56 protein-coding genes (2 of these 56 cut by a window edge) are annotated in these 54,383 nt (G+C 72.6%); 20 read left to right on the forward strand and 36 right to left on the reverse strand.

The window, feature by feature from the left end:
- Positions 1-33 carry the 3' end of a formate dehydrogenase accessory sulfurtransferase FdhD gene (gene fdhD / locus ACZ41I_RS11705; RefSeq protein WP_363218595.1) on the forward strand. Its footprint begins 816 nt before the window's first position, so only the last 33 of its 849 coding nucleotides appear in the window; its start codon lies beyond the left edge, outside the window; it ends in the stop codon at positions 31-33.
- 250 nt (positions 34-283) lie between these two features.
- Here the strand turns inward: fdhD and ACZ41I_RS11710 are convergent, their stop codons facing one another.
- A complete protein-coding gene (locus ACZ41I_RS11710; RefSeq protein ID WP_468513953.1) occupies positions 284-811 on the reverse strand; it encodes an isochorismatase family protein in 528 nt (175 codons plus the stop codon).
- 19 nt (positions 812-830) lie between these two features.
- On the reverse strand, positions 831-1,268 hold the full coding sequence (locus ACZ41I_RS11715; protein ID WP_363218597.1) for a MarR family winged helix-turn-helix transcriptional regulator: 438 nt from the start codon (positions 1,266-1,268) through the stop codon (positions 831-833).
- 127 nt (positions 1,269-1,395) lie between these two features.
- Between ACZ41I_RS11715 and ACZ41I_RS11720 the strand changes: the two genes are divergently transcribed.
- Positions 1,396-2,313 (forward strand): quinone oxidoreductase family protein, encoded by a 918-nt coding sequence (locus ACZ41I_RS11720; protein WP_468513954.1) that lies wholly within the window; start codon positions 1,396-1,398, stop codon positions 2,311-2,313.
- A gap of 131 nt (positions 2,314-2,444) precedes the next feature.
- On the forward strand, positions 2,445-4,316 hold the full coding sequence (locus tag ACZ41I_RS11725) for an exo-alpha-sialidase (protein WP_468513955.1): 1,872 nt from the start codon (positions 2,445-2,447) through the stop codon (positions 4,314-4,316).
- Here the strand turns inward: ACZ41I_RS11725 and ACZ41I_RS11730 are convergent.
- Positions 4,266-5,282: a bile acid:sodium symporter family protein gene (locus tag ACZ41I_RS11730; RefSeq protein ID WP_468513956.1), complete on the reverse strand. Its 1,017-nt coding sequence runs from the start codon at positions 5,280-5,282 to the stop codon at positions 4,266-4,268. The two genes, ACZ41I_RS11725 and ACZ41I_RS11730, sit on opposite strands and share 51 nt — an antisense overlap.
- A 185-nt stretch (positions 5,283-5,467) precedes the next feature.
- Here ACZ41I_RS11730 and ACZ41I_RS11735 point away from each other — a divergent pair, with 185 nt between their 5' ends.
- Positions 5,468-6,337, forward strand: a complete 870-nt coding sequence (locus tag ACZ41I_RS11735) for a LysR substrate-binding domain-containing protein (protein WP_468513957.1) — start codon at positions 5,468-5,470, stop codon at positions 6,335-6,337.
- 16 nt (positions 6,338-6,353) lie between these two features.
- Here ACZ41I_RS11735 and ACZ41I_RS11740 read toward each other — a convergent pair whose 3' ends face one another.
- A complete protein-coding gene (locus tag ACZ41I_RS11740; protein ID WP_468513958.1) occupies positions 6,354-7,331 on the reverse strand; it encodes an Lrp/AsnC family transcriptional regulator in 978 nt (325 codons plus the stop codon).
- Between the two features lie 116 nt (positions 7,332-7,447).
- Here ACZ41I_RS11740 and ACZ41I_RS11745 point away from each other — a divergent pair, with 116 nt between their 5' ends.
- The 3 genes from ACZ41I_RS11745 (at position 7,448) to ACZ41I_RS11755 (ending at position 12,123) form a co-directional block, all read left to right on the forward strand.
- Entirely contained in the window at positions 7,448-8,935 is a 1,488-nt protein-coding gene (locus tag ACZ41I_RS11745) for an MFS transporter (RefSeq protein ID WP_468513959.1), read from the forward strand.
- A 328-nt stretch (positions 8,936-9,263) separates the two neighbouring features.
- A complete protein-coding gene (locus ACZ41I_RS11750; RefSeq protein ID WP_468319124.1) occupies positions 9,264-11,090 on the forward strand; it encodes an AMP-dependent synthetase/ligase in 1,827 nt (608 codons plus the stop codon).
- 196 nt (positions 11,091-11,286) lie between these two features.
- The gene (locus ACZ41I_RS11755) at positions 11,287-12,123 is read left to right on the forward strand and encodes an aldo/keto reductase (RefSeq protein ID WP_468513960.1); all 837 of its coding nucleotides are present in this window, start codon (positions 11,287-11,289) and stop codon (positions 12,121-12,123) included.
- 82 nt (positions 12,124-12,205) lie between these two features.
- Here ACZ41I_RS11755 and ACZ41I_RS11760 read toward each other — a convergent pair whose 3' ends face one another.
- Complete coding sequence (locus ACZ41I_RS11760) at positions 12,206-12,817, reverse strand: hypothetical protein (protein ID WP_363216236.1); 612 nt, start codon at positions 12,815-12,817, stop codon at positions 12,206-12,208.
- Positions 12,818-13,030: 213 nt separating this feature from the next.
- Between ACZ41I_RS11760 and ACZ41I_RS11765 the strand changes: the two genes are divergently transcribed.
- The gene (locus ACZ41I_RS11765) at positions 13,031-13,738 is read left to right on the forward strand and encodes a glycoside hydrolase family 75 protein (protein WP_468513961.1); all 708 of its coding nucleotides are present in this window, start codon (positions 13,031-13,033) and stop codon (positions 13,736-13,738) included.
- A 97-nt stretch (positions 13,739-13,835) separates the two neighbouring features.
- On the opposite strand, the gene ACZ41I_RS11770 is transcribed toward ACZ41I_RS11765, so the two are convergent.
- The 4 genes from ACZ41I_RS11770 to ACZ41I_RS11785 form a co-directional block, all read right to left on the reverse strand.
- Positions 13,836-14,738, reverse strand: coding sequence for a class I SAM-dependent methyltransferase (locus tag ACZ41I_RS11770; protein WP_363216238.1), 903 nt, complete (start codon positions 14,736-14,738; stop codon positions 13,836-13,838).
- A gap of 237 nt (positions 14,739-14,975) precedes the next feature.
- Entirely contained in the window at positions 14,976-15,767 is a 792-nt protein-coding gene (locus ACZ41I_RS11775; RefSeq protein WP_468513962.1) for a class I SAM-dependent methyltransferase, read from the reverse strand.
- Positions 15,768-15,772: 5 nt separating this feature from the next.
- Positions 15,773-16,078 carry a 4a-hydroxytetrahydrobiopterin dehydratase gene (locus ACZ41I_RS11780; RefSeq protein WP_468513963.1) on the reverse strand — a complete coding sequence of 102 codons (306 nt, stop codon included), beginning with the start codon at positions 16,076-16,078 and terminating at the stop codon, positions 15,773-15,775.
- Between the two features lie 156 nt (positions 16,079-16,234).
- Positions 16,235-17,422 (reverse strand): ADP-ribosylglycohydrolase family protein, encoded by a 1,188-nt coding sequence (locus ACZ41I_RS11785; protein ID WP_468513964.1) that lies wholly within the window; start codon positions 17,420-17,422, stop codon positions 16,235-16,237.
- Positions 17,423-17,458: 36 nt separating this feature from the next.
- Between ACZ41I_RS11785 and ACZ41I_RS11790 the strand changes: the two genes are divergently transcribed.
- Both ACZ41I_RS11790 and ACZ41I_RS11795 read left to right on the forward strand, forming a co-directional pair.
- Positions 17,459-18,352: a helix-turn-helix domain-containing protein gene (locus tag ACZ41I_RS11790; RefSeq protein ID WP_468513965.1), complete on the forward strand. Its 894-nt coding sequence runs from the start codon at positions 17,459-17,461 to the stop codon at positions 18,350-18,352.
- A gap of 98 nt (positions 18,353-18,450) precedes the next feature.
- Positions 18,451-19,314 carry a helix-turn-helix domain-containing protein gene (locus ACZ41I_RS11795; RefSeq protein ID WP_363216244.1) on the forward strand — a complete coding sequence of 288 codons (864 nt, stop codon included), beginning with the start codon at positions 18,451-18,453 and terminating at the stop codon, positions 19,312-19,314.
- A gap of 13 nt (positions 19,315-19,327) precedes the next feature.
- Here ACZ41I_RS11795 and dnaK read toward each other — a convergent pair whose 3' ends face one another.
- From dnaK to ACZ41I_RS11825, 6 genes are all read right to left on the reverse strand, one after another.
- Entirely contained in the window at positions 19,328-21,190 is a 1,863-nt protein-coding gene (gene dnaK / locus ACZ41I_RS11800) for a molecular chaperone DnaK (protein ID WP_399766012.1), read from the reverse strand.
- Between the two features lie 139 nt (positions 21,191-21,329).
- On the reverse strand, positions 21,330-21,755 hold the full coding sequence (locus tag ACZ41I_RS11805) for an OsmC family protein (RefSeq protein ID WP_363216246.1): 426 nt from the start codon (positions 21,753-21,755) through the stop codon (positions 21,330-21,332).
- Between the two features lie 206 nt (positions 21,756-21,961).
- On the reverse strand, positions 21,962-22,399 hold the full coding sequence (locus ACZ41I_RS11810) for a hypothetical protein (RefSeq protein WP_363216247.1): 438 nt from the start codon (positions 22,397-22,399) through the stop codon (positions 21,962-21,964).
- Positions 22,400-22,628: 229 nt separating this feature from the next.
- Entirely contained in the window at positions 22,629-23,834 is a 1,206-nt protein-coding gene (locus tag ACZ41I_RS11815) for an MBL fold metallo-hydrolase (protein ID WP_468513966.1), read from the reverse strand.
- Positions 23,831-25,087, reverse strand: coding sequence for an aminotransferase class I/II-fold pyridoxal phosphate-dependent enzyme (locus tag ACZ41I_RS11820; protein ID WP_468319133.1), 1,257 nt, complete (start codon positions 25,085-25,087; stop codon positions 23,831-23,833). Before ACZ41I_RS11820 ends, ACZ41I_RS11815 begins: the two co-directional genes overlap by 4 nt.
- A 218-nt stretch (positions 25,088-25,305) precedes the next feature.
- Positions 25,306-26,175 (reverse strand): hypothetical protein, encoded by an 870-nt coding sequence (locus tag ACZ41I_RS11825; protein ID WP_468513967.1) that lies wholly within the window; start codon positions 26,173-26,175, stop codon positions 25,306-25,308.
- A gap of 368 nt (positions 26,176-26,543) precedes the next feature.
- Here ACZ41I_RS11825 and ACZ41I_RS11830 point away from each other — a divergent pair, with 368 nt between their 5' ends.
- From ACZ41I_RS11830 to ACZ41I_RS11845, 4 genes are read left to right on the forward strand one after another with little or no spacing between them, the layout of a single operon-like run.
- A complete protein-coding gene (locus ACZ41I_RS11830) occupies positions 26,544-28,340 on the forward strand; it encodes a thiamine pyrophosphate-requiring protein (protein WP_468513968.1) in 1,797 nt (598 codons plus the stop codon).
- A 16-nt stretch (positions 28,341-28,356) separates the two neighbouring features.
- The gene (locus ACZ41I_RS11835; protein ID WP_363216252.1) at positions 28,357-28,734 is read left to right on the forward strand and encodes a DUF2795 domain-containing protein; all 378 of its coding nucleotides are present in this window, start codon (positions 28,357-28,359) and stop codon (positions 28,732-28,734) included.
- Positions 28,731-29,384 (forward strand): diguanylate cyclase, encoded by a 654-nt coding sequence (locus tag ACZ41I_RS11840; RefSeq protein ID WP_468322655.1) that lies wholly within the window; start codon positions 28,731-28,733, stop codon positions 29,382-29,384. Before ACZ41I_RS11835 ends, ACZ41I_RS11840 begins: the two co-directional genes overlap by 4 nt.
- A 5-nt stretch (positions 29,385-29,389) precedes the next feature.
- Positions 29,390-29,932, forward strand: a complete 543-nt coding sequence (locus ACZ41I_RS11845; RefSeq protein ID WP_363216254.1) for a type 1 glutamine amidotransferase domain-containing protein — start codon at positions 29,390-29,392, stop codon at positions 29,930-29,932.
- Positions 29,933-29,995: 63 nt separating this feature from the next.
- Here the strand turns inward: ACZ41I_RS11845 and ACZ41I_RS11850 are convergent, their stop codons facing one another.
- On the reverse strand, positions 29,996-30,283 hold the full coding sequence (locus ACZ41I_RS11850) for a DUF6158 family protein (RefSeq protein WP_363216255.1): 288 nt from the start codon (positions 30,281-30,283) through the stop codon (positions 29,996-29,998).
- Between the two features lie 57 nt (positions 30,284-30,340).
- Between ACZ41I_RS11850 and ACZ41I_RS11855 the strand changes: the two genes are divergently transcribed.
- Positions 30,341-31,456, forward strand: coding sequence for a baeRF2 domain-containing protein (locus tag ACZ41I_RS11855; protein WP_468513969.1), 1,116 nt, complete (start codon positions 30,341-30,343; stop codon positions 31,454-31,456).
- A 120-nt stretch (positions 31,457-31,576) separates the two neighbouring features.
- On the opposite strand, the gene ACZ41I_RS11860 is transcribed toward ACZ41I_RS11855, so the two are convergent.
- Both ACZ41I_RS11860 and ACZ41I_RS11865 read right to left on the reverse strand, forming a co-directional pair.
- The gene (locus ACZ41I_RS11860) at positions 31,577-33,196 is read right to left on the reverse strand and encodes an ABC-F family ATP-binding cassette domain-containing protein (protein WP_468513970.1); all 1,620 of its coding nucleotides are present in this window, start codon (positions 33,194-33,196) and stop codon (positions 31,577-31,579) included.
- Between the two features lie 165 nt (positions 33,197-33,361).
- Entirely contained in the window at positions 33,362-34,018 is a 657-nt protein-coding gene (locus ACZ41I_RS11865; protein WP_399766033.1) for a histidine phosphatase family protein, read from the reverse strand.
- A gap of 80 nt (positions 34,019-34,098) precedes the next feature.
- Between ACZ41I_RS11865 and ACZ41I_RS11870 the strand changes: the two genes are divergently transcribed.
- The 3 genes from ACZ41I_RS11870 to ACZ41I_RS11880 all read left to right on the forward strand — a co-directional run bounded on the left by ACZ41I_RS11870 (position 34,099) and on the right by ACZ41I_RS11880 (position 36,726).
- Complete coding sequence (locus ACZ41I_RS11870) at positions 34,099-35,592, forward strand: bifunctional phosphatase PAP2/diacylglycerol kinase family protein (RefSeq protein WP_399766035.1); 1,494 nt, start codon at positions 34,099-34,101, stop codon at positions 35,590-35,592.
- A 99-nt stretch (positions 35,593-35,691) separates the two neighbouring features.
- Entirely contained in the window at positions 35,692-36,513 is an 822-nt protein-coding gene (locus tag ACZ41I_RS11875; protein WP_468513971.1) for a class I SAM-dependent methyltransferase, read from the forward strand.
- A 42-nt stretch (positions 36,514-36,555) separates the two neighbouring features.
- The gene (locus ACZ41I_RS11880; protein WP_363216262.1) at positions 36,556-36,726 is read left to right on the forward strand and encodes a hydrophobic protein; all 171 of its coding nucleotides are present in this window, start codon (positions 36,556-36,558) and stop codon (positions 36,724-36,726) included.
- A gap of 7 nt (positions 36,727-36,733) precedes the next feature.
- Here ACZ41I_RS11880 and ACZ41I_RS11885 read toward each other — a convergent pair whose 3' ends face one another.
- The 13 genes from ACZ41I_RS11885 to ACZ41I_RS11945 form a co-directional block, all read right to left on the reverse strand.
- The gene (locus tag ACZ41I_RS11885; RefSeq protein ID WP_363216264.1) at positions 36,734-37,015 is read right to left on the reverse strand and encodes a gas vesicle protein K; all 282 of its coding nucleotides are present in this window, start codon (positions 37,013-37,015) and stop codon (positions 36,734-36,736) included.
- Positions 37,012-37,221 (reverse strand): gas vesicle protein, encoded by a 210-nt coding sequence (locus ACZ41I_RS11890; protein WP_399766043.1) that lies wholly within the window; start codon positions 37,219-37,221, stop codon positions 37,012-37,014. Before ACZ41I_RS11890 ends, ACZ41I_RS11885 begins: the two co-directional genes overlap by 4 nt.
- Positions 37,218-37,976 (reverse strand): GvpL/GvpF family gas vesicle protein, encoded by a 759-nt coding sequence (locus tag ACZ41I_RS11895; RefSeq protein ID WP_468513972.1) that lies wholly within the window; start codon positions 37,974-37,976, stop codon positions 37,218-37,220. Before ACZ41I_RS11895 ends, ACZ41I_RS11890 begins: the two co-directional genes overlap by 4 nt.
- A complete protein-coding gene (locus tag ACZ41I_RS11900; RefSeq protein WP_363216267.1) occupies positions 37,973-38,308 on the reverse strand; it encodes a gas vesicle protein in 336 nt (111 codons plus the stop codon). The genes ACZ41I_RS11895 and ACZ41I_RS11900 overlap by 4 nt, the downstream gene beginning before the upstream one ends.
- Complete coding sequence (locus tag ACZ41I_RS11905; RefSeq protein ID WP_468513973.1) at positions 38,305-39,453, reverse strand: SRPBCC family protein; 1,149 nt, start codon at positions 39,451-39,453, stop codon at positions 38,305-38,307. Before ACZ41I_RS11905 ends, ACZ41I_RS11900 begins: the two co-directional genes overlap by 4 nt.
- Positions 39,450-40,061, reverse strand: coding sequence for a DNA primase (locus ACZ41I_RS11910; protein ID WP_399766157.1), 612 nt, complete (start codon positions 40,059-40,061; stop codon positions 39,450-39,452). Before ACZ41I_RS11910 ends, ACZ41I_RS11905 begins: the two co-directional genes overlap by 4 nt.
- Positions 40,062-40,063: 2 nt before the next feature.
- Complete coding sequence (locus tag ACZ41I_RS11915; RefSeq protein WP_399766052.1) at positions 40,064-40,321, reverse strand: gas vesicle protein GvpG; 258 nt, start codon at positions 40,319-40,321, stop codon at positions 40,064-40,066.
- 35 nt (positions 40,322-40,356) lie between these two features.
- On the reverse strand, positions 40,357-41,124 hold the full coding sequence (locus ACZ41I_RS11920; protein ID WP_468513974.1) for a GvpL/GvpF family gas vesicle protein: 768 nt from the start codon (positions 41,122-41,124) through the stop codon (positions 40,357-40,359).
- On the reverse strand, positions 41,121-41,537 hold the full coding sequence (locus ACZ41I_RS11925; protein WP_363216272.1) for a gas vesicle structural protein GvpA: 417 nt from the start codon (positions 41,535-41,537) through the stop codon (positions 41,121-41,123). Before ACZ41I_RS11925 ends, ACZ41I_RS11920 begins: the two co-directional genes overlap by 4 nt.
- Before the next feature lie 70 nt (positions 41,538-41,607).
- Positions 41,608-41,979 (reverse strand): gas vesicle protein GvpO, encoded by a 372-nt coding sequence (locus tag ACZ41I_RS11930; RefSeq protein WP_468513975.1) that lies wholly within the window; start codon positions 41,977-41,979, stop codon positions 41,608-41,610.
- Between the two features lie 45 nt (positions 41,980-42,024).
- Positions 42,025-42,990 (reverse strand): non-homologous end-joining DNA ligase, encoded by a 966-nt coding sequence (gene ligD / locus ACZ41I_RS11935; RefSeq protein ID WP_399766061.1) that lies wholly within the window; start codon positions 42,988-42,990, stop codon positions 42,025-42,027.
- Entirely contained in the window at positions 42,987-44,834 is a 1,848-nt protein-coding gene (locus ACZ41I_RS11940; RefSeq protein WP_399766064.1) for a transketolase, read from the reverse strand. Before ACZ41I_RS11940 ends, ligD begins: the two co-directional genes overlap by 4 nt.
- A gap of 77 nt (positions 44,835-44,911) precedes the next feature.
- Entirely contained in the window at positions 44,912-46,738 is a 1,827-nt protein-coding gene (locus ACZ41I_RS11945) for an NAD(P)/FAD-dependent oxidoreductase (RefSeq protein WP_468513976.1), read from the reverse strand.
- Positions 46,739-46,939: 201 nt separating this feature from the next.
- Here ACZ41I_RS11945 and ACZ41I_RS11950 point away from each other — a divergent pair, with 201 nt between their 5' ends.
- Entirely contained in the window at positions 46,940-47,893 is a 954-nt protein-coding gene (locus ACZ41I_RS11950) for an LLM class F420-dependent oxidoreductase (RefSeq protein WP_468513977.1), read from the forward strand.
- 15 nt (positions 47,894-47,908) lie between these two features.
- Here ACZ41I_RS11950 and ACZ41I_RS11955 read toward each other — a convergent pair whose 3' ends face one another.
- A complete protein-coding gene (locus tag ACZ41I_RS11955; RefSeq protein WP_468513978.1) occupies positions 47,909-48,328 on the reverse strand; it encodes a phage holin family protein in 420 nt (139 codons plus the stop codon).
- A gap of 80 nt (positions 48,329-48,408) precedes the next feature.
- Between ACZ41I_RS11955 and ACZ41I_RS11960 the strand changes: the two genes are divergently transcribed.
- A complete protein-coding gene (locus tag ACZ41I_RS11960; RefSeq protein WP_468513979.1) occupies positions 48,409-48,756 on the forward strand; it encodes a VOC family protein in 348 nt (115 codons plus the stop codon).
- Between the two features lie 22 nt (positions 48,757-48,778).
- Here ACZ41I_RS11960 and ACZ41I_RS11965 read toward each other — a convergent pair whose 3' ends face one another.
- The 4 genes from ACZ41I_RS11965 to ACZ41I_RS11980 form a co-directional block, all read right to left on the reverse strand.
- On the reverse strand, positions 48,779-50,779 hold the full coding sequence (locus ACZ41I_RS11965; RefSeq protein WP_468513980.1) for a DUF5107 domain-containing protein: 2,001 nt from the start codon (positions 50,777-50,779) through the stop codon (positions 48,779-48,781).
- A 180-nt stretch (positions 50,780-50,959) separates the two neighbouring features.
- Positions 50,960-51,511, reverse strand: a complete 552-nt coding sequence (locus ACZ41I_RS11970) for a GNAT family N-acetyltransferase (protein ID WP_399766078.1) — start codon at positions 51,509-51,511, stop codon at positions 50,960-50,962.
- A 72-nt stretch (positions 51,512-51,583) separates the two neighbouring features.
- Positions 51,584-53,464: a CocE/NonD family hydrolase gene (locus ACZ41I_RS11975; RefSeq protein ID WP_468513981.1), complete on the reverse strand. Its 1,881-nt coding sequence runs from the start codon at positions 53,462-53,464 to the stop codon at positions 51,584-51,586.
- 71 nt (positions 53,465-53,535) lie between these two features.
- Positions 53,536-54,383, reverse strand: partial view of a S66 peptidase family protein gene (locus ACZ41I_RS11980; RefSeq protein ID WP_468322687.1) — the 3' portion only. The gene runs 76 nt beyond the window's last position; only the last 848 of its 924 coding nucleotides appear in the window; its start codon lies off the right edge, out of view; the stop codon is at positions 53,536-53,538.

The raw sequence follows: 54,383 nt of genomic DNA on the forward strand, positions 1-54,383 counted from the left end.
ATCACGCTGCGGGAGGCGGCCGCCCAGGGCTGAGACAGCTCCCCACGGCACGGCGGCGGGCCCCGGCCGACGGGGAGGCCCCTGCGTCGCCGGGCCCCGCCTCAGCCGGGGGACTGCGTCGCTGCGACGAACGGGACGTATGCGGCCCGCAGGGCGCGGCGCCGCGTACCGTCGGCCAGGGGCAGTCTCCTTGCCCTGCCCAGGAGTTGATGTCCGGATTCGGTCGACCTCGGGTCGATCCGGCCGGGCGCCAGGGACGGGGGCGGGATGCCGGCCTGGGCGGTCAGGCGGGCCCGAGGCGTACGGCGGCGGCGGTCACGACCGTGCCGAGCCGGGGGAAGTCGAGCCGGACGGACGCCTCGTGCTCGGCGGCGGTGAAGGCGGCCATGGCGTCCTCGGCGAAGAGGAGGTCGTAGCCGAGGTCGGCGGCGGCACGGGCGGTGGACTCGACGCTGAGGTTGGTGGCGATGCCGCCGAACACCAGCGTGGTCACGCCGCGTTCGCGCAGCCGCTCGTCCAGGCCGGTGCCCTGGAAGGCGCCGATGGTCCGCTTGACCACCTCCAGGTCGCCGTGCGCCGCGAGGCCGGGGACCAGGGCGCTGCCGGGCGGCTGTTCGGCCACCGAGGGGCGTTCGACCCGGACGAGGACGACGGGCGCTCCGGCGGCACGGAAGGTACGCGCCAACTCCTCGGCGGTGGCCAGCACTTCGGTGCCTTTGCGGGGTTCCAGGGGCAGCGCGACGATGCGTTCCATCAGGTCGACGAGGATCAGGGCGGTGCGCTGCGGATCGAGCATATGAGCTGCGGTCATGACGGAACGTTAGCCGCCGTCAGCCGTCCGTGCCGGAAATCCGGATCAACAGGCCCATGAACTGCTCGCGTTCGGCGTCCGAGAGCGGGGCGAGCAACTCGTCGTTGGCCGCGCGGGCTGCCTTCTCGCAGCGGGCGAGGAGGCGGGCTCCGTCGTCGGTGAGGGACACGGCGTTCTTGCGCCGGTCCCTGGGGTCGGGGGCGCGGACGACGTGGCCGGCGGACTGCAGGTCGTTGAGCACGCCGACCAGGTCCTTGGGGTCCAGGCCCACGCTGCGGCCGAGGTCTGCCTGGGCGACGGGCTGAAGGTCCCGGACGGCGGAGAGGACCACGTGGTGCCACATCTTCTGGCCCTCGGCCGCGAGGGCGTCGGCGACCAGGGCGCGCCCCCGGCCGGCGGCGCGGCCGAGGAGCCAGCTGGGCAGGGAGCGGATCGCGGGCAGGGGTGCTTCGGCCATACGAGCAGCGTATCCCGAGAATCGTTGGACGCACCAACGAACCTCCGCTATCGTTGGGACTCCCAACGAGTTCATGGGTGTTCCCGACGGTCAATGCGCCGGAATTCCGGCCCTGGAGGTGTGTGCGATGCGTCGCATCCGATACGAGTCCACCGGCGGCCCGCTGTTCGTCGAAGAGGCGCCCGTCCCCGAACCCGGCCCCGGCGAGCTGCTGGTGCGTTGCGCGGCCGTCGGCGTCACCCTGCCCGTGGTGCGCAAGGTCACCGAGGCCGCCGAGCCGATCGCGCTCGGCGGGGAGATCGCCGGCGAGGTGGTGGCGGCCGGCGAGGGGGTGACCCGATACCGGCCGGGCGACCGGGTGACCGGGCTGTGCTTCGGACACGGATACGCCGACTTCGCCCTGCTGCACGAGGCCATGGCCTCCCCGATACCGGACGGCGCAGATGCCGTGGACGCGATCGCGCTGGTCCGCAGCGGTCTGGTGGCGTTCGGGGCGCTGGAGGCGGCGCGCCCGGTGCCGGGCGAGGCAGTGCTCGTCACGGCGGCGGCGAGCGGGGTCGGACACCTCGCGGTGCAGCTGGCGCGGGCGCGGGGTGCGGGGCGGGTGGTGGGGGCCGTGTCCGACCCCTGCAAGGCGGATTTCGTCCGCTCACTCGGCGCGGACGACTGTATCCAGTACGGCGACGACAGCTGGGGGGATCCCGTCGACTGTGTACTGGATGCCGTCGGCGGTGACCTGCTCGGCCCAGCCCTCGCCGCCCTGGCCCCGCACGGCCGCCTCGTCGCCTACAGCTCCGGCGGCGGCACCCTCCGGGCGTACGACCTGCTGGTGGGTGCCAAGTCGGTGATCGGATTCCAGATGGCCCTGATCGCCCGTGGCCGGCCGGAGCTGTACGAGCAGTGGCGCAAGGAGCTGTGGCGGTTGTTCGCCGAGGGCGCCCTGAAGCCCGCCGTGCACGCCGAGTTCGCGCTGGAGGACGCGGCGAAGGCGCACGAGGTGATCGAGCGGCGGGCCAACCTCGGCAAGGTCGTGCTGCGCCCGTAGGCCGTTCGCGTGTTCCGTGCGCTGCACGCTTCTTGTGGGGCGCCCTGTCCCCAACTACCTTCGATGGGGCGCATTGGACGTCGGATGTCCGGATGTCCAGAGGTCCGGCCGACGAAAGGGCAGGTCGCACCATGCCGTCAGGTCTTCGCGCCCGTCTCAGAGCCGTACTCGCCGCCGTCACCGCGGCGGCCGCCCTCACAGCGTTCCTCCCCGGCACCACCGCGCACGCCCGACCGGCCACCGGATCCGACGTGCTCGAGCAGCAGATCCTCTTCAAGGCGTCCCAGGACCCCGGCTACGCCTGCTTCCGCATCCCGGCGATCGTGCGGACGACCGCCGGCACTCTGCTGGCGTTCGCCGAGGGCCGGGTCCTCAACTGCGGTGACGCCGCCGACATCGACATCGTGCTCAAGCGCTCCACCGACGGCGGCCGCACCTGGGGCCCGCTGCAGGTGGTCAACGAGGGCGCCGGTGACACGCACGGCAATCCGGCGCCGGTCGTGGACCGCGAAACGGGCCGGGTCTGGCTCGCGGAGACGTACAACACGGGCCGTACGGACAGCGCCAGTTGCTCGATCCCCTGCGACCGCACCCCGCATCTGCAGTACAGCGACGACGACGGCCAGAGCTGGTCCGTGCCGCGCGATCCGGGCCCGGAGATCCTGCCCGCCGACTGGAACTCCTGGTACGCGACCGGGCCGGTGCACGGCATCCAGCTGACCCGGGGCCGGTACGCGGGCCGGCTGGTCTTCGGGGTCAACACCGAGACCTGGGACGGCAGCCGGGTCACCGCCAACCACGCGGCGCTGATTGTGAGCGACGACCACGGCGGCCACTGGCGGATCGGGGCCACGGACACCTGGCCCATCGCCGACGACGGCACCTTCCGGCAGAAGCCGTCCGAGCTGGCCCTCGCCGAGCGCGGCGACGGCTCCATCCTGGTCAGCGGCCGGGAGCAGGACGGCACCGACCTGGGCCACCGCACCCAGGCCGTCAGCCGCGACGGCGGGAGCAGCTTCACCGCGCCCTTCCACGGCCTGCCCGACCTGTACGCCCCGCAGGTCCAGGGTTCCCTGCTGCGCCTGGGCGACCGGCTTCTGCTCGCCTGCCCCGCCGACCCCGACCGGCGGCGGACGATGATGATCCGCTCTTCCTACGACGGCGGCCGGACCTGGGACGGCGTGGACCGCGGCACGGTCGTCACCACGGACTGGTCCGGCTACTCGGACATGGTGCGTGCCGACGCGGACACGGTGGGCCTGCTCTACGAGGGCGGGGCGGTGGACGCGCGCGACGAGATCCGCTTCGCCCGCTTCACCGAGGACTGGCTCGCCCCGCGCCGCGGCCCCGACCCGGTCACCGCCGACCTGGCCCCGCACGCGCGCCCGGCCGCGGTGCTCGGCGGCGCGCAGGAGACGGACGGGGTCTTCGGCAAGGCGCTGGAGTTCGACGGCACCGACGACGCCGTGCGCCTGCCGTTCCGCAGCGGGCTACCCCTGGGGACCAGGGACTTCACGGCGTCCCTGTGGTTCCGCTACACGGCCACCGCCGGCGAGCAGCCGCTGCTGTGGATGGGCGGGGTGGGCACCACCCAGCCGCAGGTGTGGGTGCGCGGCGAGCCGGCGAACCACCGGATCCAGGGACTGATCACGGTGCGGGACGGGGCGATCGCGCCGCAGACTGTCTACGTTCGTACGGATACCGCATACAACGACGGCCAGTGGCATCACCTGGCACTGCGCCGGGGCGGAGGACGGCTGTCGTTGTTCGTCGACGGTGTGCAGTCGTCCGTCGCCGACATACCGGGGTCGGTCAGCCGTAACTCCCCCTTCGGTGTGCACATCGGTCAGCGCATGGACAGCCGGGCCTTCTTCACCGGCTCGATCGACGAGGTGCACGTCTGGGACCGTGCGCTCATCGATGGACAGCTGTCGGACCCGAAGGCACTGCGGTCACCGAAGGACACGGTCCTGTGGCTGCCCCTGGACCGCGTGCTCGGCTGACGCGCCCGGCGCGTCCTGGGCCTCCTGCGGGTCGCGGGCGCGCCGCTTGGCGATGACCGCGCACACCATGAGCTGCATCTGGTGGAACAGCATCAGCGGCAGCACGGCGAGGGAGGCCTGGGCGCCGAACAGGACGCTCGCCATGGGCAGCCCGGAGGCCAGGGACTTCTTCGAGCCGGCGAACTGGATGGCGATCCGGTCGTTTCGTCCGAAGCCGAGTGCCCGGGCGCCGTACCAGGTCAGCAGGAGCATCACGGTGAGCAGGACGGCCTCGACGGCGAGCAGCGCGCCCAGCCGGGCCGGGCTCACCTGGTGCCAGATGCCCCGGGTCATGCCCTCGCTGAAGGCGGTGTACACGACCAGCAGGATCGAGCCGCGGTCGACCAGGCCGAGCACCTTCTTGTGCCGGGCGACGAAACCGCCGATCCAGCGGCGCAGCACCTGCCCGGCGAGGAACGGCACCAGCAGCTGCAGCACGATCTTGATCAATGAGTCGGCGGAGAACCCGCCCCCGCTGTTGCCGAGCAGTCCGGCCGCCAGCAGCGGGGTGACGACGATGCCGATGAGCGAGGAGAAGGACCCGGCGCAGATCGCCGCCGGTACGTTTCCGCGGGCGATCGAGGTGAACGCGATGGACGACTGGATCGTGGACGGCACCAGTGTCAGAAACAGCAGCCCCTGGTAGAGGGGCTGGGTCAGCAGTACCGGCACCAGCGCCCGCGCGGCCAGCCCGAACCCCGGGAAGAGGATGAAGGTGCAGGCCAGCACGGTGACATGGAGCCGCCAGTGGCGCAGTCCGTCCAGCGCCTCCCGGGTGGAGAGCCGGGCGCCGTAGAGGAAGAAGAGGAAGGCGATCGCGGCCGTCGACGCGCCCGAGGCCACGTCGGAGGCGGTGCCGCGGGCCGGCAGGAGCGCGGCGAGGCCCACCGTCGCGAGCAGCAGGACGATGTACGGGTCGATCGGCATCCAACGCGGCCGGCGCAGGCGTTTCACAGTGCTCCGATTGCTGTACGGGGTCGGGACGGGTGTCGCTTTGTCGCTTCCAGGGGCTGCAGGTCCCCCTCCATCGTCCTCCTCCGCCCGGCGATCGGGAATCCCGCACACCACTCTGACTGTCATCATGAATGGCGATAGCCGGGTAGCCTGAGGATGTGTACGACCCGGCGCAGCTGCGCACCTTCCTCGCCGTGGCCCAGACGCTCAGCTTCACGCAGGCCGCACGCCGGCTGGGGCTGCGCCAGTCCACGGTCAGCCAGCATGTGCGCCGGCTGGAGGACGCGGCCGGGCGGCAGCTGTTCACCCGGGACACCCATTCGGTGGAGCTGACCGAGGACGGCGAGGCGATGCTGGGCTTCGCCCGGCGGATCCTGCAGGTGCACGAGCAGGCCACGGCGTTCTTCACGGGCACCCGGGTGCGGGGCCGGCTGCGGTTCGGGGCGTCGGAGGACTTCGTGCTCACCCGGCTGCCGGAGATCCTGAAGGGCTTCCGCACCGACCATCCGGAGGTCGACCTGGAGCTGACGGTGGAGCTGTCCGGCACCCTGCACGAACAGCTGGCCGCCGGGAAGCTCGACCTGGTGCTGGCCAAGCGGCGCCCGGAGGATCCCCGTGGCGCGCTGGTCTGGCGCGACGACCTGGTGTGGATCGGCGCCGAGCGGCTGCGCCTGGACGCCGAACGGCCGGTGCCGCTGATCGTGTATCCGCCGCCCGGTATCACCCGGGCCCGTGCGCTCCAGGTGCTGGAGCGCGAGGGCCGCGCGTGGCGGATCGTGTGCACCAGCGGCAGCCTCAACGGGCTGATCGCGGCGGCCCGCGCCGGGCTCGGCGTGATGGCCCACTCCCGGCACCTCATCCCGCCCGGCCTGTTCCGTCTGCCGGAGCGGTCCGGGCTGCCCGACCTGGGCAAGGTCGACTTCGTACTCGTCCACGGCCGCCGAAGGGGCGCTGCCGAGGGGGCCGCGAACGCGCTGGCGGCGGCGTTGCTGGCGGGTGGGGAACGCCTCAGCCGCCGGGGCGGCTGAAGTCCGTCGCCCTAGGTCAGCGGGGCATCGGGTAGGTGAGTTTCTTGACCTGGCGCAGGAAGGGCGTGGTCTCCACGTGCTGGACGCCGGCCAGGCCGCCGAGCGGGCCGCTGAGGTAGGCGTACAGATCGGCAGTGCTGCGGAACAGCGCGGTGACGGCGAGGTTGGACTGGCCGGCCGTCGCGGAGACCCAGGCGGTCTCCCGGTGCCCGGCCAGGGCCTCGCCGACGGAGTGCAGTGCGGCGGGCGCGGCGGTGACCCACAGCGCGGCGACGACGGGGTGGCCGAGGACCTCGGACCGGTACTCCACGTCGATGTACACCGCGCCCGAGGCGCGCAGCGCGGCCAGCCGGCGTTTGACCGAGGACTCCGAGCGGCCTGTCGCCCGCTGGAGCTCGGGGTAGGCGGCCCGGCCGTTCTGCTCCAGGACGGCCAGCAGGGGTTCGTCCTCGGGTTCGATGCGGGCCGGTCCGGGCACGGGTTCGGCGGGGCGCAGGGCGGCGATCTGGTCGTCGGTGAGTGCGGCGAACTTGCTGACCCAGCAGTCCGCACCGCCGTAGAAGCGGTGCAGGAGCTGGAGGGCGCGGATCTCGACCACGTTCGGCGTGCGCGGCAGCTTGCCGAGCAGCAGTTCGTCGTGGTCGCCGGGGGTGCGCGGCCTGGTCAGGCACAGGACCTCGGTACCGCCCGAGGCGAGCCCGATCCAGTAGGTGTCGGGGCGCCGGGCGAGGGCCTCCCCGATGGCCAGGGCGCTGTCCGGCGCACAGCGGATCCGCAGCATCCACTGGTCCTGGCCGAGCCGGGAGGCGTTGCGCATCGCGACGACCCGCAGCCCGCCCTGGGCGCACAGGCGCCGGTAGCGGCGCGCGATCGTCTGGTCGGAGACGCCGAGCACCGCGGCGATCCGGCTGAAGGAGGCCCGGCCGTCGACCGCCAGCGCGGAGAGCAGTTGCAGGTCGAGCCCGTCGACGCTGTCGGTTTCCATCTCCAGCATGCGCGCCCCTGTCGGATTCCGTCGTGAATGGACAGTGCAGCGGTCCAATCGTCCGCACCTGGGCCATCGTACGGAGCGACGGGCAATCGGTCCGCAGGAACGCGGGGAGTCAGGACATGCGTACATGGGGGACGCTCACGGCCGTGTGCCTGGGCACGTTCATGTTGTTGCTGGATGTGACGATCGTGGTAGTGGCGCTGCCGGACATGGCGGCGTCGCTGCACGCGTCGCTGGGTGATCTGCAGTGGGTGGTCGACGGGTACGCGCTCGCGCTGGCCGCGCTGCTGCTGGGCGTCGGTGCCGCCGCCGACGTCCTGGGGCGGCGCCGGGTCCATGTGGCGGGCGTGGTGGTGTTCGCGGCGGCCAGTCTGCTGTGCGGGCTGGCCTCGGGGCCGGGGACGCTGGTGGCGGCGCGGGCGCTGCAGGGGCTCGGCGCGGCGGCGATGTTCGCGACGACCCTGCCGTTGCTGGGCTCGGTCTACCGGGGGCGGCAGCGGTCGGCGGCGCTCGGCGTGTGGGGCGCGGTCAGCGGTGGGGCCGCCGCGGTCGGCCCGGTGCTCGGCGGGCTGCTCACCGAGGGGCCGGGCTGGCGGTGGATCTTCTTCGTGAACCTGCCGGTGAGCGTGCTGGAGGTGTGGCTGACCCTGCGGATGGTCCCGGAGTCGCGCGGGGCGCGCGGCAGGAGTGTCGACTGGGCGGGTACGGCGGCCTTCGCGGTGTTCGCGGGCGGTGCGACGTACGCGGTGGTGCGCGCCGGCGAGGACGGCTGGTCGGCGGCGGCGACGCTGACGGCGTTCGCGGTGGCGGCGCTGGCGCTGACGCTGTTCGTGCTGGTGGAGCGGCGGGTGGCACATCCGCTGCTGGATCTGTCGCTGCTGCGCCGGCCGGCGTTCGCCGGGGTGATGGTGGCCTCGTTCGCCTTCAACGGGGTGGCGTTCGGCGCGATCCCCTATCTGTCGCTCTGGATGCAGACCCTGCTCGGCCTCAGCCCGGTGCGGGGCGGGCTGACGCTGCTGCCGATGACCGTGGTGTCGATGCTGGTGGCGGTGCTGGTGGGGCGGTTGCTGCACGGGGTACCGGCCTGGCTGACGGTCGGCGGCGGGCTGCTGCTGATCGCCTCGGGCACGTTGTGCCAGGCGGTGCTGGACGCGGGCTCCGACTGGACGGCGCTGGTGCCGGGGTTCGTGCTGGTCGGTGCGGGCACCGGGTTCGTCGTACCGACCATGTCGGGGGCGGCGCTCGCCGCGGTGCCGGCGGAGCGGGCCGGAATGGCGGGCGGTGCGGTGAACACGGTCCGGCAGCTCGGGTACGCGCTGGGCGTGGCCGTCTTCGGCACTGTGCTCACCTCCCGGATGACCGGCGCGCTGCCGAGCGGCGCGGCGCACGCCCTGGCGGGCGGCGGCGCCGGTGCGCTGCGCGACGGCTTCCCGGAGCCCGTCCTGCGCGCCGCGTTCGCCTCGGGCCTGAACGCCGGCCTGGTGGTGGCGGGTCTGACCGGCATGGCCGCGGGGGTGCTGGTGCTGCTCCTCGTACGGAGGGGCCGGCCGACGCCGCAGCAGGCGTCCGGCGCGGTGCCGGAGCGGACGGTGCCGGCCCGCCGGTGAGCCGCCACGGGACAGGGCGAGGCCGGTGCTCCAGGACTGCCCTCGCCGGCCCCCTGGACCCTGCCCCGTATGCGGTGATCAGTACGGTGTGCGCCGTAATCGCCGCGTACAGATTCGGTGGAGATTACGGGACCGAAACTTACTGACCCGTCAGTACCATGTCCGGCCCTTCCCCATGTGCGGGCATTTTCCGGTCACCGGCGGGGAGAAAGATGAGGTTTGCTCGGTTTCCGACCCCCTCCCGCCGGATGACGGTGTGGGGTAGCTTTCACCGCGCTGTGCCGCGTGTCACGGGCGTGACCAAGCAGCGAGGATCGGGGAGCGAGGTTTGCGCGAGTTCACCAACCCGCCGCTCACGTCGGCGCCGCCGGTGGGCGGTCTGGCCGACGCGGTCTTCGAGCATGCCCGCACGGATCCCACGCACATCGCTCTCGGCCGCAAGGACGCCTCCGGGCAGTGGCGGGAGGTGACCTCCGCCGAGTTCCGAGACGAGGTCCTGGCCCTCGCCAAGGGCCTGCTGGCGCGCGGCATCCGCTTCGGCGACCGCGTCGCGATCATGTCCCGCACCCGTTACGAGTGGACTCTGTTCGACTTCGCGCTGTGGTCGATCGGTGCCCAGGTGGTGCCGGTCTATCCCACGTCCTCGGCCGAGCAGTGCTTCTGGATGCTCCACGACGCGGAGGTGTCCGCGGCGATCGTGGAGCACGAGGACCACGCGATGACCATCGCCACCGTCATCGACCGCCTCCCGCAGCTGCGCCAGCTGTGGCAGCTGGACGCGGGCTGTGTGCAGGAGCTGTACGACGCCGGGGCGCACCTGGACGACGAGCTGGTGCACCGGCACCGGCAGGCGGTCACCCCGGATTCGGTCGCCACGATCATCTACACCTCGGGCACCACCGGCCGCCCCAAGGGCTGTGTCCTCTCGCACGCCAACTTCATGTACGAGGCGGACACGATGATCCAGCGGTGGCAGCCGGTGTTCCACACCAAGAAGGACGACGAGGCCTCCACCCTGCTGTTCCTGCCGCTCGCGCATGTCTTCGGGCGGATGGTGGAGGTCGCCGCGATCCGCGGCCGGGTCCGCTTCGGGCACCAGCCGCAGCTGAACGCCGCCGCCCTGCTGCCTGATTTGCAGGCCTTCAAGCCGACTTTCATCCTCGCGGTGCCGTACATCTTCGAGAAGGTGTTCAACGCGGCCCGCCGGAAGGCGGAGAAGGAAGGCAGATCCGGGCCGTTCGAGAAGGCCGTCGACATCGCGGTGAAGTACGCGGAGGCCGTGGAGGCCAAGGCGTGGGGCACCGGGCCCGGCCCGTCGGCGGGGCTGCGCATGCAGCACCAGCTCTTCGACAAGCTCGTGTACTCCAAGGTCCGTGCGGCGATGGGCGGCCGGATCCGCAACGCGATGTCCGGCGGGTCGGCGATGGACCGCCGGCTGGGCCTGTTCTTCGCGGGCGCCGGTGTGCAGATCTACGAGGGCTACGGCCTGACCGAGTCCACGGCCGCGGCGACCGCCAACCCGCCCGAGCGCACCCGCTACGGCACCGTCGGCCAGGCCATCCCCGGCGTGACCGTGCACATCGCCGACGACGGGGAGATCTGGCTGCACGGCGGAAACGTTTTCCAGGGCTATCTCAACAACCCGAAGGCCACCGACGAGACCCTGCACGAGGGCTGGCTGGCCACCGGTGACCTCGGCTCCCTCGACGAGGACGGCTATCTGACCATCACCGGCCGCAAGAAGGAGATCCTGGTGACCTCCGGCGGCAAGAGTGTCTCCCCGGGGGTGCTGGAGGAGCGGGTCCGCGAGCACCCGCTGGTCAACCAGTGCATCGTCGTCGGCAACGACCGCCCCTACATCGCCGCCCTGGTCACCCTCGACCAGGAGGCCGTCGAGCACTGGCTGCAGATGCGCGGAAAGCCGAGGATGACCCCGGCCGAGCTGGTGCGCGACCCGGACCTGGAGACGGAGGTGCGACGGGCGGTGGTCGCCGCCAACACCCTCGTCTCCCAGGCCGAGTCGATCCGCACCTTCCGCATCCTCGCGCAGCCGTTCACCGAGGAACACGGTCTGCTCACCCCGTCGCTGAAGCTGAAGCGGAAGGCGATCGAGAAGGCGTACGACAACGAGGTCGAGGCCCTCTACCGGACCTGACGCAGGGCCGGCCCGCTCCGGATCGCCGCCGACCGGAATACGCCGCCGCTGTTCGCTGCGCCGGGACGTCATGGAGCGCCGCGGTGACGGACTGACCGGTCGGTGGAGACGGAGTGCGCGGTCAGGAATGCGTCGCGGCGCGTGATCGTTGACGATGGGAGTACCACCTGTCCACAACCGAAGGATCAAGAAGCTCGTGAGCAGCAAGGTCCCCCCGATCATCCTCAACAACGGCGTCGAAATGCCCCAGCTGGGCTACGGCGTCTGGCAGGTGCCGGACGACGAGGCCGAGCAGGCCGTCGCCACGGCGCTGGAGGCCGGGTACCGCAGCATCGACACAGCGGCGATCTACGGCAACGAAGAGGGCACCGGCAAGGCCATCGCCGCCTCCGGCCTGCCCCGCGAGGACATCTTCGTCACCACCAAGCTCTGGAACAGCGACCAGGGGTACGACTCCGCCCTGCGGGCCTTCGACGCGTCGCTTCGGAAGCTGGGTCTCGACTACGTCGACCTGTACCTGATCCACTGGCCGCTGCCCTCCCGCGACGCCTACGTCGACACGTACAAGGCGTTCGAGAAGCTGCTCGGCGACGGCCGGGTCCGCGCCATCGGTGTGTCCAACTTCCATCCCGAGTACCTGCAGCGGCTGATCTCCGAGACCTCGGTCGTCCCGGTGGTCAACCAGATCGAGCTGCATCCGCATCTGCAGCAGCACGCCGCCCGCGCGTTCCACGCGGAGCACGGCATCGCGACCGAGGCCTGGTCACCGCTCGGCCAGGGCAAGGGCCTGCTGGAGGTGCCGGCGATCGTCGCCATCGCGCAGAAGCACGGGCGTACGCCGGCGCAGGTCGTGCTGCGCTGGCACATCCAGCTCGGCAACGTCGTGATCCCGAAGTCCGTGACGCCGTCCCGGATCAGAGAGAACATCGAGGTCTTCGACTTCACCCTGGACGACGAGGACCTGGCGGCGATCAGCGCGCTCAACGAGGACCGGCGCCTGGGCCCCGACCCGGCCACCTTCGACATGGCCTGACAGCCCCGCGCACCACGGCCGTCCACCCCGCCTGCCGGGGCGGACGGCCGTCCGCGTGGCCGCGCACGGTGTCAGTCGCCGGTCAGTCGCCCCGTACGTCCACGTGCAGGACCTCGAACTCCTCCAGGGCGATCACCGTGGCGTGTGCCTTGGCTGTGCCCTCGCGGCGGATCGCGGCCTGGCGGGCGCGGGCGGCGGCGAGTGAGGCGCGGTCGGCAAAGAGGACGCCGGTCATGCCACGGCCGCGTTCGCGGTCCAGGAAGAGGGCCGCCCCGGCGAAGCCGGGCAGCACCTCCAGCCGGGGCAGCACGCCGGCGTGGAAGGTGTCCGCGGCGAGGTCCGTGTCCGCCGGTTCGAACTCCAGCCGGGTGAGCCGCAGTCCGCCGCCGGAGAGGGTCCGTTGCCCGGCGTGGAAGACGGCGGCCTCGTAGTTCTCGACCGCGACGGTCCCGGCGAAGGGCTGCAGCAGTTCCGGCCGCCGCGCGCTCATCACCTCGTCGCTGATCCGACGGGCATCCGCGGACTCCCACCAGCTGACCGTGAGCAGCTTGCCGAGGTCACGGTCGACGAAGACGCCCGCTCCCCGGTATCCGGGGCGCTCCTCCAGCAGGTCGTGCCCGCGGGTGTTCAGGGCCCGGACGGCCGTGTCCAGCTGCGCCGGATCGCCGGTCGCGTACACCGTGCGTACGTACATGCGCCTCGCCTCCCGGAGCCGTGACCGAGTCGGCCGACAGCGGCCGATATATTCGCAGTGGCCGTTTTTCTTCAGTTTTGCCGTGGTCACAAATCACCGCAATACGCGTGTGTTTCACCGGTTCACCACGACAGGCTTGACGAGGACATGCGTACAGGTCCACGGTGTACGGCACCTGGTAAGGAAACTTTCCTAACAGAAGGGTCCCCCACCGTGCGCCTTCGAACCCTGTCCCTCGCCGCGGCCTCCGCAGCCGCGCTGCTCACCGCCGGAGTCCTGCCGGCACACGCCTCCGCCGGCTCCGCGGCGAGGTCCGCCCCGCACTCCGCCCAGGAGGGCTCGGTCAGTGCGGCCGACCTGCTCGCCAAGGTGACGTCCTGTTCCCAGATATCGAACGGCAAGTACAAGACGGACGACGAGACATCGGCCACGGTCCCCGTCTGCGGCAAGAACGGCGCGGTGTTCTGGAAGGCCGACATGGACATCGACTGCGACGGCCAGCGCACCACCGAGTGCAACGAGGACCGCGACCCCTGGTACCAGGACGACACCGCCTTCCACCAGTCCGACGGCAAGCCGCTGAAGGCGCAGTCGCTGCCGTACGTCGTGGTCCCCAGCTCCAGCAGCATCTGGAACTACGCCGGCGCCGGCATCAAGGGCGGTGGAGTGGTCGCGGTCATCTACCAGAACAAGGTGGAGTACGCCGTCGTCGGCGACACCGGCCCCACGCAGATCATCGGCGAGGCGTCGTACGCCACCGCCAAGGCACTCGGCATCGACCCCGACCCGGCCAACGGCGGCGTCGACTCGGGCGTGACCTACATACTGTTCAAGAACTCCAAGGTCTCCCCCATCGAGAGCCACAGCGCCGCGGTCTCTCTCGGAGACCAGCTGGCCAAGCAGTTCCTCCAGAACAACTGACCCGTGCGGTACGCCCGCCGGGCCGGCCCGGCGGGCGTACGACCACGGTGCCGACGTCGCCCCCGGGCGGCTGCCGGATCGCCCCGGCCGGCCGTTGTCACACGGGCCGTACCGCCCGGTGCACCGTGTGGGCCGCCAGTACGAACACGTCGGGACGCCGGTGGGCGCTGCCGGGGTCGGCGGGGTCGAGGAGACGGTCCAGGGCGGCGAGGTCGCCGGCGTCCAGGACGTCGGCGTGGATCTCCCGGGCCCGCGTCAGGGCGGCGACGACGAAGGCGCGGGCCCGGTCCGGGACGGGGGCCGGCACATCGAGGAGGAAGCTGCGGGTGCCCGTGTGCCTCAGGCCCGCCGCGCCCAGCAGGGCGGGCCAGTCCTCGGCCTCGGCGACCGCGCCGGGCAGCTCGGCTCGCATCCGGGCGAAGCGGTCCTCCTGGGCCACGTCGATGCGGGCCTGCAGTCCGGGACGGCCGAAGCCGATGTCGCGGGGCAGGTAGCGGGCGGGCAGGCCGCCCTCCAGGATGGCCAGTGTGCCGCCGGGGGCGAGCCGGGCGGCGAACGCGGCGAGCGCGGCCTTCTGGTCGCCGAGGTGATGCAGGCTGCGGCTGGCCCACAGCAGGTCCACCGGATAGTCCAACTCGGCGAGAACGCCCGGAAGTTCCCCGGCCAGCGTGTCGAAGCGGTCGGCGGCGCCCTGGCGGGCGGCGCGTTCGCGGGCGCGTTCCAGCAGAGGCGCGGAGCCGTCGGCGGCGACCACCCGCGCGCCGGGGAACGTCTCCGCGATCAGGCAGGCGATGACCCCGGGTCCGCTGCCCGCGTCCACGATCAGACCGGGCTCGGTCACTTCCTTGCCCAGCCACGCCAGGGCCCGCGCGTACGCGGGGCCGAACACCTCGGCCTCCGCCTCCATCAGCGCCGCCATGGCGGCCCAGTCGGTATCCCCTCCGTGGCCGTGGGCGTGATGGCCGTGCTGCCCCTGGGGGATGTGGTGGTCGTGTGCCATGGTGGTCAGCCTCTCGCTCGGATGCGGCCAGCCTGCGACGGCGCACGGGGGCGGTGCCACTTTCGTTGCCGGTGCCGCAAAAAGCGATCCGCCGGGGGCTCGTCCGCCGGCGGTCAAGCCCCCGGCGGACGGGCCGGCCCGACACCCGGGACCCGTCAAGTCCCCGAAACAACTGCGGACTTCACGTCACCGTCGCCGACTACACCGACGACGTCGGCGTGGCGAGACGCTGACCCACTACGGCGCCAAGTCCGGTGGGGAGGTCGCCGCTCCCGTCCCTCGATCCGCCACCGGTTTGCGGTAGGCACGCAGCGCGAACACCGGGTCGGGGCGGGGGCGGTCCTGGTCCGGCAGGCGGGTCAGCCGGGTGGCGAACTCCTCCGTGCGGGGCTCACCCGGTGGCAGCAGGGTGAACCAGCCGCGGCGCAGGTCGGCGATGGTGGTGCGGGGGCTGCGGCCCTGGCCGACGCCGGGGAACACGGCGTCGCCGGCCGGCCGCAGCCCGTGCCGGGCGGCGTGCGCGGTGACGGTGGCGGCGGCGTCCTGGGCGGGGCGGTGCGGGCGGGAGGCGAGGACGGCGTCGATGTCGCTGCCGACGTCGTGCGCCGCGGCCTTGTCGACGGTCGTGACGTACACCCCGCCGGGGCGCAGCACGCGGGCGCACTCGGCGACGATGGCGCGGACGTCCTCGGCGTCCTTCAGCAGATGCAGCAGCCAGATACTGGTGACCGCGTGGAAGGTGCCGGTGCGGAAGGGCAGGCGGCGGCTGTCGGCCCGTACGACCGCACCCGGCAGCCGGGCCCCCGCCATGCGGACCATGGCCGGGGTGAGGTCCGCGCCCGTCACCCGCAGCGCGGGACGGTCGGCGGCCAGCCGGCGGGTGACGATGCCGGTGCCGCAGGCGACGTCGAGGAGACGGCCCGGCCCGTCGGGGATCAGGCCGAGGATCGCCTCGGTGGCCGCTGCGGCGCGGGCCTCGCCGCCCCGGGACGCGTCGTAGGCGTCGGCTTCTTCGTCGTAGTCGAGCACGTCCCTCAGTGTCCGACGTGACCTGGGGCGATGTCCTCCACCCTGCGGGCGAGACGGAAGTCCTTCTCGGTGAGGGCGCCGCCCGCGCTGTGGGTGTGCACGCTGAGGGAGACGGTGTTGTAGCCGAGGCTGAGGTCGGAGTGGTGGTCCAGCTCGTCCTGGACGGCGGCGATGTGCATGACGAGCGCCGCCGCCGCGACATGCGAGCCGAGGCGGTAGGAGCGGGTGAGCCGGCCGGACTCCACCGACCAGCCGGGCAGCTCGGCGAGCCGGTCCTCGATCTCCTTCTGCGACAGCGGTTCGACGGCCATGGCCGGGTCTCCCTTCGAGGCGGCGGGAAGGAGGGCTACGCCATCAGCCTGCCACGCCGGCCGCGCGCCTACTCCGCCCGCGTCGGCCGCCTGCACACCCCCCTGGTTCAGTCCCCTGCACACTCCCCCGCATCAGCCGCCCGCACACTGCGCACATCAGGCGTGCGCGCACTCCGCGGCGAGGTCGTCGGCGAGTGCGGCGATCCTGGCCCGGCCCTCCACCTGTGCCACCCAGGGGTGCGGCAGGCCGGTGTCGCCGTACCGGGCGCCCAGCAGATTCCCGCAGATGGAGCCGGTGGAGTCGCTGTCGCCCGAGTGGTTGACGGCCAGCAGCAGGGCACGCGCGGCGTCGGGCTCCGCCAGGGCGCAGTAGACGCCGATGGCGAGGGCCTCCTCGGCGATCCAGCCCGCGCCGAGGGACTCCACCTTCTCGGCCGTCGGTGCCCCGTCGGCGGCGAGGTCCAGGGCGGCGCGCAGGGCGGCCGTCGTCTCGGTGTGGCCGCGGTGCCCCTCCAGCAGCCGCAGCGTGCGCAGCACCGCGCCCTCCAGGGAGTCCCCGGCGACCAGGTGGGCCACGATCGCGGCGAGGGCACCCGCCGCGTAGTAGCCGGTGGGATGGCCGTGGGTGATCTGGGCGCCGCGCGCGGCCATGGCGAAGGCCGTGTCGGCGGAGGTGACCAGGCCGAAGGGGGCCGAGCGCATGACCGTGCCGCAGCCCTTGGAGTCGGGGTTGACCTCGCCCGGTGTGCCGTCGAGCGGCAGCGCGGGGTCGGGCGCGTACATCTGGGCGACGCCGGACAGGCAGGCGTTGCCGGGGGCACGGCGGGCGTACAGCCAGGCCTCGCTGACCAGGCCGCCGGCCGGGACGCCCGGATACGACGGTGCCGGCCGGCCCGGCCCGGACCGCGACGGGGCCGGGAACGACGCGCCCGGTTGCGGCGATTCCGGCTGCGGCGGTTCCGGCTGCGACGGGCCCGGCTTGGACTGGGTTTCCAGCCAGCGTTCGTACGCCTGACGCAGCAGCAGCGGCCAGGCGCCGCCGATGCCCTTCTCGCGTTCCCGGGCGTGCGCCTGGATGAGGGCTTCGACGGTGAACAGGGTCATCTGCGTGTCATCACTGATCAGGCCGACCGCGCCGTGCGCGCCGGGCACGAGACCGGTGACGCCGCGGGCCCCGTGCGAGGCGCGGATGCGGTCCAGGGAGGCGAATTCCACGGGGTAGCCGAGGGCGTCACCGAGGGCGCCGCCGAGGAGACAGCCGCGGACCCTGGCCCGGTACACGGCCGCGGCCTGAAGGGACTGAGGGGACGAGGTCCGCCAGGGCTTCGACCACGGCTCGTGCATGCGTAACTCCGCAACTCCTGGACTACGGTCGGACGTATGACCATTGTCGCTTCCGGCCCCGCCGCGTCCGCCACCGCCCCCGCCGCCCTCGCCGCGTCCGCCGGTTCCGGCGCGTCCACCGCTTCCACCGCTTCCGCCGCTTCCGGCAAGGGCGTCGGACCGCTGCTGCGGGCCTGGCGGGAGCGGCGCCGGATCTCCCAGCTGGAGCTGGCGCTGCGTGCCGACTCCTCGGCCCGGCACATCAGTTTCATCGAGACCGGCCGGTCGCGGCCGAGCGAGGACATGGTGCTGCGGCTCGCCGGGCATCTGGACGTGCCGGTGCGCGAGCGCAACTCCCTGCTGCTGGCGGCCGGTTACGCCCCGCGCTATCCGGAGACCCCGCTGGACGACCCCGCGCTGGACGCGCTGCGCGACGGCATGGAGCGACTGATCCAGGGCTACGAGCCCTACCCGGCGCTGGTGGTCGACGCCGGCTACACGGTCGTCGCCGCGAACCGGGGCATCGCGATGCTGCTGGACGGCGTACCGGAGAAACTGCTCGGCCCGGCGCCCAACGCGATGCGGCTGACCCTGCATCCGGAGGGGCTGGCCCCGCGCATCCGCAATCTGCGCGAGTGGCGCGGGCATCTGCTCGCCCAGATGGAGCGGCAGATCGCCCTGGAGCGCTCGGAACGGCTGCGCGCCCTGTACGAGGAGGTGGCCGCCTACCCGGTACCGGAGGAGGACGCGCCGGCCGGTGAACCGGAGGAGCCCGTCGCGTACTTCGCGCTGCCGCTGCGCATCGAAGTCGGCGACCGGATCCTGTCGTTCGTGTCGTCGATCTCCACGTTCAACACACCGATGGACGTCACCGTCGCCGAACTCGCCATCGAGACGTTCCTGCCGGCGGACCCGGCGACCGCCAAGTACCTGCACACACTGGCCGGTTGACGCCTGCCCGCCGCCCGGATGCTTCTCGGACCGGTGTGCGGGAGGGCATCGCATGACAGACTGCCCGGGTACGTCGGCGCGTAAGGGGAGGGCGTGGCGTGAGTGAGCGGCGGGCTGCGCCCACCGTGGGTCAGGTGGTGCTCGGCAAGCGGCTGCAGGAGCTGCGGGAGGCGGCGGGCCTGGGCCGCGAGGAGGCCGCCCGGGTGCTCCGGGTGGCGCCCGCGACCGTACGGCGGATGGAGATGGCCGAGGTCGCGCTGAAGATCCCGTACGTGCAGGTGCTGCTGGACACCTACGGCGTGGCCGAGGAGGAGGCGGCCGCGTTCGTGCGGCTGGCCGAGGAGGCGAACCAGCCGGGCTGGTGGCAGCGGTTCCACGACGTGCTCCCGGACTGGTTCAGCCTGTACGTCAGTCTGGAGGGCGCCGCCCGGATCATCCGCTCGTACGAGCCGCACTTCATCCCCGGTCTGCTGCAGACCGAGGACTACGCGCGGGCCGTGCTGGAGGCCGGGACGATCGGGCAGACCTCGCCGCAGACCGTGGAACGGCATGTGTCGCTGCGCATGGAGCGGCAGCGGCTGCTGGAGCGGGACGACCCGCCCCACCTGTGGGTGATCATGGACGAGACGGTGCTCAGGCGTCCGGTGAGCACGCGCGGCGAGGTGATGCGCGCGCAGCTGGACCGGCTGCTGGAGTACGCCGAGCGGGACCGGGTCACGCTGCAGCTCGCCGAGTTCGCGGCGGGCCCGCATCCGGGGACGTACGCGCCGTTCACCCTGTTCCGGTTCGCCGAACCGGAGCTGCCGGACATGGTGTTCACCGAGTACCTGACCGGTGCCCTGTACCTGGACTCCCGCCGTGAGGTCGCCGCGCATCTGGAGGTCCTGGACCACATGACGGCGCGGGCGGCGTCGGCACAGCGCACGCGGACCCTGCTGCGGGAGTTCCGCCGGAGGCTGTGAGATCCGTGGGGAGTCAGGCCGCGCCTCCCTTGTCCCTGTCCTCGTCCACGATCTCGGCGTCCACCACGCCCTCCTCGTCGGGGGCGGAGCCCTGTTCCGTGGCCGGACCGCCGTCGGCGGAGGACGAGGCGGCCGCGTACATGGCCTGCCCCATCTTCTGGCTGACGGTGGCGAGCTTCTCCACTCCGGTGCGCAGGGCGGTGGTGTCGGCGTTCTGTTCCAGCAGGGTCTTCAGCTCCGCGACGGCCGTCTCGACCTCGCCGCGCGTGCCGGCGGGGACGCGGTCGTGGTTGTCGCGGAGGAACTTCTCGGTCTGGTAGACGAGTTGCTCGGCCTGGTTGCGGGTTTCGGCGGCCTCGCGGCGTTTGCGGTCCTCCTCGGCGTACTGTTCCGCCTCCCGCATCATGCGGTCGATGTCGTCCTTGGGCAGGGCGGAGCCGCCGGTGACGGTCATCTTCTGCTCGCGCCCGGTGGCGAGGTCCTTGGCGGAGACGTGCATGATCCCGTTGGCGTCGATGTCGAAGGCCACCTCGATCTGCGGGACGCCGCGCGGCGCGGGCGGCAGCCCGGTGAGGTCGAAGACGCCGAGCTTCTTGTTGTAGGCGGCGATCTCGCGTTCCCCCTGGTAGACCTGGATGCCGACCGAGGGCTGGTTGTCGGTGGCGGTGGTGAAGATCTCCGAACGGCGGGTCGGGATCGTGGTGTTGCGCTCGATGAGTTTGGTCATGATGCCGCCCTTGGTCTCGATGCCGAGGGACAGCGGGGTGACGTCGAGGAGGAGTACGTCCTTGACGTCGCCGCGCAGGACGCCGGCCTGGAGGGCGGCGCCCACGGCGACCACCTCGTCGGGGTTGACGCCCTTGTGCGGGTCCTTGCCGGTGAGGTCGCGGACCAGGTCGGTGACGGCGGGCATCCGGGTGGAGCCGCCGACGAGGATGACGTGGTCGATCGCGGACAGCTCGATCCCGGCGTCCTGGACGGCCTGGTGGAAGGGCTTCTTGCACCGGTCGAGCAGGTCGGCGGTCAGCTCCTGGAACTGGGCCCGGGTCAGTTTCTCGTCCAGGTGCAGCGGGCCCTCGGCGGAGGCGGTGATGTAGGGCAGGTTGATGGTCGTCTCCGACGACGACGACAGTTCGATCTTGGCCTTCTCGGCGGCCTCCCGCAGCCGCTGCACCGCCATCTTGTCGGCGGCCAGATCGATGCCGTAGCTCCCCTTGAACCGCTTCACCAGGTGCTCGACGATCCGCTGGTCCCAGTCGTCGCCGCCGAGGTGGGTGTCGCCGTTGGTGGCCTTGACCTCGATGACGCCGTCGCCGATCTCCAGCAGGGAGACGTCGAAGGTGCCGCCGCCGAGGTCGAAGACCAGGACCGTCTGTTCCTCGCCGCGGTCCAGGCCGTAGGCGAGGGCGGCGGCGGTCGGCTCGTTGATGATCCTGAGCACCTTCAGGCCGGCGATCTCGCCGGCCTCCTTGGTGGCCTGCCGCTGGGTGTCGTCGAAGTACGCGGGTACGGTGATCACCGCGTCCGTGACGTCCTCGCCGAGGTAGGCCTCCGCGTCCCGCTTCAGTTTCTGCAGCACCCGGGCGGACAGTTCCTGTGCCCGAAGGCGGGTGCCGTCGATCGAGCCCTGCTCCGGGAAGCGCCAGCTCGCGTCGCCCATGTGGCGTTTCACCGAGCGGGCGGTGCGCTCCACGTTCGTCACCGCCTGCCGTTTGGCGACTTCACCGACCAGCACCTCGCCGTTCTTCGCGAACGCCACCACCGACGGTGTGGTCCGCGCACCCTCCGCGTTGGTGACGACGGTGGGCTCGCCGCCCTCCAGGACGGCCACCACCGAGTTCGTCGTCCCGAGATCGATCCCGACCGCGCGTGTCATGGTCCGTCCCCTTCCGCCCGGGTGCCTGCCGCTCTCCCAGCACATGACGTGCCTGCGACGCTGTCAATGCCCGGGTTCCCCGGGAACGGCGATGCCGCGCCCCTTCAGCGGGACGCGGCATCCGGGGTGGTACGAGGCCTCAGGCCAGCTCGGCCGTCAGGGTGATGCTCGTACCGGTCAGGGCCTGGCTGACCGGGCAGTTCTTCTTGGCGTCCTCGGCGGCCGAGGCGAAACCCTCGGCGTCCAGGCCCGGCACCTCGCCGCGCACGGTGAGGTGGATGCCGGTGATGCCCTCGCCCGGCTGGAAGGTGACGTCGGCCTTGGTCTCCAGCCGGGTGGGCGGGGTGCCGGCGCCGGCCAGGGCGTGCGAGAGGGCCATGGAGAAGCAGCTGGAGTGGGCACCGGCGATCAGCTCCTCGGGGCTGGTCTTCCCGTTCGCGTCCTGGGAACGCGAGGCCCAGGTGACCGGCTGCTCGCCGATGCCGGAGGAGTCGAAGGTGACGACGCCGTTGCCCTCGAGAAGGTTGCCTTCCCAGACCGTGTGCGCGGTGCGCGTGGTGGCCACGATGATTCCTTTCCGTCGGATCCCGGTTCGGGGTTTTCCGTACCCCTATCCGATCACATCCTGGCTCGTCGCACGCTGAAGACCGGCCCGAGCGGGGTGAACGGAAGGTGCGGACGTGCTCGGCGCCGGTCTCGGCCGCGCCCCCTGGCCCCGCCCTGTCACCCGGGCGCGGTGCACATGACCAACCGGGTGCGGACCGGGTGCTCCTAGCGGCCGTCGTAGCCGGCCGTCGGCATGGACAGGCGGCGGTGCACGCGGGCCTTCATCTGCGCGTCGTACGACGGTTCGGCCCGCCCGACGGTTTCCACGCGCACGCCGCGTCGGGCGCACTCGGCGGTGAATGCCTCGACCGAGGACACGGCACGCCGGAGCACGCGCAGGCTGGGCGCGACGAAGACGTCCAGGCCGGGCCGGACGCCGTCCCACAGGGCGCAGTGGTCGAAGCGCAGTCCGCCGGCGAGGAGTTGCCGGGCGATGACGTAGCCGCGTTCGGCGGCCCAGCGGGCGCACATGGCGTGCTGGCTGCGCGAGTCGACGAGGAAGGGATCCGCTTCCAGTTCTTCCAGGGGGGTCAGGCTGGCGATGGCGATGACCCGCACCGGCGTGGGTGCAGGCGTGCCGGAGGTGCCCCGCAGTTGTCCCATGGCGTCCCCCTCACCTCCGGTTTCGCCGCCGACCCTACTCCTGCCCGCGGGCATCGGGGAGTCGCGCGAAGGAGGCGAAGAGGGTGCCGGTGGAGACCGACCGGTGAGATCACGCCACCTGCGCGATCCGGGACGGGAACATACGGATGCTCACCGATCCTCTGTTCGCCTGCCGGTGTTCGCTGCCGGCCGGGTCCCGGTGTGCGGACGCGGTGCCTGTCTCGCACCCCTACGGGGCGCTGTACTCCAGCACCCTTGAGGCGCCGACCGGCAGATCCCACAGGTCCTCCCTGTCCAGTCCCGCCTTCTCCCAGGCCGCCCGTACCCGCGTGAGCGGTTCCAGGACCGGCTCGGCCGAGAGGATGAAGGTGCCCCAGTGCATCGGGGCCATGCGGCGCGCGCCCAGGTCCAGGGTGGCCTGGACGGCTTCCTCCGGGTCGCAGTGGACGTCGCTGAGCCACCAGCGGGGGTTGTAGGCGCCGATGGGCATGAGGGCGAGGTCGATGCCGGGGTAGCGGCGGCCGATGCGGGTGAACCAGTGGCCGTAGCCGGTGTCGCCGGCGAAGTACAGACGCTGTCCGTCGGCGTCGGTGAGGACCCAGCCGCCCCAGAGGCTGTGGCAGGTGTCGGTGAGGGTGCGCTTGGACCAGTGGTGGGCGGGGACGAAGTCGAAGCGGACTCCCGCCCGTCGCCCGCCGCCGCCCTCGGCCGAAGGGCCTGCGGTGCCGTCCCTCGGATGCAGTTCGGCGCCTTCCCACCAGTCCAGCTCGGTGACGCAGGTGAAGCGGCGGCGGCGGAACCAGCGGCCGAGGCCGGCTGGTACGAACACCGGGGTGTCTCGCGCGAGTTGCCGCAGGGTGGGGGCGTCGAGGTGGTCGTAGTGGTTGTGGCTGATGACGACGGCGTCGATGCGCGGCAGGGTCTGCCAGGGGACGCCGACGGGGGTGATGCGGGCGGGGGTGCCGAGGATACGGCGGGACCAGACCGGGTCGGTGAGGACGGTCAGGCCGCCGATCCGGACGATCCAGCTGGCGTGTCCGGCCCAGGTGACGGCGAGGGTGCGGGTGTCGACGCGGGGCAGGGGTGCGGGCGCGCAGGGGAGCCGGGCGATGTCGGCGAGGCCTTCGGGTCCGGGGCGTACGGCGCCTTCGCGGGCGAAGCGGGCGAGGGCCTTGAGGCCGGGGAGGGGGGCGGTGAGCCGGTCGTGGAAGGTGCGGGGCCACACGCGGTGTTCACCGAGGGGGCGGGGTTCGGCCAGCGGGGGGAAAGGGGGGGCCGGGGGAATGGTTTCGGCAGCTTCGTCGGTGTGTGCGGTCGTCGTGGCCACCGTCGTCGTGGTCGTCGTCGTGGTCGTCGCGGCGGGACCGGGCTCAGCCGTGCCGGGCTCGTACCTCTCGGTGTCATGGATCTCGGTCTCATGCGTCTGCTGCGTCATCGAGGAGGCTCCCATCGCTGAGCGTCGTCGCGGAGATCGCCGAGGGCCGACGTCAAGGACATCAACGCGCGTTGCACGTGCGGCAGTTCCAACGGCGCGGGTGAGGTGAGGCATTCCGTGCGCTCCTCGTCCGTACCGCCCAGCAGGGGGCCCGTGGCGAGTCGTACGCGCAGCGCCCCGAGGTCGTCGCCGAAGCGGTGGCCGCCGGGGGCGGGCATGCCGAGGCGGGTGGTGAGGAGGTCCTCCAACTCCTGTGCGTCGCCGACGCCTTGTGCGGCGAGGGACTCACGCAGCGGGCCGAGGTCGGCGTACAGGTGGCGGCCGGCCTGCGGGGGGCGGGCGAGCGCGCCGGCGGCGACGACGGCGGCGTGCGCGGCGGCGGCCACGCACGCGTGCAGGCGTACGACGGCCTCGCGGCGCTCGGTGACGGGTGGGGGTTCGTCGAGGGCGTAGCCGGCGGCCGCGGCGACGGGTGCGGCGATGCGGGCGCCGAGCGCGGTGAGGATGTCGAGCACGCGCGCGTGCAGGTGTGCTCCGGGTTCGGTGGCCGGGAAGCGGGCGACGGCGGCGGGCCAGCCCGGCGGCAGCAGGGATCCGGCGAGGTCGGTGACGACGGTGACCAGGTCGGGCCGCATCTCGGCGGGGCTGAGCAGGACGGTGTCGTGGGGGTGGTGCAGGGTGTCGCGCCAGGTCTCGTCGCTGACCAGGTGCAGTCCCTCGGCGGTGGCCGCCTCGACGGTCTCGTGGAGAAGTTCGGGCGGGGCGACGGTGGCGGTGGGGTCGTCGGCGATGGACAGCACGAGCAGCCGCGGGTCGCCGCCCTCGGCGCGGACCCTGCGCACGGTCTCCAGCAGGGCGTAGGGGTCGGGGACGCCGCCGCTCTCGGCGGGTGTGGGCACGTGGTAGGCGGGCCGGCCGAGGACGCGGGCGTATGGGGCCCACCAGGCGGCGCAGGGGCGGGGGACGAGGACGTCACCGCCGTCCGAGGCGAGTGCGGAGGTGAGGGCGAGCAGCAGTGCGGGGGCGCCGGGGCCGGCGGCCGCCTGGTCGGGGACGGTGGGCAGGCCCCGCCGGGTCCAGTAGCCGCAGGCCGCTTCGAGGAGGGCGGGGGCGCCGCCGACGGGCTGGGCGTCGGTGCGGCTTGCCGCGGCGGCGAGTACGGCGGTGAGTTCCGGGAGCACGGGGAGTCCGTCGCCGGGCAGGGGCGGGCCGTAGCGGACGGGGCCGTGCCCTTCGGGGTCCGTCCGCCGCATGTCCGCCTCCGCGCAGTCCGGGTTCCGTGTGCCGCCCGGTCCGGTGCCGTGTGGCCGGGGCGGGCTGTGTCGTCGTGGGCTGCTGTGTGGTGTGGTCCTGTGGCCGGGTCTGTCCATGGCCTGGGGTGTCGGTCGGTGTGGGGGCCGCTTGCCGGTGTCCTTGTCGGGGCGTGTACCCGCGGGGCGGCCGTCCATGGGAGTGTCGGGCGTGGCCCGGGTCACACGTCCGTGCGCCGGTCGGTGGGGGCGCGCCGTCGGCCGTACAGCCGGTAGCCCGCTCCGCCGCAGGCCGCGGCCATGAAGGCGGCGCCGCCGGCGAGGGCCGGGACCGAGTCGGTGAAGGTGCCTCCCTGGCCGGCTTCGACGCCGTGCTGCACGGTGGCCGGATCGCATCCGCCGGCGTCGTGGCCCTTCCGGTCGTCGGCTCCGCCGCAGCCGTGGCCGTCGTCGGGGCAGTCTCCGCCGCCGGTGCACTCGCCACGGCCGTCGTGACACTGACCGCCCTCCCGGCACGCGCTCCCGCCGGAGCACGCCTCCCCCGCCCTGCACTGCGCGCCACCCTCGCAGTCCTCCCCCGCCCTGCAATCCGCGCCGCCCTCGCGGTCCTCCCCCGCCCTGCCCCCCGTACCGTCCCCGCTGTGCTGGCAGTCCTCCCCTGCCTCACACTCCGCACCGCTCTCGCGGTCCTCCCCGGCCCTGCCCCCCGTACCGTCCGGACCCGGGCAGGACTCCGGGCTGGGGCAGCCGCCGTCGTCGTCCTCGCACGGCTCGCTCTCCCGGCACGGCGTGGCGCCGTCGTCGCAGGGGGCGGCGGCGTCCGCGCAGGCGTGTGCCGCGCCGCACTGCTGCGGCGCGGCACACGGTGCGGTGTCGGTGCCACCGACCGCGGCGCGGGTCGGGGAGACGGGGCCGGCGCTGTGGGGTGGCAGCACGGGGTCGGCTGCGTGGGTCGGGGACACCGGACCGGCGGCGTGGGTCGGGGACACGGGGCCGGGGCCGCCCTCATCGGCGGTCGCGGTGGGCCCGGCCAGGGTGATGGCGGCACCGGCTATGAAGGCTACGGACAGGGCACGGGCGGTGCGGCGCATGGGGCGGGCTCCTCGGCGGGCACGGCGGGCGGTCGGCGGCGGTACGCCGGACACCGGTACGGCAGTACGCCGGAACCGGTGGGACGGTGCCTCCGGTGCTGTACCGGCGGTGCCGGTGGCACTGCCCGGCGGTGTCGCGGGTACGGGGCACGGGGCGTGCCCTCGCTGCCATCACAGCCCCGGCGGCGCCGCGGCGCGCGCGGCCGGCCCCCATTCGCGGGACAAGGACGGCCGGCCGGGTGAACACACCGGCCGCGCGTCTCCCGCCCCCTCCCTGACGACGTTTCGAGGTTTTCCGTCCCCTGCGCAGGTGACTCGGTATCTGCTGACCGGATCGTCCGCTTCGCACCTCACCAGGAGGTTCCTCCATGAGCACCAAGGTCTCCGACCACATCCTCGAGCGCTTGCGCGCTTGGGGCGTGGAACAGGTCTTCGGCTATCCGGGTGACGGCATCAACGGGCTGCTCGCCGCCTGGGGCCGGGCCGAGGACCGGCCGCGGTTCATCCAGTCCCGGCACGAGGAGATGTCCGCTTTCGAGGCGGTCGGGTTCGCGAAGTTCAGCGGCCGTATCGGGGTGTGCGCGGCCACCTCGGGGCCCGGCGCGATCCATCTGCTGAACGGCCTGTACGACGCCAAGCTGGACCATGTGCCGGTGCTGGCGATCGTCGGCCAGACGAACCGGACCGCGATGGGCGGCTCCTACCAGCAGGAAGTCGACCTGCACACGCTGTACAAGGATGTCGCCTCGGACTTCGTGGAGACGGTGACGGTGCCCGAGCAGCTGCCGAACGTGCTGGACCGGGCGATCCGCACGGCCTACGCGCGGCGCTCCCCGACGGCCCTGATCATTCCTGCCGACGTGCAGGAGCTGGACTACTCGCCGCCGACGCACGAGTTCAAGATGGTGCCCTCCAGCCTGGGCATGAGCGACTACACCGCCACGCCCACGGACGAGGCGCTGCGCCGCGCGGCGGATGTGCTGAACGAGGGCGACAAGGTGGCGATCCTCGTCGGGCAGGGCGCGGCCGGTGCGGTCGCGGAGGTGCAGGAGATCGCCGAACTGCTCGGCGCGGGCGTCGCGAAGGCGCTGCTCGGCAAGGACGTGCTCAGTGACGAGCTGCCGTACGTCACCGGGCCGATCGGGCTGCTGGGCAGCCGGCCGTCGTACGAGCTGATGCGGGACTGCGACACCCTGCTGACGATCGGGTCGTCGTTCCCGTACACGCAGTTCATGCCGGACTTCGGCAAGGCGCGCGGGGTGCAGATCGACATCGATCCGCACATGATCGGTATGCGTTTCCCGTACGAGGTGAATCTCGTCGGTGACGCGAAGGCGACGCTGCGACGGCTGATCCCGTTGCTGAACGCCGACCGGGGCGGGCGCGAGTGGTACGACACGGTCTGCGCGAACGTGACGCGCTGGCACGAGACGATGGAGCGGCGGGCCGGGCTGTCGGCCGACCCGATCAACCCGGAGTACGTGGCACGGGCGCTGGATCCGCTGCTGCCGGACAACGCGATCCTGACCTCGGACTCCGGTTCGGTCGCCAACTGGTACGCGCGGCACATCACGATGCGGCCGGGCATGCGCGGTTCGCTGTCCGGGACGCTGGCGACGATGGGGCCCGGGGTGCCGTACGCGATCGGAGCGAAGTTCGCGCATCCGGACCGGCCGGTGTTCGCGCTGGTCGGTGATGGCGCGATGCAGATGAACGGCCTGGCGGAGATGATCACGGCGGCGAAGTACCGGGACCGCTGGTCGGATCCGCGGCTGGTGGTGGCCGTGTGGAACAACCGGGACCTCAACCAGGTGACCTGGGAGATGCGGGCCATGGAGGGCGCGCCGTCGTTCCTGCCGTCGCAGGAGATCCCGGACGTGCAGTACGCGGCGTTCGCCCGCTCGCTGGGGCTGACCGGTGTCCGGGTGGAGAAGCCGGAGGAGGTGGAGGCGGCCTGGCGGACGGCACTGGAGGCCGACGGGCCCGCGGTGGTCGAGTTCCTCACGGACCCCGCCGTACCGCCGATCCCGCCGCATGCCACCTGGGAGCAGATGGAGGCGACGGCCGCGGCGATCCTGAAGGGGGATGCCGACCGCGGCTCGATGGTCAAGCAGGGGCTGAAGGCGAAGATGCAGGAGTTCCTGCCCGGCAAGGACAAGCGCTAGTCCCCTGGAGGGAGACATGCAGCGAGGCAGTGACCGGCTGAGCGTCCACCGGGACGACGAGATGAAGCACGAGCTGCAGGGCCTGCTGAGGTCCGGGCATCCGACACGGGTGGAGGAGTGGCACGATCCGGAGCCGGCCGCGGACGACGACCCGGAGGTGTGGAGCGGTCCCGTGGGCGGACTGGGTTCGCCGGCGTCGCTGGAGCGGGTGCGGACGGAGCTGGCCCGGACCCTGAGCCGCGGTTGCTTCCCGGCGACCGCGCGGGACCTGGCGCGGATGCTGCGCCGGCGGAACGCGCCGGCCGCTTTGGGTGACGCGGTGGCCGGGCTGCCGCACTCGGCCCGCTACGAGAACGTGCAGCAGCTGGCCGAGGCGCTGGTGGGCCGCGGATGAGCCGGGGCCAGGCGGCCGAGATCGCGAGCGGGGCCGGCGTCGACGTCGAGGTGGCGACCACCCGGTTCCTGCTGTACGGACTGCTGCCCGGCTGGTTCGTGCCGGGGCTCGCCGACTGGGTGATGCACCGGCGCACCCGGATCGAGGACACCGTCGGCACGAAGGAGTCGGTGATCCATGCGCTGATGATGGCGGAGGTCGGTCTGCCGATCGCGCTGACCTTGCGCTACCGGATCAATCCCCTGCTGCTGAGCGTGCAGCTGGGGGCGGCGGCGGTGCACGAGGCGACCGCGCTGTGGGACGTGCGCACGGCTGTCCGCAGCGACCGGGAGGTCAGGCCGGTCGAGCAGCACATCCACAGCTTTCTGGAGTCGCTGCCGTTCGGTGCGCTGGCCTCGCTGATGTGCCTGCACGCCGACCAGGTGCGGTCGCTGCTGCGGGGCGGGCGCGGGGACCCGGACGCCTGGCGGCTGCTGCCGCGCCGGCGCCCGCTGTCGCCCGGCTATCTGGCGGGCATCGGCGTGGCGATCGGCGCGTTCGTGCTGCTGCCGTACGGCGAGGAGCTGTGGCGCTGCCGGCGGGCGGCCCGGGCGAGGAAGGGGCGCGCCCGCGCCCACAGGGCCGCGGTGAGGAAACTGAAAGGGAACTGAGCATCATGCGTATCGCATTTCTCGTGGCACCCGAGGGCGTCGAGCAGGTCGAGCTGACCGAGCCGTGGAAGGCGGCCTCCGACGCCGGGCACGAGCCGGTGCTGGTGTCGACGGAGCCGGGGAAGGTCCAGGCGTTCCACCATCTGGACAAGGCGGACACCTTCGACGTGGACGAGGTGGTGGGCGAGGCGTCGGCGGGGTCGTTCGGCGGTCTCGTACTGCCCGGCGGGGTGGCCAATCCGGACTTTCTGAGGATGGACGACAAGGCCGTGGCGTTCGTGAAGGACTTCTTCGACCAGAGCCGTCCGGTCGCGGCGATCTGCCACGCGCCGTGGACGCTGGTGGAGGCGGACGTCGTACGGGGCCGGGTGCTGACGTCGTGGCCGAGCCTGCGGACGGACATCCGCAACGCGGGCGGCACCTGGGTGGACGAGCAGGTCAAGATCTGCGACCACGGCTCCAATCAGCTGGTGACCAGCCGCAAGCCGGGCGATCTGAAGGCGTTCTGCGACGCGTTCCTGCACGTGTTCGCCGGGGAGCCCGGCTGACCTGCGGCGACGAGTGAGGGCCGGCCTGTCGGGGCCGGCCCTTTCTCTGCCGTGGCTGTCGGCTCAGGTGCCCGAGGTGCCGGGGTTCGCCGTCTCGCTGCAGCCGCGTTCGCGGGCGCCCTCGCGGGTGCGTCCGGCGCTCACCAGGCGGCGCGGGTTGCGGCGCAGGTATTCGCCCTCCAGCTGTGCCATGCGCTCGTTGTGGGCCCGCAGCGCGTCGTTGGAGCCGTACAGCAGAGTGTCGTGGCGCGTGCGGTGGATCGTCTCCAGCTCCTTCATGAGCTGCTGGTCGTCCAGCCGGCTGGGGTCGACTCCGGTCATCGTGGTGCCCCGCTCGTCGTGTTCGTTCATGGGGTACGGGTACCCGCCCGGCATGCACAGCCCCCGAGCGGTTTCCGGGAGGAATCCATGGAGCTCGCGTTCCTGAGTCCACTGTACGAACATCCGGGGTCCTGGGCCTCCGCATACGTCGACACCTCGGTGCACACGGAGGACCAGCAGCAACGCCGTCATCTGAGTGCGGAGGCGGTGACCCGGGAGCTGGCCCGGCAGGGGGCGGACGAGCCCACCTGCCAGGCGGTGCACGAGGCCCTGGAGCGTATGCGCCACGCGCCGGAGCCGTACGGGCGGGCGGTATTCGCCCGGGACGGCGAGGTGGTCCTGGAGGTGCCGCTGACGCGGGGTCCGCAGGGCGGCGAGGCGTACTGGGGTGCGCTGCCGCGGGTGACACCGCTGCTGGACCTCGCCGGCGAGGACCCGCTGTCGCTGGTCGCCCGCATCGACAGGACCGGCGCCCGCATCGAGCTGCGCAGTGCGCTGCTGCACGAGGAGGCCGGGCGGGTGACGGGCCGGCAGTGGCCCATGCACCGGTCGAAGGCGTCCGACTGGTCCGAGCGGCACTTCCAGCTGAAGGTGGAGGACACCTGGGAGCACAATGCGCGCGAGGTCGCCGAGGCACTCGCCGCGTGCCAGGAGGAGACCGGCGCCGACCTGCTGATCCTGTGCGGTGACGAGCGGGGGCGCAGGTCGGTGCACGAGCAGCTGCCGAAGGCGCTGCAGGACCGTGCGGTGGAGACGTCGCGCGGCAAGGACAGCAACCTGCTGCCGCAGGAAGTGGAGGAGATACGCGCGGAACACGTACGGCAGCGGATCCTGGCCGAGGTGGACCGGTACCGGGCGGCGCGGACACCGGACGAGGAGCGGCGGGCGGCCGCCGTCGAGGGCGTGCCGCAGCTGATCGAGGCGGCGCGCGAGCACCGGCTGGCCGAGCTGCTGATCCGCCCGGACGCGCCCGACACGCACCGCGAGGTGTGGATCGGCGAGGACCCGGACCAGCTGGCGGTCCGCCGTACGGAGCTGAGGGACATCGGCGAACAGCAGGCATGGCCGGCCCGCGCGGACGACGCACTGGTCCGGGCGGCCGTGGTGACGAACGCACCGGTCGTGTCGCTCACCCCGGTGCTCCAGGACACCGGGGACGAGGTCGCGGCGGGTGGCCTGGGGGCGCTGCTGCGCTGGAAATGACCGATGGCGCCGGAGCCAATGGAGCGCCGGGCAGCGGGAGCAAGGGGCGCGGAGCCGTGGCGACATGCGGCTTTGCCGCGCGGGCGCGACAAGCCACGACGGCGAGAGGGTGCGTGCCTCCTAGCGGGTGCGTGACACGCGGCGCTCGTCCCAGACGGGCTCCGGCGTCTCGCGGACGCGACCATCGCTGCCGAAGACCAGGTAGCGGTCGAAGCAGCGGGCGAACCACCGGTCGTGGGTCACGGCGAGGACCGTGCCCTCGAAGGCCTCCAGGCCCTCCTGAAGGGCCTCTGCCGACTCCAGGTCGAGGTTGTCGGTCGGCTCGTCCAGCAGCAGGGCGGTGGCGCCCGCCAGTTCCAGCAGCAGGATCTGGAAGCGGGCCTGCTGGCCGCCGGAGAGCCGGTCGAAGGTCTGCTCGGCCTGCTGGGTCAGCTCGTAGCGGCGCAGCCTCGACATGGCGGCGCCGCGGTCCTGGGAGTGCTCCTTCCACAGGATGTCGAGGAGGGTGCGGCCGTGGAGTTCGGGGTGCGCGTGGGTCTGCGCGAAGTGGCCGGGCACGACACGCGCGCCGAGCTTCCACTCGCCCGTGTGCGCGACGTCCTCGCCGGCCAGCAGACGCAGGAAGTGGGACTTGCCGGAGCCGTTGGAGCCGAGGACGGCGACCCGTTCGCCGTAGAAGACCTCCAGGTCGAACGGTTTCATCAGGCCGGTCAGTTCGAGTCGCTCACAGGTGACGGCCCGGACGCCGGTACGGCCGCCCTTCAGGCGCATGGTGATGTCCTGCTCGCGCGGCGGCTCCGGCGGCGGGCCCGCTTCCTCGAACTTGCGCAGGCGGGTCTGGGCGGCCGCGTACCGGGAGGCCATCTCGTGGCTGACGGCGGCGGCCTGCCGCAGGTTCAGGACCAGCTTCTTCAACTGGGCGTGCTTCTCGTCCCAGCGGCGGCGCAGCTCCTCGAAGCGGGCGAAGCGTTCGCGGCGGGCCTCGTGGTAGGTGGCGAAGCCGCCGCCGTGCACCCAGGCGTCGGCGCCGGCCGGGCCCGGCTCCACGGAGACGATCTTCTCGGCGGCGCGGGCGAGGAGTTCGCGGTCGTGGGAGACGAACAGGACCGTCTTGCGGGTCTCCTTGAGCTGCTCCTCCAGCCACCGCTTGCCGGGCACGTCGAGATAGTTGTCCGGCTCGTCCAGGAGCAGCACCTCGTCGGTGCCGCGCAGCAGCGCCTCCAGCACGAGGCGTTTCTGCTCGCCGCCGGAGAGGGTACGGACCAGGCGCCACTGGGCCTTCTCGTACGGCACGCCGAGGGCGGCGGTGGTGCACACGTCCCACAGGGTCTCGGCCTCGTAGCCGCGGGCCTCGGCCCAGTCGGCGAGTGCCTGTGCGTACGTCAGCTGGGCCGCCTCGTCGTCGACGGTGACGAGGGCGTGCTCGGCCTCGTCGACGGCCTTCGCCGCCTGGCGGATGCGGGGCGGGGCGACGGAGACGAGGAGGTCGCGTACGGTCGTCTCGTCGCGTACGGAGCCCACGAACTGGCGCATCACGCCGAGGCCGCCGCTGACGGTGACGGTGCCGGCGTGCGGCTTCAGCTCGCCGGAGATCAGCCGGAGCAGGGTGGTCTTGCCGGCGCCGTTCGGACCGACGAGCGCGACGGCGGCCCCTTCGCCGACCCGGAAGGACACGTCCCCGAGCAGGGTCCTCCCGTCGGGGAGGTGGTATTCGAGGTGCGCGGCTTCCAGATGTCCCATGGCCGGGCATTCTCCCGGGCGACTCAAGGACACGGCAAACCGTTATAGGGGGCACCAACGGTTTCCGGGGACGGCCATACGGCTGCCGGTGGGCCGAAACGATCGCCGGAGGCGCTGTCGGTTGCCGCGGGCCGGCGATCGGTTACCAGCCCCGCCGGCCTCCCCCTACCCCGCCGTCTCCACCCGCTCCCCCGTCGGGCCGCCCTCGGCCGCTGGTCGGACTGTGGCGCCCTGCCAGGACACTGCCTTCCAGATGCCGGACGGGGAGTTCTCCAGGATGATCACGCCGGTGTTCTTGAGGGGCCGGGCCGCGGCGAAGGGGATGTCGATGTTGGCGGCGCGGGCGGCGGTCCACATGCGGATCGCGGCGCCGTGGCTGACCATGGCGACGGTACGGGCACCGCTCGCGGCGGCCTCGGCGATCACGGCGTCGTACCGGGCGAGGGCCTCCTCGCCGCTCTCCCCGCCGGGGATGCGCAGCGCGGTGTCGCCGGCCGCCCAGGCGAACACCGTGCGCATGTACTCCCGGCCCTCGGGGGATTCGCCCGGCAGCATCTCCAGGTCGCCGGCGGAGACCTCGCGGATGCCGTCGCGGACGAGCACCTCCAGCCCGACGGCGGCGGCCAGCGGGGCGGCGGTGAGTCGGGTGCGCAGCAGCGGGGAGGCGTAGACGGCCTCGATGTCCTCGTCGGCGAGCGCCTCGGGCAGTGCGGCGGCCTGCGCCTCGCCGAGCGGGGTGAGCCCGGGGCCGGGCACGGCGGTGTCCAGCAGGTGGTCCACGTTGGACGGGGTCTCACCGTGGCGGACGAGGAGCAGGCGCATACGGGGGAACTCCTTGCGCGCCGGCCGGACCACGGCGCGGGCAGGAACAAGAAGCGGGCACTTCAGGGTAACCGCACCTCATGAGCCCAGACCTGGACCTGACTGCCCGTACGACCGGCCACGGCCCGCTGTGCCGGCTGCTCGATCTGGACGGCCGGCTGTTCGAGGCGGCCGCCGCCTGGCACTGGCCCGGCGCGGAGCGCGTGCTGCCCCGTCTCAGCCGCAGCGCGAACCACGGTGTGCTGTGGTTCGCGACAGCCGCCGCGATGGCCGCGAGCCGCACCCCGAGGGCCCGCCGGGCGGCCGCCCGGGGCCTGGCCTCGCTCAGCGTGGCCTCGCTGGCCATCAACACGATCGGCAAGCGCTCGGTGCGCCGGGCGCGGCCGGTACTGGACCCGGTGCCGCTGGTGCGGCAGCTGAAGCGGCAGCCGATCACCACGTCCTTCCCGTCCGGGCACTCCGCGTCGGCCGCCGCCTTCGCGACGGGGGTCGCGCTGGAGTCCCCGGCGTGGGGCGCGGCGGTGGCGCCGGTGGCGTTCTCGGTGGCGGCCTCCCGGGTGTACACGGGCGTGCATTTCCCGAGCGACGTACTGGCCGGGGCGGCGCTCGGCGCGGGTGCGGCCTTCCTGGTACGACGGCTGGTGCCGACCCGCGCCCAGGTGCGGCGGCCGGCCCGGCCGCGCGCCGAGGCGCCCGCGCTGCCGGAGGGCGACGGTCTGGTGATGGTCGCCAACCAGGGTTCGGGCGGCGCCGACCGGGCCCGGGCGTTGCAGGCGGCGCTGCCGGCGGCGGAAGTCGTCGAGTGTGCGCCGGAGGAGATCGGTGACGAGCTGGCGAAGGCGGCGGCCCGCGCGCGCGTGCTGGGTGTGTGCGGCGGCGACGGCACGGTGAACACGGCCGCCGGGGTCGCCCTGCGGCACGGACTGCCGCTCGCGGTGCTGCCCGGCGGCACCCTGAACCACTTCGCCTACGACCTCGGCGTGGAGGACGAACGCGATCTGGCCCGTGCGGTCCGGCACGGCGAGGCGGTGCGGGTGGACGCGGGCCGGTACCGCAGCGGCGGCGCCGAGGGCCTGTTCCTGAACACCCTGAGCCTGGGCGTCTACCCGGAGCTGGTGCGCGAGCGGGAGCGCTGGTCGCACCGGATCGGCGGCTGGCCGGCCGGGGTGCTGGGCGCGCTGCGGGTGCTGCGCGCGGACCGGCATCCGCTGGAGGTGGAGGTGGGCGGTCAACGGCGGCCGCTGTGGCTGCTGTTCGCCGGCAACGGCGTCTACCACCGGATGGGGCTCGCGCCCGGCCGGCGTACCGATCTCGCTGACGGGCTGCTGGACGTGCGCGTGGTGCACGGCGGCCGCCGGCCGGCGCTGCGGCTGCTGGCCGCCGCGGCGGCGGGCCCGCTGACCCGGTCCCCGGAGCATGCCGCGGTGCAGGTGAACCGGCTCCGGCTCACCGGTATCGCACCGGGGACCCCGCTGGCGTACGACGGCGAGGTGACGGCGGTGTCGGGCGAGCTCACCCTGGAGAAGCTGCCGGAGGCCCTGACGGTGTACCGCCCGTTGCGGACCGGCATTTGACAGGCTGTCAGTCCACATCTCGATACACAGATCTCATTATTCGGCATGCGCGCGTACCGTGATGCTTACCACCGGCGACGAGGGTGAAGGGGAACAGCCATGCCGAAAGCACAGGAAACCGCCGTCTACACGCACGGGCACCACGAGTCGGTACTGCGGTCGCACACCTGGCGGACCGCCGAGAACTCCGCGGCCCATCTGCTCGGCTCCCTGAAGCCCCACATGAAGATCCTGGACATCGGCTGCGGTCCCGGGACCATCACCGCCGACCTGGCGGAACGGGTCCCCGAGGGCCATGTCACCGGCGTGGACCACGCGCCGGGCATCCTGGAGCAGGCCCGGGCCACCGCCGCCGCGCGCGGTCTGGCCAACGTGGACTTCGCGGTCGCCGACGTGCACGCCCTGGGCTATCCGGACGACACCTTCTGCGTGGTCCACGCCCATCAGGTGCTCCAGCATGTCGGTGACCCGGTGCAGGCGCTGCGCGAGATGAAGCGGGTCACCAGGCCCGGCGGACTCATCGCCGTACGCGATGCGGACTACCCCGGAATGTCGTGGTATCCCGCGTCGCCCGGCATGGACGACTGGATGGACCTGTATCTGAGGGTGGCCCGGGCCAACGGCGGCGAGCCCGAAGGCGGGCGCCGGCTGAAGGCATGGGCGCTGGCCGCCGGGCTGACGGACATCACCGCCACCTCCAGCACCTGGACGTTCACCACACCCGAGGAGCGGGCCTGGTGGAGCGGCCTGTGGGCGGACCGGACCCTGGCCTCCGCCTACGCCGACCGGGCCACGCAGGGCGGTCACGCGACCGTGGAACAGCTGCGGGCCGTGTCCGAGGCCTGGCGCGCCTGGGGACGGCGGGAGGACGGCTGGTTCGCGGTCCTGCACGGGGAGATTCTGTGCCGTAAAGAAGCCTGAATCCCGGAATTCGGGAAACCCGGACTGCAGGAGGTTCAGACTATGGTTCCCATTCTGCTGGTACTGCTTCTGGCGCTGATTCTTTTCGGGGTCGGATTCGCGGTGAAGATTCTCTGGTGGATTGCTTTGGCGGTGCTCGTCGTCTGGCTGCTGGGTTTCCTGGTCCGCAGCACCACCGCCGACGGCGGCAGGGGCCGCTGGTATCGGTGGTGAAATGAGGTCAGCCGCGCGGAAGCAGCGGCCCGAGCGGCCCGAGGTCCAGATTCAGGTCCTCGGGCCGCAGTCCGTAGCGCTCGCGCAGCTCGGCCATCCGCTCCTCCAGGAGCATCAGGGTGAGCCCGATGCGCTCCTCCTGCTCCTCGGTCAGCTCACCGGTGTCGAAGCGCCGCACGGCCTGCCGTTCCATGAGCTGGCGCAGCAGTTCCACCACGGTCAGCACCAGTTTCACCAGGTCGCGCTCGACCGTGTCGGGTTCCAGGTCGAGCCGGTTGCGCGGGGTCACACGACCTCCTCGGGCGGGGGGACAACCAGTTCGAAGGGTGAGGGGACCGACTCGTTCACGGAGCTGATCAGGGCGTTCAGGTCGATGCGGACCAGGTCGACGTCCGCGATCCGCAGGGTGATGTCACCGGTGACGACCACGCCGCCGGCCAGCAGCCGGTCGAGCAGGTCGACGAGTGCGATCTCGCGCCGTTCCACGACGGTCACGACCCGGCCTCCCCCGTGAACGAATAGGCGGCCCAGGGGCCAGTGAGTTCGACCCGGATTCCGGGTGCCTCGTCCTTTGTGCGGTCCACGAGTTCCACGAATTCCTCGGAATGCATGCGCGGTACAAGATAGGCCGCGTTGAGGACGTTACGGCCGGGCGCAGCGGAAAGTGCGGAATTCTGCGGAGCGTGCAGCCGGTAATCCTCGGCGTACCGGCAGAGCCGCTCGTGCAGCGACCGGGCGAATTTCTCGGCGCGCTGCCACTGCTCCTCCTGGGCGTGGGTGCTCTCGCGCCGCCGGCGCAGATAGTCCCGGCCGCCGGCCGGCTTCGCCGCCTCGGGTTCGGGCTGGGCAGGCTCAGGCTCCAGGTACACCTTCACGCCCCACTCGACCCGGCCCTCCAGCCGGTCGAGGATGCGGCGGAAGTCGTCCTCCCGGGCCTCGATCATCGAGCGTACGCCGCTGCAGTCCCGGAAGACGGTCCCGAGCCGGAGCGGCAGCGGGGTGGTGACGGTGGTGAGCGCGTCGATCACACCCTGGTGCGCGCGGGCGGTCGCGGCCAGCCAGTCCAGATCCTCCAGATGGGCCTTGAGGGCCTCCTCGCTGAAGTCGGCCTCCGGGACCTGACTGACGACGGCGACCAGCCCATGGTGGTGCAGCAGCCCCGGCGGGGCGCCCCCGATGCCCGTGAGCTGGGACTGCAGGGGCGTCCCGAAGGGGCGGCAGACGGCGTAGACATAGCGCAGTCCGGTCATGGCGCCTCCTTCGGCACGTGGCCCGCTTCCAGCTCCTCCAGCCGGGCCAGCCGTTCTCTCAGCTCGGCGTTCTCCCGGGTCAGCTCGTCGCGGCGGGCCCGGGAGGACAGGGCCGGGTCGCTCTCCCACCAGTCGATGCCCATCTCCTTGGCCTTGTCGACCGAGGCGACGATGAGCCTCAGCTTGACGGTCAGCAGTTCGATGTCGAGCAGATTGATCCGGATGTCACCCGCGATCACCACGCCCTTGTCGAGCACGCGCTCCAGGATGTCGGCGAGGTTGGCTCCGCTGCTGTGGCCGTACGGATCGGGAAACCGGCTGGGCGTCGTCATCGACGGCTCCCGCGCCCGGCGTACTCGGGCTCCTCTTCTTCTTCGTCTTCCTCTTCGTCCTCGTACTCGTCCTCGGACTCCTCCGGCTCCTCTTCTTCCTCCTCCTCTTCCTCGTTCTCGCCCTCGTACTCCTCGGGCTCCTCCTCTTCCTCTTCCTCTTCTTCCTCGTCCTCGGCGCGGGGCTCCTCGGACTCCTCCTCCTCGGACTCCTCCTCCGCGGGCTCCTCCTCCGCGGGCTCCTCCTCTTCCGACTCCGCCTCTTCCTGCACCGCGTCCTCGTGGCTGCGGACCACCTCGCCGTCGCGGATCTCGCCGCGCCAGCCGTCCTCCGCCTCTCCCTTCATGGTGATGAAACGGGCGAAGTGCTTCAGGTCCAGCCTGGCCCGGCGGCCCTGGGCGCGCCACAGATTGCCGGTCTTCTCGAACAGACCGGACGGGTAGTACTCCATGACCAGCAGGACCCGGGTGAGGTTCTCCCCCAGCGGGTGGAAGGTCACGACGCCCTTGACGCTGCCCTTGGCGCCCTCGGACGTCCACTGGATGCGGTAGTCGGGTATCTGCTCGGTGACGTGCGCCTTCCAGCTGCGGGTGGACCAGAAGATCTTCGCCTGCCAGTCCGAGTCGGTGTCGCCGGCGCGGCTCGCGCTCTTGACGCCCTTGGCGAAGGTGGAGAACTCCTGGAACTGGGTCCACTGGTCGTAGGCGGTACGCACCGGCACGCCGACGTCGACGGACTCCATGATGACGGTGGGCTTGTTGCCCCCGCGGCCCTTTCTCTTGCCCTTGCCGCCCCCGAGGTTCTTGACCGCGTCCATCACGTTCTCCTTGGCGCGGGAGGCTCCCAGCTCCAGGACGGAGCGCAGCGGTCCCTTGCCCTCGGCGAGCTTGCGGCCGCCGTCGAGGGCCAGCTTGGCGAAGCCGGGGCTCTTGCCCTCGGCGATGTCGTTGAGCTTGACGGTGGTCTCGCCGAGCTTGCGGCCGAACCCGGTGAGCAGTCGCTGGGCCTGAGCGGCCAGGTACTCCTGGGCCTCGGCCTTGAGCCGGTCGGCGGCCTCGCTGTGGGCGAGGTCGGCGATCGGGTTGTCCTTCGCCGCGCCCGTGGCCTTGCCGGCCCCGGACGTGACCGACCCGAGGGTCTCGGTCATCGCTCCTCACCACCCTTCGACTCCCGGGTGCCGGCCGTCTTCTTCCCGGCCGTCTTGCGCGCCCCGCCGGTCTTCCTGGCCGCCGCCTTCTTCGCGGGGGCCGTCTTCTTCACCGCGGTCTTCTTGGCGGAGGCGTTCTTCGGCGGGGCCTTCTTGGCCGCCTTCTTGGCCGACGGCCTGTCCTCCCGCTCCTCGCGGTCACCGTCCTCCGGTGCCTCGCGGTCCTCCTCCCCGCGTGTCTCGCGGTCGCCGTCCTCCTCCCGCTCCTCATCGGAACCGGACTCGGGCAGCACCCCGGAGAGCTGGTCGCGCACCTGGGAGGTGCGACTGTGCAGCCGGTCGGCGAGCGTGCTCATCTGCCGCTCGACCATGGCCCCGGACGCGGCCTTGCCCACGCCCCGCAGATCCTGGCGCAGCTGATCGCCGATCTCCTTGAACTGCGGGTTGTCGCGCAGCTGCTGGCGCGCCATCGACGCGAGCGCCCCGGGGCCGAGGTTCAGCTTCTTGCCGGCGACCAGGGAGCCGACCGCGAGCGCCATTTTCAGTTTCTTCGTGCGTCCGAGCAGATATCCGGCCCCTATGGCGAGGCCCAGTGCCGTGCGGTTCATCATCACGTCCCGTCACCTGTGGTGTCGCCGGAGCGCAGGGCGATCTCCAGCCGGTCGAGCAGTTCGTCCTCGCGCCGGTCGAACTCCTCCTCGGTGATCTCACCCGCCTCCAGCTGTTCTTCGAGTCGGGCGAGTTCGGCCCGTACGGTGGCGGGGTCGTAGTAGATCCGTTCCGCCTCGCGGAGCACCTGGCCGATCGCCCAGCCGCTGCCGCGCACCGGTGCGAACGGCAGCAGCAGCACCTCCTTGATCAGTCCCATGGACTCCTCCTTCCGCGCGGGCCCCGCCCCGTCGCCTACGCCCCGGCGTCCGCGGCCGCGGTGTCGGCCGCCGGCTGGGAGGGGCCGGGCTCGACGAAGCTGTACGGCGGCAGCGGGCCGTTGACGCGCAGTTCCAGGTGGGGGTGGCCGGTGCGGACCCGCTCCACGGCGGCCAGGAACTCCTCGGCCGCGTCCCGGCCCACCAGGAACGAGACGTTGAGCAGCCAGCCGGTGGACTGCGGGCCGACGCTGACCGCGGCGGCGGCCGGCTCCAGCTCGGCCTGCACCTCGGCGGCGTCCTCGGCCTCCTTGGCCTTGACGGCGGCCGCGACCATCTCGCCGAGGCGCAGCTTGTCGTCGTAACTGCCGCCGCCGGCACGCCTGTTGGCCTCGGCGAGGGAGCGGATCTCCGCGTTCTCGGCCATCACACGGTGCAGCACGGCCTCTTCGACGTGGTTGGCCTTGACGTTGTACTCGACCCTGCCGTCCAGGGCCTTCAGTCGCTCCAGGTAGTGCTCCGCGCGGTCGGTCAGCACCTGGACGACCGTGTCGTCGTCGGGGGCGACGTTCCCGAACCGCATGGGCAGCACACACCCGGCCGCGCCGGTCTCGGCGAGCACGTTCTGGTGCGCGAGCAGGTCCCGGCGCTTGGCCCGCAGCCCCTCGGGGGCGTCGCTGACCACGGCGGCCAGCTCGCCCGCCGTGAGGACCCGCACCGGGCGGGCCGGCTCACCCACACCGGTCATGCCCTCGGGGAGGGCAGGGTGCGAGCGGGCGGTGATCCCGTAGACGTAGGTGCTCACTCCTGCTCCTCCTTCCGGCGGGTGGTGGACTTACGAGGGCGCCGAACTTCGCTGCCCTCCTCGCGGGCCTGCTTGAAGGCGTCGGAGATGGTCTCCGCAGCTCCCGACAGGGCGCCCTTGGACTTGCCGCGGGCACCGGACTCGGTGATCTCGCCGACCAGGTCGGGCAGCCCGGGGCTCTTGCGGGGGCCCGCCTCCAGGTCGAGACGGTTGCACGCCTCGGCGAACCGCAGGTAGGTGTCGACGCTGGCCACCACGACCCGCACGTCGATCTTCAGAATCTCGATGCCGACCAGGGAGACCCGCACGAAGGCGTCGATCACCAGTCCCCTGTCGAGGACGAGTTCGAGTACGTCGTAGAGGCCGCTGCTGCCGCCTCCGCCTCCGGTCTGCTGTGCCGGGACAACGGTCATGCCGGCCGTTCCTCCTCCTGAGTAGTCGGTGCCACGGTGGCTGCGCGGACGGGGCAGGCGGGCGGGCGGCCTACCGGCCGCCGGGTCGGCGCGCGTCGGCCCGCCCGCGTTCGTAGCGGCGAACGCGTCGGTAGCCGGTGAGCTGTCCGTCGCCGTCGAGCTCGACCTCGTAGCTCGCCATCAGGCTCATCGTGTCCGGCACCCTCGCGAGTTCGAGGACCTCCATTTCGAGCGCCCATCCGTTCTCGGTCTGCTCGAAGGAGGTCACCGACTCAGGGGCCAGCCCAGTGAGTTCGGCGAGCTGGCTACGGGCCTGGCGCAGCACCTCGATGGGGGCCGGCCGTCGCTCGTCCGCCTCGCTCCGCGTGTCGTTCTGTGGCTCCCGTGAATTCTGGGTTTCCCGTGAATTCTGTGACTGGGATGTGTTGTTTGTGTTCGACATGGCCACCTCCCTCTGCGGGTGGCCCCTCATCCCGTGGCCAAACCTTCAGGAGCGGATGTCCGCGAGACGCCGCCGCGCCGGGCCCAGGCCGCGCCCGCGGCTCGCCAGGCCGGCCCAGGGGTCGGTGCGGGCCTGGTCGAGGGCGTCGGCGATGGTCCAGCGACGCGCGTCGAGCCCGGGGTCGTCGAGCTGCTCCCAGGCGAGCGGCACGGCGACGGGCGCGCCGGGGCGGGCCCGGACGGTGTAGGGGGCGACGGCGGTCTGCGCGTAGGCGTTGCGCTGCACGTCGAGGTAGAGACGGTCGCCCCGGTCCTGCTTGCGGGCGGCGGTGGTGAGCCGGTCCGGGTGCCGGGAGGCGGCCAGCTCGGCCACGTCGCGGGCGAATCGGCGTACCTCGTCGAAGTCGTGGCGGCCGTTCAGCGGGACGACGAGATGGAGTCCGCGCGAGCCGGTCGTCATGGGCGCGGCGGGCAGCCCCAGCTCCTCCAGCAGCTCCCGCAGCCATCCGGCCGCCTCCCGCACCCGGGCGAAGTCGTCACCGGGGGTCCCCCCGGGCCCTTCGGGCGCCGGAGGAGGATCGAGGTCGAAGACCAGCCGGTCGGGGTGGTCGGCGCCGCCGGCCCGGTCGGTGCGCGCAAGCCAGCGGTGCAGGGTGAGACAGGCCTGGTCGGCGAGGTAGAGAAGGGTGGCGGTGTCGTCGCACACGACGTGCGTGACGGTGCCGCCCTCCTTGGCGACCTCGGCCCGCTTGATCCACTCCGGGTAGTGGTCCGGGGTGTTCTTCTGCATGAACCGCTGCCCGTCGACACCGTCCGGATACCGCTCCAGCATCAGCGGACGGCCCCGCAGGTGCGGCAGCAGCCAGGGCGCGACGGACCGGTAGTAGTCGGCGAGGTCGCCCTTGGTGTACTCCTTCGCACCCGCACGGCCCGGGAAGAGCACCTTCCCGGGCCGCTGGATCGCCACCGAACGGCGGCCCGCCCGCAGGGTCCGCGCGTCGGCGTCGCTCATCGCACGACCGCCTCCTCCACCAGCAGCTTGGCGGCCGCCGCGATGCCCACGGCGTCGATACCGGCCGCGTGCAACTGCTCGTCGGGCGCCGCCGAACCCGGCATGGTGCGCACCGCGAGCCGGACCAGCCGGGGTACGGGCCGGCCGTCGGCGAAGGCCTCCGCGACGGCGTCGCCCAGGCCGCCCTCGGCGTGGTGGTCCTCCACGGTGAGCAGACAGCCGGTCTCCTCGGCGGCCCGGCGCAGCGTGTCCACGTCGACGGGCTTGACCGAGTACAGGTCGATCACCCGCACCCGGATGCCGTCCTCCGCGAGCCGGTCGGCCGCGGCCAGTGCCTCCGGCACCGTGACCCCGGCCGCGACGACCGTCAGCCGGTCCTCCTCACTGGTGACGAGCGTCTTGCTGCCGCCCACCGGGAACTCCTCGTCGGGGCCGTAGATCACCGGTGTCTTGCCGCGCGAGGTGCGCAGATAGCGGATGCCGTCGAGGCCGGCCATGGCCGCGACCAGGCGGGCGGTCTGGTTGGCGTCGCACGGGTACAGCACGGTCGAGCCGTGCACGGCACGGAACATCGCCAGGTCCTCCAGGCCCATCTGCGAGGGCCCGTCCTGCCCGATCGCGACACCGGCGTGCGAGCCGACCAGGTTGATGCCGGAGCCGCTGATGGACGCCATGCGCACGAAATCGTGGGCACGGGTGAGGAACGCGGCGAACGTGGAGGCGTACGGCAGCAGACCCCGGGTGGCCATGCCGACGGCCGCGGCGACCAGCTGCTGCTCGGCGATGTAGCACTCGAAGAACCGCTCGGGGTGCGCCTTGGCGAACTCCTCGGTGCGGGTGGAGTCGCCGACCTCGCCGTCCAGGGCGACGACGTCGCCGCGGGCGGTGCCGAGTGCGGCGAGGGCCGCGCCGAAGGCGTCCCGGGTCGCGACCTCGTCGCCCTCGTCGTAGCGCGGGAGCTGGAGCACCTCGGTGGTCAGGTCCCGCAGCGCGGCGGCGGCCGGCGGCTCGCTGACCCTCACGTGCAGCTCGCGCGGTCCGCCGAGTTCGGCGATGGCCTCGTCGGCGTCCGGCAGCGGTTTGCCGTGGTGGCCCTCCAGGTCCTCGACGGCGGCGACGCCCTTGCCCTTGAGGGTGCGGGCGAGGATCACAACGGGCTGCCCGGCCGTGGACAGCGCCTCGCCGTAGGCCCGGTCGATCTTGTCGACGTCATGGCCGTCGATCTCGACGGTGTGCCAGCCGAAGGCCTGGAAGCGGCGGGCGTAGGCGTCCAGGTCGTGGCCGTGCCGGGTGGGGCCGCGCTGGCCGAGCCGGTTGACGTCCACGATCGTGATCAGGTTGTCCAGGTGCTCGTGCCCGGCGTGTTCGGCGGCCTCCCACACCGAGCCCTCCGCCAGCTCGCTGTCGCCGCACAGCACCCACACCCGGTAGCCGGTGTGCTCCAGGCGCTTGCCGGCGAGGGCGATGCCGACGGCCACCGGCAGGCCCTGGCCGAGGGATCCGGTGGCCGTCTCCACCCAGGGCAGCCGCCGGGGCGTCGGATGCCCTTCGAGCCGGCTGCCGATCCTGCGGAAGGTGAGCAGCTCGCCGTCCTCGATGGCACCGGCCGCCTTGTACGCGGCGTACAGCAGCGGCGAGGCGTGGCCCTTGGACAGCACGAAGCGGTCGTTGGCCGGGTGTTCGGGGCGTTCGAAGTCGTAGCGCAGATGGTTCGCGAGGAGGACGGCCATCAGGTCGGCGGCGGACATCGAGGAGGTCGGGTGCCCGGATCCCGCGGCGGCGGACGCCCGCACACTGTCCACGCGCAACTGCTGTCCCAGTTCTGCGAGTTCGGCGGTCTTCATGAGTCTCCTTGCACAGAGTCGAGTGGAGTCCGGGGGGCGGCACGGCCGGGCCCCGATCGGCAATCACGCCCGACCGGTCACCGGCCGGCAGAGTCCGGAGGATCGGCACGCTTCACCGGCCCGGGGGCGGGGTGACCCGGCCTGACCGGGCCGGGGGCGGGGCGGTCCGGGGCGTCGGTACGCCTGACCGGGCCCGGCGCGGGGTGGTCCGGCCCATTCGCACGCCTGACCGATCCGGGAGCCGGGCGCTCCGGCGGGTCCGTACGCTTCACGGGCCCGGGAGCGGGGTGATCCGGGGCGTCGGTACGCCTGACCGGGCCGGGGGCAGGGTGATCCGGCGCCTCCGTACGCCTGACCGGACCGGGAGCGGGGCGCTCCGGCGGGTCCGTGCGCCTGACCGGGCCCGGCGCGGGGTGGTCCGGCGCCTCCGTACGCCTGACCCGACCGGGAGCCGGGCGCTCCGGCGGGTCCGTACGCCTGACCGATCCGGGAGCCGGGTGGTTGCCGGGTTCGGCGGGCGCTGGTTCGCGTGTGCGTTGCCGGTCGTCCGGCCCTCCCGGCGGCGCTGCCTGGTCCGGTCCGTCGGGTCGGGCAGGGCCGGCCGGGACGCGTGCCAGTTCCGGGGAGGCCGTGTCCAGGGGGACCGACCAGGAGCGTACGAGGCCCAACTGGACGCCCTGGCGCGGCAGTACCGCGTCCAGCAGCCAGTCGGCGGCCACCCGGATGCGGCCCGCGGGCAGCGCGGCCAGATGGTAGCCGCGGGTGACCGCGCCGGCCGCCGGACCGGACAGCGGGACGCCGAACGGGTTGGCGGCGGCCCGGACCCCGCCGAGGTCGACCGCGAAACCCAGGTCGCGGTGACGGTAGGGCCGTCGGCGCCGGCCGAGGCCGAGCGAGGCGGCCACGTTCTCCCCCGCCACCCGCCCCTGCCGCCACGCGTGCTGTGCCGTCATCGGCGTGAACGACCCGGGGCGCTCCAGGTCCGGTACCGCCGCCGCGTCCCCGCAGCCGGACACCTCGGGCCGGCCCGGCACCCGCAGATGCGGGTCCACGATCAGCCGGCCCCGCTCCAGCGGCTGCCCGACGCCCTCCACCAGCGGATCCGGACGCACACCCACGCACCACACCAGGGTCCGGGTCGGCACGAACTCCCCGTCGGTGAGCAGCACCCCGTCATGGGTGGCCTCCTTCACCGACGTGCCCGTCCGTACCTCCACACCCCGCACCCGCAGCACCCGGTCGGCGGTGCGGGACAGCCGCGGGTCCAGCTCCGGCAGCACGCGCTCAGCCATGTCCAGCAGCAGCCAGCGGGGCCGCACCCCGCCGGGCAGCGGGCTCCGGCGCGCCAGCCGGTCGGTGAGCAACTGCATGTGGGCGGCCACCTCGGTACCGGTGTAGCCGGCACCGACCACCACGAACGTGCACCGGGCGGCGCAGGCCTCCGCGTCCTCCTGCGCGGCGGCGAGCTCCACCTGCCGGGTCACGTGGTCGCGCAGGTACAGCGCCTCCGGAAGCCCGCGGAACCCGTGTGCGTGCTCGGCGACCCCCGGAATGGGCAGCAGCTTGTTGACGCTGCCGACGCTGAGTACCAGCCGGTCGTACCCGAGCGTGCCGGCGCCGCCCTCCGGGTCGGTGTAGTGGACCGTGTGCCCGTCCAGGTCGACACGGTCCGCTTCGCCGAGCACCAGCCGTACCCCGCGCAGCGTGCCCGGCAGCGACACGGTGACCCTGCGGGCCTCCAGGACACCGGCGGCGACCTGGGGCAACAGCGGCAGGTACAGGAAGTAGTCGGTCGGGTTCAACAGCGTGATGTCGGCCCGGTCGCGGGTCAGGCGGGCCAGTGTGCGAGCAGCCCGGTACCCGGCGAAACCGGCGCCGACGATCACGACGTGAGGTCGGCTCACGGTGCGCCTCCGGCGGTGTGGCTCGTCCGAGGCTTTCCGCGTAACCGGGGCCGGGGCACCCAAACGCCGGGCGGGTCACCCGTACGCCGGTCACGGCACCCGAACGCGGCACCGTCCCGCGTTTCGCAGCGGGGCCCCCGGTTACCCGGGCCCGGGCCGGATCACCTCCTGACCGGCCGCGCCGACACGGAGGTACGTTCCATGCCCGAGTACGGCTATTTCCTGGCGAGCGAGGAACACGACCCCGCCGCGCTCGTCGAGCAGGCCCGGATGGCCGAGCAGGCCGGCTTCCGGGCGCTGTGGATCTCGGACCACTTTCACCCGTGGAACGGCGCGCAGGGACAGAGCGCGTTCGTGTGGTCGGTGATCGGCGCCCTCTCGGAGGCGGTGTCGCTGCCGATCGAGACGGCGGTGACCTGCCCGACCGTGCGGATGCATCCGGCGGTGACGGCGCAGGCCGCGGCGACGAGCGCGGTGATGACCGAGGGCCGGTTCCGGCTCGGCGTCGGCACGGGCGAGGCGCTCAACGAGCACATCCTCGGCGACCCCTGGCCCCCGCTGCACGTCCGCCTGGAGATGCTGGAGGAGGCGATCCAGGTGATGCGCCGGCTGTTCACCGGCGAGGAGGTCAACCACCACGGCACGCACTACACCGTGGAGAACGCGCGCCTGTACACGGTGCCCGACGAGCCCGTCCCGATCGACATCTCCGGTTTCGGGCCGAAGGCGACGTCGCTGGCCGCGCGGGTGGGCGACGGCTACATCACGATGATGCCGGAGGAGGAGATGGTCACGCAGTTCCGCAAGGGCGGGGGCGGCACGAAGCCGGTCAGCGGCGGCACGAAGGTCTGTTACGGCACCGATCGCGACGAGTGCGTCCGTACGGTGCACTCGCTCTGGTACAACGAGCTGCTGCCCGGCGAGATGGGGCAGGTGCTGCCGTCGCCGCGGCACTTCGAGCAGCTGCACGAGCTGGTCACCGAGGACATGGTCGGCGAGAAGGTGGTGTGCGGGGACGATGCCGAGCAGCACGTGTCCACTCTGAGGGCGTTCGCCGACGCCGGGTTCGATCGGGTGTACGTGAATCAGATCGGGCCGGACCAGCGGGGGTTCTTCGATTTCTATCGGGCGAAGGTGCTGCCACAGCTGGGGTGACGTACCCGGAGGAGCTCAGGCCCTGTGGCGGCCGGTCTCCGGGGGTTCCGTCGGCATCGGCGGGTACGGCATGCCCAGGCCGCTCGGTGGCGCGGCCGGGGCGGTGCCGCCGATGACCCGGGCCGGCGGCGACGGGTGGCTGTGTTTCGGACGGGCCGCGCCCCGCAGCACACAGGCCGCCGCGCCCAGGATCGCCGCCGTGATCAGGGCGGCGGCCCAGCCGGGCAGGCCGATCGCCAGGGCGAGACCCACCGCCAGGGCCACGGCCGCGCCCGCGTACAGGGCGACGGCGCCGGACGCGGCGTACAGCAAGGCCGTACGGCGCTGCTTGCGGCTCTGCTCGCGCAGTTCGTCGCGTACCGTCTCGCGCGCCACCTGCGCCAGCTCTTCGGCAAGGTGCTTGTCCAGGTGTTCCAGGTGATCCAAACGGTCCATGTCCTGCGGGTACCCGGCGGACACGGTGGGTAACGCGGGCGCCCTGCACGGCCGGGGACGCCCCAACTAGGCTCGGACGCATGGAGATTCTGGGCGCCTCGCTGCGCATCTGCGTCGACGACCTCGAAACCGCGATCCCCTTCTACGAGCGGCTGGCGGGCGGCAGAGCCCTGCGTTTCGAGCGCGGCGGGGTCCAGGTCGCCGCGATCGGCTCCTTTTTGCTGATGAGCGGCCCGGAGGAGGAGCTGGAGATCCTGCGCCGGGTGGCGGCGACCATCGCGGTCAAGGACGTGGACGAAGCCCACCGGCTGCTGACCGACCTGGGCGCGCGGATCGTCGCGGGGCCGGTGCCGACGCCGGTGGGCCGGAATCTGCTGGCGATGCACCCGGACGGGTCGGTCTTCGAGTACGTCGACCAGCGGAGCTGAGCAGCCCGGCCCCCCCAGCCGCTCAGGCCGTCCCGGGCCGCATCCGGAAGTCGTAGCGGGCGGGCAGCGGCTCGTCGGTGAGGCGGGCCCACAGCCGGCCGATCGTCTCCTCCGCCTCCCGCAGGTCGGCGACCTCGAACCCGGCGTCGAAGACGGCCCGTGCCTCGTCGGGCCTTCCCTCGGCGAGCAGCAGTTCGGCCTCCAGGAGCCGGAACCGGCCGCGCCGGCGGACGGCGGGCAGCAGCCGGTTCCAGACGGCCCGGGCGTCCGCCGTCCGCCGCACCCGGAGCAGCGCCTCAAGGGTTTCCCGGCCGAGCGCGGCCACGGCGGCGGTCCATGCCTCACCGTCGTCGCGCCGCTCCCGGCACAGGTCGTCGAAGGCGTCGGCGTAGCGGTCGGCGGCCCTCCGCCACCCTTCGGGCGGGAGGACTCCCATCTCGCCTCGCTCGTGGTGGCCGGACTCCTGGTCGGCGACGGCCAGACAGCGCAGCAACGGCCACAGCGACGGGGCGAGCAGGAGGGCGCGCTCCCAGCTGCGGACGGCCTGGGCACGGTCGCCTGCGTGCCACTGGGCGATCCCGAGGTGGTACTCGGTGTGCGGGGTGGCGGGCGCGGCCTCCAGCATGTCCCGCCAGTGCGGGCCGACGAGGGTTTCACCGGGCGGCCGTACCCGGCGCGGCTCGGGCAGGCATCCGGTGCGCAGCAGTTCCAGCCAGGGTGCCTGTGGCTCGCCGAGGGTGGACTGCGGGAACGGGGTGCCGGGCAGCTTCCAGTCGGCGCGCAGCACTTCGAGCGCGCCCCAGCCGGATCCGGTGGCCAGCGTCTCGCCGGGTTCGGTGTCGGCGTACGGTTTCCAGGCCGCGTACGCCTCCTCGACACGGGTGCGGGGCAGGGCCGACTCCAGCCGTTCCCCGGCCTCCTGGACGACGCGCGTCCACTCACCGGCGGGCGACGCGACGAGCGGGCCGTACGCCTCCAGCCAGGACACCTCGCTCTCGGCCTGCAGCCGGACGTGTTCCAGCTGGGTGCGGGCGAGGCCGGCCTGGATCTCGCAATAGCCGCCGGTACCGGGTTCGGTCAGCCACTCCTGCCAGCGCCGTCCGCCGGGCCGGTGGCCCCATACGAAGAGCTTGCGGCCGCGCAGCACGTCCGTGGAGGTCTGCACCAGCCCGTGCCCGTCGGCGTCCAGCGCGGCGATCCAGCGGCGGCGCCCGTCCGGCACGTCGTAGAAGTAGTCGGCGGCACAGGGGCTGTTGAGGGGGTGGGTACGGTCGATGCCGTCGTACGACGGGACGGGCACGCGGCGCAGCCGGCGCTCGTGGTCGAGGTGCCATGCCTCCTCGGCCGGGGCGAGGACCCGGACCTCCTCCGGCACCGCGATGTTCGACCACCAGTAGGTCGGCACGGGCCGCTCGTGCGGGTTGCGGATGCGGACACCGGCGTAGAGGAAGTCGGATCCGTCGGGCAGCCACAGGTCCACCTGGAAGGGCAGGTCGCGCAGGCGCTCCCACTCCCACAGGCGCAGCATCTCGGTGCCGTCCGGTGCGCGGACGCGGGCGGCGTGCACAGGAGCGCAGGAGAGGGTGGTGTGGCCGGTGGCGCCGATGTTCCATTCGATGCCGCCGGAGTACCAGGCGCCGTTGAGGGCGAAGTTGGCCGGCTGGAACACCGGGTTGCGGTAGAGGAGTTCGCGGCCGGTGGGCAGGTGGAGCAGGGAAACGACACGGCCGCCGAGGCCGGGCAGGACGGTGGCGCGCAGCCGGTCGTTCTCGATCACCAGGGCGTCGAGGGCGCGGGGTTCGCGGGTTCTGTCGTAGCCGTCGCGGACGCGGACCGGGAGGAGGCTGTGCAGCGGTGCGTAGCCCAGCCGGCGGGCCATGTCCCCGGGCAGGCCGTCCCGGTCGCGGTCGTCGATGCGGTGCACCTCGTCGAGGGGGCGCAGCGGGGGCAGGGGGTTGTCCGGGCCCAACTGCGCGGCGGGCAGCGTCAGTACCTCACGTCGGATCCTCGTCACGATGACCATGGAACCCGGCGGCACGGCACTCGGCCAGGGGACCTGCTGGTCAGGATTGCGCAAAGGCGTCCACGGCCGGGCCGGCGGGCGGCTCGGCCGGTTCGGCGGGGTTCGGGCCGTCCGGGGCGGGGCTGTCGACGGCGGGTGCGACGGACGGGTCGAGGACGCCGGCGTCGCGGTCGCCGCCGTTCAGCCGGAAGCCCTCATCTCCTTGGTCAGCGCCCAGCGTTCGTGGTCGCGCCAGGCGCCGTCGATGTAGATCATGTTCGGGGAGAAGCCCTCGTGCCGGAACCCGGCGCCCCGGGCGAGCGCGAGGGAGGCGGTGTTCTCGGGCTGCGCGTTGATCTCCAGCCGGTGCAGTCCCAGCGGCCCGAAGGCGTACCCGATGACCAGGTCGAGGCCCTCGCGCATCAGGCCGCGCCCGGCGGCGTGTGCGAAGACGCCGTAGCCGAGGGCACCGCACTGGAAGCCGCCGCGCACGATGTTGTTGATGTTGATGAATCCGACGATGTCCCCGCTGTCCTTCTCACACACCAGGAAGCCGGCCTTGGCCGGGTCCTCGATCAGCCGGCCGGCGTAGGCGGCGTAGGCCTCTTCGGTGTCCGGCGGGAACAGCCAGGGCCGGTGCAGGTCCTTGCTCTCTCGGGTCCGCGCGGTGAACTCGGGGCCGTCCTCCAGGGTGAAGTGACGGATGGCCACGCGGGGGCCCTCGGCGAGGTAGTGGGGCGCGGTGTGCGGCATCGGGTCAGCTTACGGCGTTGCGGGCGTGCGGTGCCCGGTTTCGTACTCCGCCCGCCGCGCCCCGGGACCGGCTCAGCCGCCGACGGCCGGCAGCCGCAGCACACCGGTGTCCCCGGGCGCGCTGACCACGGTCACCGGCTTGATCCCCCGGTTGCCGAAGTAGGCGTCGTCGCTCGCCGCGATCACGAACCGCAGCCGGTGCCCGGGCGCGTACCGGTGCACGATGCCCGGCAGGCTGACGGTGAAGCGCTTGGTCACGTCCGGTACCCGGACCGGTGCGACCAGCCGGTGGACCAGCGTCTGGCTGCCGTCGGGCGCGACGTCGTACAGCTTGGCGAACAGCACCAGCCGGTCGGCGGCGTCGCCGGAGTTCTGGGTGTGTTCGGCCGTCGGGGAGACGACCCTGAGGGTGACCTGCGGGGCGCCGACGACGTCGAGGTTCCTGGTGAGGGCCGCGCCGGTCCAGGCGAGGTAGGTGCCCTTGGTGTCGTACGGCTCCGGGTCGGGCAGGCCGACGGATCCGGTCAGGGAGCTCTCCGAATGGCTCGTCGGGACGGGTCCGTTGGCGTAGCTGCGGCTGCCGCGGGTCACCTTGGCACTGTTGTCGACCAGCTTGCCGTCCCCGGAGAGGTAGAGGGTCCGGCTGAGGGCGGGGACCCGGTCGGCGGTGGCGTAGGTGCGGGCGGGGTCGGTGATCCAGTCCCGGTAGTAGGCGAACGCGGGGCCGGTGCCGGAGCTTTTGCCCTTCTTCAGATAGCGGTCGAACCAGGCGAGGATGCGCCGGCCGACATAGCTGGACTCCAGGTCGCCCCGGACCAGGTTGAGTTCGCCGGGCGCGGGGTCGGTGATTCCGCCGCTGTGACCCCAGGACTGCCAGATCAGCGCGGCCGGGGTGCCGTGAGCCCTGAGGGTGCGGTAACTGGCCGTCGCCTCGTTGAGGTTGAACAGGCTGTCGGCCTGGCCCTGGACGAGCAGGGTGGGCGCCTGCACGCGGGGGAGGTAACTCGTCGGGGAGACACTGCGGGCGTAGGCGAGCAGCCGGGCGGTGCGGTCGGCCGGGTAGGTGCCGGAGTTGAGGGTGCGCACGGTGTCGCAGACGTCGGAGACGAAGTGCAGACAGGCCAGCGAGTTGATCCGGGACGGGTCCAGGTTCGGGACGGTCAGCGGCTGGCTCTCGCCGGCCAGGTAGAAGCCGTTGGTCCACTGCCACTTGAAGGCGCCGGGCACCTGGGGGGCGCCGACGGCGTTGTTCGGGTCCAGGGAGTAGACGAGGTCGTTCCAGGTGATGAGCGGGACGAGGGCGTCGACGCGGGGGTCGGCGGAGGCGGTGGCCAGCTGGATCGCGCCGCCGTAGGAGCCGCCGATCATGCCGACGCGGGGGTCGCCGGGGGCGTCGAGGGTGACGAAGTCGGCGCGGGTGCCGTCGTCGGCGGTGCGCTTGCCGCCGAGGAAGTCGACCAGCTGGGAGGCGGCCCTGCCGTCGATGCCGGGATCGTCCAGGGAGATCAGGCAGCCGGTCTGGCCGAAGCCGAGGCCGGAGTAGACGAGGGAGACGTAACCGCGCTCGGCGAAGACCTTGCCGATGGCGTCGGTGGAGCCGTCCGACTTGCTGCCGCCGAAGCCGTTGGTGGCGAGGACGGCGGGCGCGGGATGGGCGTGGTCGGCGCCGGCGGGGCGGTACAGGTCGGCGTCGACCGCACATCTGCGGCCGCCGGCCTCGACGGTGAACTTCAGCGGGGTGACGGTGTACTGGCCGCTCGCACGGGCCGGGCCGGCGGCGAGCGTGAGGGGTGCGGTGAGGGCCGCGCCGAGCAGCGCGGCGAGGGCCTTTTGTCCTAGGGCGGCACGGGATCGGGACGCACGGCGGCGCGCCGGTCGGGGCACACGTCGGGGCACGGGGTCCTCCACACTGAGGCACACGGATACCGACCAGTAGGTCTGGCCGAGGAGCATGCTGTGACACGTGTCAGGCGCGGGTCAATCGACGCGCATGTGGTTTCTTGACGGGGATTCAGTGGGCGCGGTCAGCGCAGCGCGGGCTCGTCGAGCGTCAACGTGGCCGTCTCCGCATCGAGTTCGGCCGCGACGCCGAAGGGTATCGTCAGCGCGCCGGCGCAGTGGCCGAAGCCGAACTCCTCCACCACCGGTACACCGAGCGGGCCGAGCCGGTCGGCCAGCAGCGGCCGTATCTCCTCGTAGCGGGAGCACTCCTCCCAGGAGCCGAGCAGCACCCCGCGCACCTGCTCCAGCCAGCCCGCGCGCAGGAGTTGGGTGAGATACCGGTCCAGCCGGTACGTCTCCTCGCCCACGTCCTCCAGGCACAGCAGCCCGCCGGCGGCCGAGGCACGCGCGTGCGGGGTGCCCAGTTCCGCGGCGAGCAGGCACAGCAGGCCGCCGAGGGTGACACCGCGTGCCCGGCCGGGCACGAGGGCCGTGCCGCCGGAGGCGATGGTGCGGACGGTCTCGGGGGCGAAGAGCGTGGCCCGCAGATGCTCCTGTGCCCGGGTGTTCTTGACGAAGTCGGCGCCGGCCGCCATCGGCCCGTACAGCGTGGCCAGCCCGAGGCGGGTGGCGAAGGCCTCGTGCAGGACGGTGTGGTCGCTGAAGCCGACGAAGACCTTCGGCCCGGCCGCCCGCAGCGCCTCCCAGTCCAGCAGGTCGACCATGCGCTGGGTCCCGTATCCGCCGCGGGCGCACAGCACCGCGTCCACCGCCGGGTCGCACCAGGCGTTCTGCAGGTCGGCGGCGCGATCGGCGTCCGTGCCGGCCAGGTAGCCGAACTCGGGATGCCGGTCCAGGACATGGGGTCCGACCACCGGGTCGAGGTCCCAGCCGCGCAGCACGTCGAGCCCTGCCTGGAGCCGCTCCTCGG

The organism is Streptomyces sp. NPDC030799, from assembly GCF_055572255.1.

What these genes read in the sequence shown, in the direction of transcription:
- ACZ41I_RS11835 (WP_363216252.1), top strand. Translation starts at nt 28,357, where the DNA reads ATGCAGCGAGGCAGTGACCGGCTGAGCGTCCACCGGGACGACGAGATG.
- ACZ41I_RS11745 (WP_468513959.1), top strand. Translation starts at nt 7,448, where the DNA reads ATGCGTACATGGGGGACGCTCACGGCCGTGTGCCTGGGCACGTTCATG.
- ACZ41I_RS11870 (WP_399766035.1), top strand. Translation starts at nt 34,099, where the DNA reads ATGAGCCCAGACCTGGACCTGACTGCCCGTACGACCGGCCACGGCCCG.
- ACZ41I_RS11820 (WP_468319133.1), bottom strand. Translation starts at nt 25,087, where the DNA reads ATGCGGCGGACGGACCCCGAAGGGCACGGCCCCGTCCGCTACGGCCCG.
- ACZ41I_RS11950 (WP_468513977.1), top strand. Translation starts at nt 46,940, where the DNA reads ATGCCCGAGTACGGCTATTTCCTGGCGAGCGAGGAACACGACCCCGCC.
- ACZ41I_RS11730 (WP_468513956.1), bottom strand. Translation starts at nt 5,282, where the DNA reads ATGCCGATCGACCCGTACATCGTCCTGCTGCTCGCGACGGTGGGCCTC.
- ACZ41I_RS11850 (WP_363216255.1), bottom strand. Translation starts at nt 30,283, where the DNA reads ATGAACGAACACGACGAGCGGGGCACCACGATGACCGGAGTCGACCCC.
- ACZ41I_RS11830 (WP_468513968.1), top strand. Translation starts at nt 26,544, where the DNA reads ATGAGCACCAAGGTCTCCGACCACATCCTCGAGCGCTTGCGCGCTTGG.
- ACZ41I_RS11825 (WP_468513967.1), bottom strand. Translation starts at nt 26,175, where the DNA reads ATGCGCCGCACCGCCCGTGCCCTGTCCGTAGCCTTCATAGCCGGTGCC.
- ACZ41I_RS11840 (WP_468322655.1), top strand. Translation starts at nt 28,731, where the DNA reads ATGAGCCGGGGCCAGGCGGCCGAGATCGCGAGCGGGGCCGGCGTCGAC.
- ACZ41I_RS11855 (WP_468513969.1), top strand. Translation starts at nt 30,341, where the DNA reads ATGGAGCTCGCGTTCCTGAGTCCACTGTACGAACATCCGGGGTCCTGG.
- ACZ41I_RS11710 (WP_468513953.1), bottom strand. Translation starts at nt 811, where the DNA reads ATGACCGCAGCTCATATGCTCGATCCGCAGCGCACCGCCCTGATCCTC.
- ACZ41I_RS11900 (WP_363216267.1), bottom strand. Translation starts at nt 38,308, where the DNA reads ATGACGACGCCCAGCCGGTTTCCCGATCCGTACGGCCACAGCAGCGGA.
- ACZ41I_RS11960 (WP_468513979.1), top strand. Translation starts at nt 48,409, where the DNA reads ATGGAGATTCTGGGCGCCTCGCTGCGCATCTGCGTCGACGACCTCGAA.
- ACZ41I_RS11780 (WP_468513963.1), bottom strand. Translation starts at nt 16,078, where the DNA reads ATGGCCGTCGAACCGCTGTCGCAGAAGGAGATCGAGGACCGGCTCGCC.
- ACZ41I_RS11955 (WP_468513978.1), bottom strand. Translation starts at nt 48,328, where the DNA reads ATGGACCGTTTGGATCACCTGGAACACCTGGACAAGCACCTTGCCGAA.
- ACZ41I_RS11760 (WP_363216236.1), bottom strand. Translation starts at nt 12,817, where the DNA reads ATGTACGTACGCACGGTGTACGCGACCGGCGATCCGGCGCAGCTGGAC.
- ACZ41I_RS11720 (WP_468513954.1), top strand. Translation starts at nt 1,396, where the DNA reads ATGCGTCGCATCCGATACGAGTCCACCGGCGGCCCGCTGTTCGTCGAA.
- ACZ41I_RS11975 (WP_468513981.1), bottom strand. Translation starts at nt 53,464, where the DNA reads ATGCTCCTCGGCCAGACCTACTGGTCGGTATCCGTGTGCCTCAGTGTG.
- ACZ41I_RS11790 (WP_468513965.1), top strand. Translation starts at nt 17,459, where the DNA reads ATGACCATTGTCGCTTCCGGCCCCGCCGCGTCCGCCACCGCCCCCGCC.
- ACZ41I_RS11865 (WP_399766033.1), bottom strand. Translation starts at nt 34,018, where the DNA reads ATGCGCCTGCTCCTCGTCCGCCACGGTGAGACCCCGTCCAACGTGGAC.
- ACZ41I_RS11715 (WP_363218597.1), bottom strand. Translation starts at nt 1,268, where the DNA reads ATGGCCGAAGCACCCCTGCCCGCGATCCGCTCCCTGCCCAGCTGGCTC.
- ACZ41I_RS11925 (WP_363216272.1), bottom strand. Translation starts at nt 41,537, where the DNA reads ATGACCGTTGTCCCGGCACAGCAGACCGGAGGCGGAGGCGGCAGCAGC.
- ACZ41I_RS11915 (WP_399766052.1), bottom strand. Translation starts at nt 40,321, where the DNA reads ATGGGACTGATCAAGGAGGTGCTGCTGCTGCCGTTCGCACCGGTGCGC.
- ACZ41I_RS11970 (WP_399766078.1), bottom strand. Translation starts at nt 51,511, where the DNA reads ATGCCGCACACCGCGCCCCACTACCTCGCCGAGGGCCCCCGCGTGGCC.
- ACZ41I_RS11880 (WP_363216262.1), top strand. Translation starts at nt 36,556, where the DNA reads ATGGTTCCCATTCTGCTGGTACTGCTTCTGGCGCTGATTCTTTTCGGG.
- ACZ41I_RS11895 (WP_468513972.1), bottom strand. Translation starts at nt 37,976, where the DNA reads ATGACCGGACTGCGCTATGTCTACGCCGTCTGCCGCCCCTTCGGGACG.
- ACZ41I_RS11875 (WP_468513971.1), top strand. Translation starts at nt 35,692, where the DNA reads ATGCCGAAAGCACAGGAAACCGCCGTCTACACGCACGGGCACCACGAG.
- ACZ41I_RS11965 (WP_468513980.1), bottom strand. Translation starts at nt 50,779, where the DNA reads ATGGTCATCGTGACGAGGATCCGACGTGAGGTACTGACGCTGCCCGCC.
- ACZ41I_RS11770 (WP_363216238.1), bottom strand. Translation starts at nt 14,738, where the DNA reads ATGGCACACGACCACCACATCCCCCAGGGGCAGCACGGCCATCACGCC.
- ACZ41I_RS11940 (WP_399766064.1), bottom strand. Translation starts at nt 44,834, where the DNA reads ATGAAGACCGCCGAACTCGCAGAACTGGGACAGCAGTTGCGCGTGGAC.
- ACZ41I_RS11910 (WP_399766157.1), bottom strand. Translation starts at nt 40,061, where the DNA reads ATGAACCGCACGGCACTGGGCCTCGCCATAGGGGCCGGATATCTGCTC.
- ACZ41I_RS11725 (WP_468513955.1), top strand. Translation starts at nt 2,445, where the DNA reads ATGCCGTCAGGTCTTCGCGCCCGTCTCAGAGCCGTACTCGCCGCCGTC.
- ACZ41I_RS11785 (WP_468513964.1), bottom strand. Translation starts at nt 17,422, where the DNA reads ATGCACGAGCCGTGGTCGAAGCCCTGGCGGACCTCGTCCCCTCAGTCC.
- ACZ41I_RS11860 (WP_468513970.1), bottom strand. Translation starts at nt 33,196, where the DNA reads ATGGGACATCTGGAAGCCGCGCACCTCGAATACCACCTCCCCGACGGG.
- ligD (WP_399766061.1), bottom strand. Translation starts at nt 42,990, where the DNA reads ATGAGCGACGCCGACGCGCGGACCCTGCGGGCGGGCCGCCGTTCGGTG.
- ACZ41I_RS11740 (WP_468513958.1), bottom strand. Translation starts at nt 7,331, where the DNA reads ATGCTGGAGATGGAAACCGACAGCGTCGACGGGCTCGACCTGCAACTG.
- ACZ41I_RS11930 (WP_468513975.1), bottom strand. Translation starts at nt 41,979, where the DNA reads ATGTCGAACACAAACAACACATCCCAGTCACAGAATTCACGGGAAACC.
- ACZ41I_RS11845 (WP_363216254.1), top strand. Translation starts at nt 29,390, where the DNA reads ATGCGTATCGCATTTCTCGTGGCACCCGAGGGCGTCGAGCAGGTCGAG.
- ACZ41I_RS11905 (WP_468513973.1), bottom strand. Translation starts at nt 39,453, where the DNA reads ATGACCGAGACCCTCGGGTCGGTCACGTCCGGGGCCGGCAAGGCCACG.
- dnaK (WP_399766012.1), bottom strand. Translation starts at nt 21,190, where the DNA reads ATGACACGCGCGGTCGGGATCGATCTCGGGACGACGAACTCGGTGGTG.
- ACZ41I_RS11810 (WP_363216247.1), bottom strand. Translation starts at nt 22,399, where the DNA reads ATGGGACAACTGCGGGGCACCTCCGGCACGCCTGCACCCACGCCGGTG.
- ACZ41I_RS11815 (WP_468513966.1), bottom strand. Translation starts at nt 23,834, where the DNA reads ATGACGCAGCAGACGCATGAGACCGAGATCCATGACACCGAGAGGTAC.